This is a genomic window from Allobosea sp. LjRoot237, assembly GCF_964253285.1.
Classification (GTDB): domain Bacteria; phylum Pseudomonadota; class Alphaproteobacteria; order Rhizobiales; family Beijerinckiaceae; genus Allobosea.
The window spans coordinates 3,114,043-3,166,627 of sequence record NZ_CAXUQP020000001.1 but is presented as its reverse complement, the minus strand read 5'-3'; the positions used below and the strand labels follow the sequence as shown (position 1 = coordinate 3,166,627).

At 67.0% G+C, this 52,585-nt stretch carries 62 protein-coding genes, 1 tRNA gene and 1 pseudogene (2 of these 64 running past the window's edge); 39 read left to right on the top strand and 25 right to left on the bottom strand.

All coding sequences use genetic code 11. The features are described 5' to 3' along the window. Positions 1-148, top strand: partial view of a class I SAM-dependent methyltransferase gene (locus tag ACSQ24_RS15405; protein ID WP_436095518.1) — the 3' portion only. 683 nt of this gene lie to the left of the window's left edge; the window shows 148 of its 831 coding nt (coding positions 684-831); its start codon lies beyond the left edge, outside the window; it ends in the stop codon at positions 146-148. Here ACSQ24_RS15405 and ACSQ24_RS15400 read toward each other — a convergent pair. Genes ACSQ24_RS15400 through ACSQ24_RS15390 form a run of 3 tightly spaced genes read right to left on the bottom strand, consistent with a single transcriptional unit; the run spans position 145 to position 3,332 of the window. After that, positions 145-618 carry an RDD family protein gene (locus ACSQ24_RS15400; RefSeq protein ID WP_436095517.1) on the bottom strand — a complete coding sequence of 158 codons (474 nt, stop codon included), beginning with the start codon at positions 616-618 and terminating at the stop codon, positions 145-147. The genes ACSQ24_RS15405 and ACSQ24_RS15400 overlap by 4 nt on opposite strands. A 56-nt stretch (positions 619-674) precedes the next feature. Continuing rightward, on the bottom strand, positions 675-1,919 hold the full coding sequence (locus ACSQ24_RS15395; RefSeq protein WP_436095516.1) for a threonine ammonia-lyase: 1,245 nt from the start codon (positions 1,917-1,919) through the stop codon (positions 675-677). A gap of 21 nt (positions 1,920-1,940) precedes the next feature. Beyond that, a complete protein-coding gene (locus tag ACSQ24_RS15390; protein ID WP_436095515.1) occupies positions 1,941-3,332 on the bottom strand; it encodes a branched-chain amino acid ABC transporter permease in 1,392 nt (463 codons plus the stop codon). A 99-nt stretch (positions 3,333-3,431) separates the two neighbouring features. On the opposite strand from ACSQ24_RS15390, the gene ACSQ24_RS15385 reads away from it, so the two are divergent. Beyond that, positions 3,432-4,187 carry a class I SAM-dependent DNA methyltransferase gene (locus ACSQ24_RS15385; RefSeq protein ID WP_436095514.1) on the top strand — a complete coding sequence of 252 codons (756 nt, stop codon included), beginning with the start codon at positions 3,432-3,434 and terminating at the stop codon, positions 4,185-4,187. Here ACSQ24_RS15385 and hemB read toward each other — a convergent pair. Next, positions 4,171-5,235, bottom strand: coding sequence for a porphobilinogen synthase (hemB, locus tag ACSQ24_RS15380; protein ID WP_436095513.1), 1,065 nt, complete (start codon positions 5,233-5,235; stop codon positions 4,171-4,173). The genes ACSQ24_RS15385 and hemB overlap by 17 nt on opposite strands. A gap of 209 nt (positions 5,236-5,444) precedes the next feature. Between hemB and ACSQ24_RS15375 the strand changes: the two genes are divergently transcribed. The 3 genes from ACSQ24_RS15375 (at position 5,445) to ldtR (ending at position 7,662) form a co-directional block, all read left to right on the top strand. Then, complete coding sequence (locus tag ACSQ24_RS15375; RefSeq protein WP_436095512.1) at positions 5,445-6,497, top strand: enoyl-CoA hydratase/isomerase family protein; 1,053 nt, start codon at positions 5,445-5,447, stop codon at positions 6,495-6,497. Position 6,498: 1 nt separating this feature from the next. After that, entirely contained in the window at positions 6,499-6,942 is a 444-nt protein-coding gene (locus tag ACSQ24_RS15370; protein WP_436095511.1) for a DUF6163 family protein, read from the top strand. A 207-nt stretch (positions 6,943-7,149) separates the two neighbouring features. Continuing rightward, the gene (gene ldtR, locus ACSQ24_RS15365) at positions 7,150-7,662 is read left to right on the top strand and encodes a transcriptional regulator LdtR (protein ID WP_186420735.1); all 513 of its coding nucleotides are present in this window, start codon (positions 7,150-7,152) and stop codon (positions 7,660-7,662) included. Positions 7,663-7,741: 79 nt separating this feature from the next. Here ldtR and ACSQ24_RS15360 read toward each other — a convergent pair whose 3' ends face one another. Then, positions 7,742-8,026, bottom strand: a complete 285-nt coding sequence (locus ACSQ24_RS15360) for a hypothetical protein (RefSeq protein ID WP_436095510.1) — start codon at positions 8,024-8,026, stop codon at positions 7,742-7,744. A gap of 212 nt (positions 8,027-8,238) precedes the next feature. Here ACSQ24_RS15360 and ACSQ24_RS15355 point away from each other — a divergent pair, with 212 nt between their 5' ends. Beyond that, positions 8,239-9,480, top strand: a complete 1,242-nt coding sequence (locus ACSQ24_RS15355) for a L,D-transpeptidase family protein (protein WP_436095509.1) — start codon at positions 8,239-8,241, stop codon at positions 9,478-9,480. Between the two features lie 294 nt (positions 9,481-9,774). Here the strand turns inward: ACSQ24_RS15355 and nhaA are convergent, their stop codons facing one another. Both nhaA and ACSQ24_RS15345 read right to left on the bottom strand, forming a co-directional pair. After that, positions 9,775-11,037, bottom strand: a complete 1,263-nt coding sequence (nhaA, locus tag ACSQ24_RS15350) for a Na+/H+ antiporter NhaA (protein WP_436095508.1) — start codon at positions 11,035-11,037, stop codon at positions 9,775-9,777. Positions 11,038-11,202: 165 nt separating this feature from the next. Next, positions 11,203-12,411, bottom strand: a complete 1,209-nt coding sequence (locus ACSQ24_RS15345) for an MFS transporter (protein ID WP_436095507.1) — start codon at positions 12,409-12,411, stop codon at positions 11,203-11,205. A 69-nt stretch (positions 12,412-12,480) separates the two neighbouring features. Between ACSQ24_RS15345 and ACSQ24_RS15340 the strand changes: the two genes are divergently transcribed. From ACSQ24_RS15340 to ACSQ24_RS15290, 11 genes and pseudogenes are all read left to right on the top strand, one after another. Further along, positions 12,481-12,915, top strand: a complete 435-nt coding sequence (locus tag ACSQ24_RS15340) for a helix-turn-helix domain-containing protein (protein WP_436095506.1) — start codon at positions 12,481-12,483, stop codon at positions 12,913-12,915. A 110-nt stretch (positions 12,916-13,025) separates the two neighbouring features. After that, a complete protein-coding gene (gene glyA / locus ACSQ24_RS15335) occupies positions 13,026-14,324 on the top strand; it encodes a serine hydroxymethyltransferase (protein ID WP_436095505.1) in 1,299 nt (432 codons plus the stop codon). Positions 14,325-14,379: 55 nt separating this feature from the next. Further along, positions 14,380-14,634 carry a hypothetical protein gene (locus ACSQ24_RS15330; RefSeq protein WP_436095504.1) on the top strand — a complete coding sequence of 85 codons (255 nt, stop codon included), beginning with the start codon at positions 14,380-14,382 and terminating at the stop codon, positions 14,632-14,634. Then, positions 14,624-15,091 (top strand): PIN domain-containing protein, encoded by a 468-nt coding sequence (locus tag ACSQ24_RS15325; RefSeq protein ID WP_436095503.1) that lies wholly within the window; start codon positions 14,624-14,626, stop codon positions 15,089-15,091. The genes ACSQ24_RS15330 and ACSQ24_RS15325 overlap by 11 nt, the downstream gene beginning before the upstream one ends. 9 nt (positions 15,092-15,100) lie before the next feature. After that, positions 15,101-15,661, top strand: a pseudogene (gene nrdR / locus ACSQ24_RS15320) (transcriptional regulator NrdR); the annotation flags it as partial. Further along, positions 15,624-16,721, top strand: a complete 1,098-nt coding sequence (gene ribD, locus ACSQ24_RS15315) for a bifunctional diaminohydroxyphosphoribosylaminopyrimidine deaminase/5-amino-6-(5-phosphoribosylamino)uracil reductase RibD (RefSeq protein ID WP_436095502.1) — start codon at positions 15,624-15,626, stop codon at positions 16,719-16,721. The pseudogene nrdR and the gene ribD, both read left to right, overlap by 38 nt. Beyond that, positions 16,721-17,368 (top strand): riboflavin synthase, encoded by a 648-nt coding sequence (locus tag ACSQ24_RS15310; protein WP_436095501.1) that lies wholly within the window; start codon positions 16,721-16,723, stop codon positions 17,366-17,368. Before ribD ends, ACSQ24_RS15310 begins: the two co-directional genes overlap by 1 nt. Positions 17,369-17,401: 33 nt before the next feature. Further along, a complete protein-coding gene (gene ribH / locus ACSQ24_RS15305) occupies positions 17,402-17,899 on the top strand; it encodes a 6,7-dimethyl-8-ribityllumazine synthase (protein WP_436095500.1) in 498 nt (165 codons plus the stop codon). Beyond that, the gene (gene nusB / locus ACSQ24_RS15300; protein WP_436095499.1) at positions 17,896-18,363 is read left to right on the top strand and encodes a transcription antitermination factor NusB; all 468 of its coding nucleotides are present in this window, start codon (positions 17,896-17,898) and stop codon (positions 18,361-18,363) included. Before ribH ends, nusB begins: the two co-directional genes overlap by 4 nt. A 187-nt stretch (positions 18,364-18,550) precedes the next feature. Continuing rightward, on the top strand, positions 18,551-19,537 hold the full coding sequence (thiL, locus tag ACSQ24_RS15295; RefSeq protein ID WP_436095498.1) for a thiamine-phosphate kinase: 987 nt from the start codon (positions 18,551-18,553) through the stop codon (positions 19,535-19,537). A 35-nt stretch (positions 19,538-19,572) separates the two neighbouring features. Continuing rightward, positions 19,573-20,784 carry an MFS transporter gene (locus ACSQ24_RS15290; RefSeq protein WP_436095497.1) on the top strand — a complete coding sequence of 404 codons (1,212 nt, stop codon included), beginning with the start codon at positions 19,573-19,575 and terminating at the stop codon, positions 20,782-20,784. Between the two features lie 3 nt (positions 20,785-20,787). Here ACSQ24_RS15290 and ACSQ24_RS15285 read toward each other — a convergent pair whose 3' ends face one another. Then, entirely contained in the window at positions 20,788-21,081 is a 294-nt protein-coding gene (locus tag ACSQ24_RS15285) for a type II toxin-antitoxin system RelE/ParE family toxin (protein ID WP_436095496.1), read from the bottom strand. Beyond that, complete coding sequence (locus tag ACSQ24_RS15280) at positions 21,081-21,338, bottom strand: CopG family ribbon-helix-helix protein (protein ID WP_436095495.1); 258 nt, start codon at positions 21,336-21,338, stop codon at positions 21,081-21,083. Before ACSQ24_RS15280 ends, ACSQ24_RS15285 begins: the two co-directional genes overlap by 1 nt. Before the next feature lie 276 nt (positions 21,339-21,614). Between ACSQ24_RS15280 and ACSQ24_RS15275 the strand changes: the two genes are divergently transcribed. Together ACSQ24_RS15275 and ACSQ24_RS15270 are read left to right on the top strand one after the other, a co-directional pair. Then, entirely contained in the window at positions 21,615-23,771 is a 2,157-nt protein-coding gene (locus ACSQ24_RS15275) for a sodium-translocating pyrophosphatase (protein WP_436095494.1), read from the top strand. Positions 23,772-23,975: 204 nt separating this feature from the next. Further along, positions 23,976-24,896, top strand: a complete 921-nt coding sequence (locus tag ACSQ24_RS15270; RefSeq protein WP_436095493.1) for a DMT family transporter — start codon at positions 23,976-23,978, stop codon at positions 24,894-24,896. Positions 24,897-24,972: 76 nt separating this feature from the next. Here ACSQ24_RS15270 and ACSQ24_RS15265 read toward each other — a convergent pair whose 3' ends face one another. After that, positions 24,973-25,467, bottom strand: coding sequence for an outer membrane protein assembly factor BamE (locus tag ACSQ24_RS15265; protein WP_436095492.1), 495 nt, complete (start codon positions 25,465-25,467; stop codon positions 24,973-24,975). A 175-nt stretch (positions 25,468-25,642) separates the two neighbouring features. Between ACSQ24_RS15265 and ACSQ24_RS15260 the strand changes: the two genes are divergently transcribed. The 7 genes from ACSQ24_RS15260 to sugE all read left to right on the top strand — a co-directional run bounded on the left by ACSQ24_RS15260 (position 25,643) and on the right by sugE (position 30,777). Then, positions 25,643-26,143: a ubiquinol-cytochrome C chaperone family protein gene (locus ACSQ24_RS15260; protein WP_436095491.1), complete on the top strand. Its 501-nt coding sequence runs from the start codon at positions 25,643-25,645 to the stop codon at positions 26,141-26,143. Next, on the top strand, positions 26,140-26,691 hold the full coding sequence (locus ACSQ24_RS15255; protein ID WP_436095490.1) for a YceD family protein: 552 nt from the start codon (positions 26,140-26,142) through the stop codon (positions 26,689-26,691). The genes ACSQ24_RS15260 and ACSQ24_RS15255 overlap by 4 nt, the downstream gene beginning before the upstream one ends. Before the next feature lie 112 nt (positions 26,692-26,803). Beyond that, positions 26,804-27,877: a phosphate acyltransferase PlsX gene (gene plsX / locus ACSQ24_RS15250; RefSeq protein ID WP_436095489.1), complete on the top strand. Its 1,074-nt coding sequence runs from the start codon at positions 26,804-26,806 to the stop codon at positions 27,875-27,877. Positions 27,878-27,986: 109 nt separating this feature from the next. Then, positions 27,987-28,964, top strand: a complete 978-nt coding sequence (locus ACSQ24_RS15245) for a beta-ketoacyl-ACP synthase III (RefSeq protein ID WP_436095488.1) — start codon at positions 27,987-27,989, stop codon at positions 28,962-28,964. Between the two features lie 465 nt (positions 28,965-29,429). Continuing rightward, a complete protein-coding gene (locus ACSQ24_RS15240; protein WP_436095487.1) occupies positions 29,430-29,744 on the top strand; it encodes an integration host factor subunit alpha in 315 nt (104 codons plus the stop codon). 35 nt (positions 29,745-29,779) lie between these two features. Beyond that, a complete protein-coding gene (locus ACSQ24_RS15235) occupies positions 29,780-30,334 on the top strand; it encodes a MerR family transcriptional regulator (RefSeq protein WP_436095486.1) in 555 nt (184 codons plus the stop codon). Between the two features lie 128 nt (positions 30,335-30,462). Continuing rightward, complete coding sequence (sugE, locus tag ACSQ24_RS15230) at positions 30,463-30,777, top strand: quaternary ammonium compound efflux SMR transporter SugE (RefSeq protein ID WP_436095485.1); 315 nt, start codon at positions 30,463-30,465, stop codon at positions 30,775-30,777. Between the two features lie 30 nt (positions 30,778-30,807). Here the strand turns inward: sugE and ACSQ24_RS15225 are convergent, their stop codons facing one another. Further along, positions 30,808-30,978, bottom strand: coding sequence for a hypothetical protein (locus ACSQ24_RS15225; RefSeq protein WP_436095484.1), 171 nt, complete (start codon positions 30,976-30,978; stop codon positions 30,808-30,810). Positions 30,979-31,126: 148 nt separating this feature from the next. Between ACSQ24_RS15225 and ACSQ24_RS15220 the strand changes: the two genes are divergently transcribed. Next, positions 31,127-31,630, top strand: a complete 504-nt coding sequence (locus ACSQ24_RS15220) for a ferritin-like domain-containing protein (protein ID WP_436095483.1) — start codon at positions 31,127-31,129, stop codon at positions 31,628-31,630. A 16-nt stretch (positions 31,631-31,646) separates the two neighbouring features. On the opposite strand, the gene ACSQ24_RS15215 is transcribed toward ACSQ24_RS15220, so the two are convergent. Both ACSQ24_RS15215 and ACSQ24_RS15210 read right to left on the bottom strand, forming a co-directional pair. Then, positions 31,647-32,603 (bottom strand): LysR family transcriptional regulator, encoded by a 957-nt coding sequence (locus ACSQ24_RS15215; protein WP_436095482.1) that lies wholly within the window; start codon positions 32,601-32,603, stop codon positions 31,647-31,649. 94 nt (positions 32,604-32,697) lie between these two features. Beyond that, positions 32,698-33,123, bottom strand: a complete 426-nt coding sequence (locus ACSQ24_RS15210; RefSeq protein WP_436095481.1) for a DoxX family protein — start codon at positions 33,121-33,123, stop codon at positions 32,698-32,700. Between the two features lie 184 nt (positions 33,124-33,307). Here ACSQ24_RS15210 and ACSQ24_RS15205 point away from each other — a divergent pair, with 184 nt between their 5' ends. Next, positions 33,308-34,240: a ring-cleaving dioxygenase gene (locus ACSQ24_RS15205; RefSeq protein ID WP_436095480.1), complete on the top strand. Its 933-nt coding sequence runs from the start codon at positions 33,308-33,310 to the stop codon at positions 34,238-34,240. Between the two features lie 69 nt (positions 34,241-34,309). Further along, entirely contained in the window at positions 34,310-34,939 is a 630-nt protein-coding gene (locus tag ACSQ24_RS15200) for an alpha/beta hydrolase (RefSeq protein WP_436095479.1), read from the top strand. Between the two features lie 13 nt (positions 34,940-34,952). Here the strand turns inward: ACSQ24_RS15200 and ACSQ24_RS15195 are convergent, their stop codons facing one another. Both ACSQ24_RS15195 and ACSQ24_RS15190 read right to left on the bottom strand, forming a co-directional pair. Further along, positions 34,953-35,096 (bottom strand): hypothetical protein, encoded by a 144-nt coding sequence (locus tag ACSQ24_RS15195; RefSeq protein WP_436095478.1) that lies wholly within the window; start codon positions 35,094-35,096, stop codon positions 34,953-34,955. A 106-nt stretch (positions 35,097-35,202) separates the two neighbouring features. After that, on the bottom strand, positions 35,203-36,036 hold the full coding sequence (locus ACSQ24_RS15190) for a 3-keto-5-aminohexanoate cleavage protein (protein ID WP_436095477.1): 834 nt from the start codon (positions 36,034-36,036) through the stop codon (positions 35,203-35,205). 557 nt (positions 36,037-36,593) lie between these two features. Here ACSQ24_RS15190 and ACSQ24_RS15185 point away from each other — a divergent pair. From ACSQ24_RS15185 to ACSQ24_RS15160, 6 genes are all read left to right on the top strand, one after another. Beyond that, positions 36,594-36,797 (top strand): hypothetical protein, encoded by a 204-nt coding sequence (locus ACSQ24_RS15185; protein WP_436095476.1) that lies wholly within the window; start codon positions 36,594-36,596, stop codon positions 36,795-36,797. 68 nt (positions 36,798-36,865) lie between these two features. Further along, positions 36,866-36,943 (top strand) — tRNA-Pro (locus ACSQ24_RS15180). A gap of 63 nt (positions 36,944-37,006) precedes the next feature. Next, positions 37,007-37,147: a hypothetical protein gene (locus ACSQ24_RS15175; protein ID WP_436095475.1), complete on the top strand. Its 141-nt coding sequence runs from the start codon at positions 37,007-37,009 to the stop codon at positions 37,145-37,147. Positions 37,148-37,250: 103 nt separating this feature from the next. Next, on the top strand, positions 37,251-37,685 hold the full coding sequence (locus ACSQ24_RS15170; RefSeq protein WP_436095474.1) for a translation initiation factor 2: 435 nt from the start codon (positions 37,251-37,253) through the stop codon (positions 37,683-37,685). Between the two features lie 168 nt (positions 37,686-37,853). Next, entirely contained in the window at positions 37,854-38,138 is a 285-nt protein-coding gene (locus tag ACSQ24_RS15165; protein WP_436095473.1) for a hypothetical protein, read from the top strand. After that, positions 38,135-38,665, top strand: coding sequence for a class I SAM-dependent methyltransferase (locus ACSQ24_RS15160; protein WP_436095472.1), 531 nt, complete (start codon positions 38,135-38,137; stop codon positions 38,663-38,665). The genes ACSQ24_RS15165 and ACSQ24_RS15160 overlap by 4 nt, the downstream gene beginning before the upstream one ends. Here ACSQ24_RS15160 and ACSQ24_RS15155 read toward each other — a convergent pair. Continuing rightward, on the bottom strand, positions 38,638-39,891 hold the full coding sequence (locus ACSQ24_RS15155) for an O-antigen ligase family protein (RefSeq protein WP_436095471.1): 1,254 nt from the start codon (positions 39,889-39,891) through the stop codon (positions 38,638-38,640). The two genes, ACSQ24_RS15160 and ACSQ24_RS15155, sit on opposite strands and share 28 nt — an antisense overlap. Next, positions 39,888-41,429, bottom strand: coding sequence for an undecaprenyl-phosphate glucose phosphotransferase (locus tag ACSQ24_RS15150; RefSeq protein ID WP_436095470.1), 1,542 nt, complete (start codon positions 41,427-41,429; stop codon positions 39,888-39,890). The genes ACSQ24_RS15155 and ACSQ24_RS15150 overlap by 4 nt, the downstream gene beginning before the upstream one ends. A gap of 529 nt (positions 41,430-41,958) precedes the next feature. Here ACSQ24_RS15150 and ACSQ24_RS15145 point away from each other — a divergent pair. Together ACSQ24_RS15145 and mdtI are read left to right on the top strand one after the other, a co-directional pair. After that, positions 41,959-42,312, top strand: coding sequence for a DMT family transporter (locus ACSQ24_RS15145; protein WP_436095469.1), 354 nt, complete (start codon positions 41,959-41,961; stop codon positions 42,310-42,312). Next, positions 42,309-42,647 (top strand): multidrug/spermidine efflux SMR transporter subunit MdtI, encoded by a 339-nt coding sequence (mdtI, locus tag ACSQ24_RS15140; RefSeq protein ID WP_436095468.1) that lies wholly within the window; start codon positions 42,309-42,311, stop codon positions 42,645-42,647. Before ACSQ24_RS15145 ends, mdtI begins: the two co-directional genes overlap by 4 nt. Positions 42,648-42,822: 175 nt before the next feature. Here mdtI and ACSQ24_RS15135 read toward each other — a convergent pair whose 3' ends face one another. From ACSQ24_RS15135 to ACSQ24_RS15110, 6 genes are all read right to left on the bottom strand, one after another. After that, a complete protein-coding gene (locus tag ACSQ24_RS15135; RefSeq protein WP_436095467.1) occupies positions 42,823-43,182 on the bottom strand; it encodes a hypothetical protein in 360 nt (119 codons plus the stop codon). Between the two features lie 5 nt (positions 43,183-43,187). After that, the gene (locus ACSQ24_RS15130; protein WP_436095466.1) at positions 43,188-44,561 is read right to left on the bottom strand and encodes a sulfite oxidase; all 1,374 of its coding nucleotides are present in this window, start codon (positions 44,559-44,561) and stop codon (positions 43,188-43,190) included. Between the two features lie 101 nt (positions 44,562-44,662). Beyond that, positions 44,663-45,424 (bottom strand): anti-sigma factor family protein, encoded by a 762-nt coding sequence (locus ACSQ24_RS15125; RefSeq protein ID WP_436095465.1) that lies wholly within the window; start codon positions 45,422-45,424, stop codon positions 44,663-44,665. Next, the gene (locus tag ACSQ24_RS15120) at positions 45,411-45,935 is read right to left on the bottom strand and encodes an RNA polymerase sigma factor (protein WP_436095464.1); all 525 of its coding nucleotides are present in this window, start codon (positions 45,933-45,935) and stop codon (positions 45,411-45,413) included. The genes ACSQ24_RS15125 and ACSQ24_RS15120 overlap by 14 nt, the downstream gene beginning before the upstream one ends. 344 nt (positions 45,936-46,279) lie before the next feature. Continuing rightward, positions 46,280-47,443 (bottom strand): glycosyltransferase family 4 protein, encoded by a 1,164-nt coding sequence (locus tag ACSQ24_RS15115; RefSeq protein ID WP_436095463.1) that lies wholly within the window; start codon positions 47,441-47,443, stop codon positions 46,280-46,282. A gap of 24 nt (positions 47,444-47,467) precedes the next feature. Continuing rightward, positions 47,468-48,025, bottom strand: coding sequence for a polysaccharide biosynthesis/export family protein (locus ACSQ24_RS15110; protein ID WP_436095462.1), 558 nt, complete (start codon positions 48,023-48,025; stop codon positions 47,468-47,470). Between the two features lie 186 nt (positions 48,026-48,211). Here ACSQ24_RS15110 and ACSQ24_RS15105 point away from each other — a divergent pair, with 186 nt between their 5' ends. Next, positions 48,212-50,389 carry a GumC family protein gene (locus ACSQ24_RS15105; RefSeq protein ID WP_436095461.1) on the top strand — a complete coding sequence of 726 codons (2,178 nt, stop codon included), beginning with the start codon at positions 48,212-48,214 and terminating at the stop codon, positions 50,387-50,389. 6 nt (positions 50,390-50,395) lie between these two features. On the opposite strand, the gene ACSQ24_RS15100 is transcribed toward ACSQ24_RS15105, so the two are convergent. Both ACSQ24_RS15100 and ACSQ24_RS15095 read right to left on the bottom strand, forming a co-directional pair. Next, positions 50,396-50,767, bottom strand: coding sequence for a GFA family protein (locus tag ACSQ24_RS15100; RefSeq protein ID WP_436095460.1), 372 nt, complete (start codon positions 50,765-50,767; stop codon positions 50,396-50,398). A 69-nt stretch (positions 50,768-50,836) separates the two neighbouring features. Further along, entirely contained in the window at positions 50,837-52,072 is a 1,236-nt protein-coding gene (locus ACSQ24_RS15095) for a GNAT family N-acetyltransferase (RefSeq protein WP_436095459.1), read from the bottom strand. Between the two features lie 116 nt (positions 52,073-52,188). Between ACSQ24_RS15095 and ACSQ24_RS15090 the strand changes: the two genes are divergently transcribed. Then, positions 52,189-52,585, top strand: the 5' end (the start) of a protein-coding gene (locus ACSQ24_RS15090) for a polysaccharide deacetylase family protein (RefSeq protein WP_436095458.1). Its footprint extends 656 nt past the window's final position; 397 of the gene's 1,053 nt are visible here — the first part of the coding sequence; it begins with the start codon at positions 52,189-52,191; its stop codon lies beyond the right edge, outside the window.

The following is a 52,585-nucleotide window of genomic DNA, read 5'->3' as shown; positions in this document are numbered from 1 at the left end:
GGTGGCCGAGCTGACAGCCTACGATCCCGATGGCTACGACCCGGCGCAGATCGCGCGCATGTCCTGGCCGGCGCGGCTGGCGATCCAGTTCTTCTCGCTGGTCCCGCCGCTGGCGCGCATCGGCCTGCTGCTGCGCTACCGCTTTTAGGCGCGCACCACCACGAGCCCGGTCAGGATGTCGTGACCGAGCCGGCGATCCCCACGCACCAGCCCGCAGGCGATGTCGAGGAACCAGAGGGCGACCGTGCCGGCCGCGACATAGAAGAACAGCGCATGCACCGCCGCCGCCAGCGCATCCGGCCGCCCGCCCGAAGCGGTTTCGACCCGAAGGCCGGCCATGCGCATGCCGAGCGTCGCCTGCTTGCGCCCGCCGATCGTGATGGCGGCATAGCCAAGCGCGACAGCGACCGTCGCTCCGCCCATCAGGAGCCAGGTCAGGCCGAAGGTGACGATGCCGAGGATCGCCAGCAGGAACCAGACGATGCTGCCGAGGATGAACAGGACGATCACGTCGCCGATCCAGGCGAACAGGCGCGAACCGAGCACGCCGCGCGTATCCTGCAGCGGCCGGTCCTCCAGCGCGACGATCGGCGGCTGGCGATAGGACGGGTTCGACATCGATGGCTTTCCAATCTCCTGCGGGCGGAGAGTGCCCGCTGGTGGACAATGTTTGATCAGCCACCCGGTTCCGCAAGACCACGCGGGTAGATCCGGCGCGGCGCGAGGCCTTCCTTGCGCAGCGCCTCCTCGATCGCGGCGGTGTGCGCCTCGTCGCGGGTCTCGACGGTGACGTCGAGCGTCACGCCCTTGGCCGGCACGTCGAGGAAGAGCCGGCCATGGCTGACCTCGAGGATGTTGGCGCCAAGCGCGCCGAACAGGCTGGCGACCTTGCCGAGCAGGCCGGGCCGGTCGCTGGCGGTGAGGCGGAAGGCGGCGATGCGTTGCTCGCGCTCGAGCTCGCGCACCATGATCGCGGCGAGCAGGCGCGGATCGATATTGCCGCCGCAGAGCACGAGCCCGACCTTGCGGCCGCGATAGCGCTCCGGTTCCTTCAGCATCGCCGCGAGTCCGGCGGCGCCGGCGCCTTCCGCCAATGTGTGCTGCAAGGTCGCGTAGGCGTTGACGGCGCGCTCAATCAGGTCCTCGCCGACGAGCACGATGTCGGAGACCAGCGCCTTAATCACCGGCAGGGTCTGCGTGCCGACGGTCTTGACCGCAATGCCCTCCGCCAGCGTCGCGCCGCCGATCGGCATCGCCGTGTCATGCACGGCGTTGTGGAAGGACGGGTAGAGCGCCGCCTCGACGCCGATCAGCTCGATCGACGGCTTCAGCGCCTTTGCGGCGACGGCGTTGCCGGCCATCAGCCCGCCGCCGCCGAGCGGGATCAGCAGCATGTCGAGATCGGGCGCCTCGCGCAGCATCTCCAGCGCGACCGTGCCCTGGCCGGCCATCACCGCCGCATCGTCGTAAGGGTGGACGAAGACCAGGCTCTTTTCGGCCGCGATCTCCCGCGCCTTCTGGGCCGACTCGTAGAGTGTCTCGCCGAACAGCACGATCTCCGCACCATAGGCGCGGGTATTCTCGATCTTCACCAGCGGCGTCGTGTCCGGCATCACGATGGTCGCGGGGATGCCAAAGCGCTTGGCGTGATAGGCGACCGCCTGGGCATGGTTTCCGGCTGACATCGCGATGACGCCGCGGCGCTTCTCGTCGTCGTTCAGGCTGCGTAGCTTGTTGACCGCGCCGCGCTCCTTGAAGGAGGCGGTCGCCTGCATGTTCTCGTGCTTGACGAAGATCTCGGCGCCGATGAGTGCCGACAGCCTTGGCGACGCCATCAGCGGCGTCTTCAGCACATGGCCTTCGATGGTCTGCGCAGCCGCCTCGATATCGGCGAAGCTGATCGCGAAGCCGCTGCCCATCCAGTCCCCCATCGCGTCGTTCTAGACTTGGCGCGGCGTCAGCGCGCCATCGCCGAAGAAGCCGCCGGGGCGCAGGATCAGCGTCACGGCGAGCAAGCTATAGACCGCGATGTCGCGCTGTTCGAGCGGCATCGTCGCCGACCACAGCACTTCGAAGGCGGCGATGACGAGCCCGCCGAGGCAGGCGCCGGGCACCGAGCCGATGCCGCCGAGCACGGCCGCGACCAGCGCCTTGAGGCCGAGCGTGAAGCCACCTGAGAAACCCATGCCGCCATAGATCACCGTGACGATGACGCCGGCCGCGCCGCAGATCGCGCAGGCGATGATCAGTGCCCGGTCATGCACTGCGCGAGGATCGATCCCGAACAGCGAGGCTGTGCGGGCATCGTCGGAGACCGCGCGCCAGGCTCGGCCGTAAGACGAGCGGGCGAGATAAAGGATGAGGCAGGTCGCAGCCGAGAAGCCCAGCCCCGCCATGGCGAGCGAGACCGGCGTTGCCGTGACGATGAACTGCTCGGCCCGCGCCAGCGGCAGCGGCTCGTTGAACACCGGCGGCAGCCAGCGCAATTCGGGACCCTGGGCGAGGCGCAAATATTCCGAGAGCGCGATGGCGAGGCCGATCGTCGCGATCAGCACCTGCTGGCCGTTGCTCTTGTCGAGATGGCGCAGCACGAAGCGGCCCATGGCGAAGCCGTGCAGCCCGCTGACCGTGATGGCGACGGCGAAGGCGATGAACAGGCCCGAGACCGGCGTCGAGACGGCGAGCGACAAGGTCAGCGCCACGCCGACAACGGCGGCGAGCGCGCCCAGCGCCGAGAACTCGCCGAAGGTCAGCAGGATGCGGCCGTTGAGCCCGTAGATCAGCGCATAGGCGCTGGCGAGCAGCGCATAGATCGCGGCCGAGGGCAGGGCGGCGAGCCCCTGCTGCAGGCCGTAGGCGAGGCCGGGCGGCAGAACGACCAGGCCGGCGCCCGGAGAGGCGCCCGGATCGACCGGCGGCTCGGCCTTGTATTCGAGATAGAAGCGCCGCAGCAGCAGGAAGCTCGCATCGGTCATCGGCACGCCGTCGGAAGCGAGCCCCGCCAGCGCGCCGCGCTGCAGCGTGGTGCCTTCGCCGGCGAAGATGCAGTCGATGGTGCGCCGGCGCGGCTGGGTGTCCGGTGCCTGCGCCCGGTAGGCGATGCGCAGGATGTCGGCCCGCGGGCCGGTACCGGTGCCCTCGATGGTGATGACGGTATCTGACGGGTTCAGCGCCGGGATGGCCAGCCGGCAGGCACGGATCTGATCGGTGTCGAAGCGCCCGCAGGCAGCGAGCGCGAGGCAGAGCAGAATCGACGTGAACAGGGCGCGCATCGACGGTGACGCTAGCGCGAGAACCGAGGCGTTGGAACTCGCAGCATTGGCGCTCGTCATATGCTCGTTGCAGCCTTGATAAATTAGCAGAGCGGCGCACATCCGATCCGGGCCCCGTGGGGATGCTGGCCGGCCCGGTCGCGCAGCGGGATGTCTGGCATGCAGCAGGATGAGATCTGGGACAACGAGGCGGCCAAATCCTATGACACGCCCGGCACCGGGATGTTCTCGCCCGACGTGCTGGAGCCAGCGGTCGAAAGGCTGGCGCAACTCGCTGAGGGCGGCGCAGCACTCGAATTTGCGATCGGGACCGGCCGCGTCGCCGTGCCGCTCAGCGAGCGGAAGGTTCCCGTGGCAGGTATCGAGTTCTCACCCGCGATGGTCGTCCAATTGCGGACCAAGGTGGATGAAGCGACGATTCCCGTCGTGATCGGCGATATGGCGACAGCCACCGCTCCCGGGAGCTATTCGCTCGTCTACCTCGTCTACAACACGATCTCGAACCTGCTCACGCAGGAAGAGCAGGTGGCATGCTTCCGCAATGCGGCGCGCCACCTCTCGCCCGGCGGGTGTTTTGTGGTCGAGCTCTGGGTGCCGGAACTGCGCAAGCTGCCGCCCGGGCAGCAGGCGGTCGTCTGGCAGTCGGAAACGGGCTATATCGGCCTCGATACCTACGACACGCTGCACCAGCAGGTGGTCTCCCACCATGTCAGGTTCGGCGAGGGCAGGCAGGCCGAGGTCTTCCGCTCACCGCATCGCTACATCTGGCCGGCCGAGCTCGATCTGATGGCTCAGCTGGCCGGCTTCGAACGCGAGAGCCGGCATGCCGATTGGGGCGGCGCGCCGTTCACGGCGGAGTCGCGCTCGCACGTCTCCGTCTATCGCCTGCTCGGTGAGGTCAGCCGTAGGCCTTGAGGATCTTCGCCACCCGCGGCGCGAAATAGGTCAGCACGCCGTCGGCGCCGGCGCGCTTGAAGGCGAGCAAGCTCTCCAGCATCGCCTTGTCGCCATCGAGCCAGCCATTATTGGCCGCCGCCATGATCATCGCGTACTCGCCGGAGACCTGGTAGGCGAAGGTCGGCACCGCGAAGGTGTCCTTCACCCTTGCGATCACGTCGAGATAGGGCAGGCCGGGCTTGATCATCACCATGTCGGCGCCTTCCTCGAGGTCGAGCGCAACCTCGGCGATCGCCTCGTCGGTGTTGGCCGGGTCCATCTGGTAGGTGCGCTTGTCGCCGATGAGCGTGGCGTTGGTGCCGATCGCATCGCGGAACGGCCCGTAATAGGCCGAGGCGTACTTGGCCGAATAGGCCATGATCTGCACGTCCTCATGGCCGCCGCCGTCGAGCGCCGCGCGAATCGCGCCGACGCGCCCGTCCATCATGTCGGAGGGCGCAATCACGTCGGCTCCGGCGTCGGCCAGCGCCAGCGCCTGCCGGACGAGGATGCCGACGCTGGCGTCGTTCAGGATCTTCTCGCCATCCATCACGCCGTCATGGCCGTGCGAAGTATAGGGATCGAGCGCCGCGTCGCAGATGATGCCGATCTCCGGCACCGCTGCCTTGATCGCACGCACCGCGCGGCACATCAGATTGCGGCTGTTCAGCGCTTCCGAGCCGGTCTCGTCGCGTAGCGCCTGGTCGACATAAGGGAAGGGCGCGATCGCAGGGATGCCGAGCCTTGCCGCGGCCTCGGCCTGGCGCACCGCTTCGTCGATGTTGAGCCGGTCGACGCCGGGCATCCAGGCGACCGGCGAGATCGGCTCGGCCGAATCGATCAGGAAGATCGGCCAGATCAGGTCGTCGGTGGTGAGGCGATTCTCGCGCACCAGCCGGCGCGACCAGTCCGCCTTGCGGTTGCGGCGCATGCGGCGGGTGAGCCCGAGCGCGTCCGTCATGGCGGCCGCAGCCTCGGCCCCCCGCGCCTGCGGCGCGGGGAAGGGCCGCACAACCCGAGATGCCATCAACGCCTCCGCTTCGAACGCGATACTTGCTTGCTGGCGATGCTTTAGCACATCGGAACCATTCCAAAACAGTCGCGATGGTCGCATGGCGCTGCGCGCTTCGCGCGGGCACTTCGCCAAGGCGCGCGTGCGGCTGCGCGCCGGCCGGCGCGTTGACAGGCCTCCGGCCAACGCCCAAACACGGGGTCGAACCAGACGAAAAGAGTGCCATGTCGGACGAGCCGGACATCATCTGCGAAACCCGCGGCAGCGCCGGCTTCGTCGTGCTCAACCGGCCGAAGGCGCTGAACGCGCTCAATCTCGTCATGGTGCGCGAGCTGGCCAAGGCGCTGGGTGCCTGGGAGCACGATCCTGCCGTCACGCGCATCGTCGTGACCGGTGCCGGCGAGAAGGCGTTCTGCGCCGGTGGTGACATCCGCAGCCTGCACGATCTCGGCAAGGCCGGACAATATGACGAGATGCTCGCCTTCTGGCGCGAGGAATACATCCTCAACGCCCGTATCCAGAGCTATCCCAAGCCCTATATCGCGCTGGTCGACGGCATCGTCATGGGTGGCGGCGTCGGCCTCTCCCTGCACGGCAGCTACCGCGTCGCCGGCGAGCGCTGGCTCTTCGCCATGCCGGAGGTCGGCATCGGCTTCTTCCCGGATGTCGGCGCGACCTATGCCTTGCCGCGCCTGCCGGATCACGCTGGCACCTATCTCGCCTTGACCGGCGACCGTGTCGGCCAGGCCGATGCGCTGGCGCTTGGGCTCGCGACGCACGCGGTGCCCTCGGCGCGCATGGCCGGGCTCGCCGAGGCACTGACTGGTTCCGAACCGGTCGACGCCGTGATCGCCCGTTTCGCTGGAGATCCCGGGCCGGGCAAGCTCGCGCCGGAGCGGGAGACAATCGCGCATTGCTTCGGTGCGGCGACGCTGCCTGACGTCCTCGGCCGGCTCGATGCCAGGGCGGCTGGCGATGCCTTCGCCGCCAAGGCGCTCGCCACGATCCGGGCGAAGTCGCCGACCAGCGTCGCCATCGCCTTCGAGCAGATGCGCCGCGGCGCCTCGCTGAATCTCGCAGAGGCAATGCAGCTCGAATTCCGCATCGTCTCGCGGATTTCCCGCGGCCATGATTTCTATGAGGGCGTCCGCGCCGTGGTGATCGACAAGGACCAGGCTCCGTCCTGGCGGCCGCAGACGCTGGAAGAGCTCGATCCGGCGGCGGTCGCAGCCTATTTCGCCCCGCTCGGAACGACCGAGCTGGTTGTGGGCGCCTGAGATGGCGGCTTTGCGCGACGGCGAGGTTCTGCGTGGCCCGCGCCCGGCCGGCGAGGCCAGGCGCGGCATACGCTGGCGGCTGCTCCTGGTCTGGCTGCTGCGCCTGCTCTCGGTGGTGTGGATCGGCAAGGGCCTGTACCACTGGGCGATGATCCTCGGCCTCGGACTTTGGCTGGAGCCTGGGCCCGCTTTCGAAGCGCGTCCGCTGACTTTCCAGGCGATCACCGTGTATTTCGCGGTCTTCGATCTCGTCGCCGGCGTCGGCCTCTGGCTGACCGCGACCTGGGGCGGCGTGCTCTGGCTGCTCGCTGCCGTCAGCCAGCTCCTGCTCGGCTTCTTCTTCCCGCGCTGGCTGACGCTGTCGCCCGCTTTGATCGGCACCTATGTCGCATTGATGCTGGCCTATTTCCTGGCGACCTGGGCGGCGGAAAACCAGGACACCTGAGCCCGTCCGCGCGCGTCGAATGCGGCGGGCTGCGGTAAGAAACGCTTTAGCTTAAGAGACTTGCGGTTCATTTTGGATTCACCCAAATGGGTAAATCCCTGATTCATCCTGATATTTAAACTCGTTTTCATCCGCTCTGCCTATGGTGTCTCTCAGAAGCGGACCGGGAGACAAATCCTGGCCGACATGCAACAGGCGGGATATACCATGAAGAGCAATGTAAAGACTGTGGAGCCAGCTGCGGCTGATGAGGTTCAGCTCAAGGTGAAGCCGCTTTACCTTGAGTCCCTCACCTTGGTCGAGCGGCTGCATCGCCGGCTGCTCGACGTCATCAAGGATGAATTCGAGCGCCGTAACCGCGACGACGTCAACAGCGTGCAGGCGCTGCTGCTCTACAATATCGGCGACGCCGAGCTCTCCGCCAGCGAGCTGCGCACCCGCGGCTACTATCTCGGCTCGAACGTCTCCTACAACGTCAAGAAGCTGGTCGAGCTCGGCTTCCTGCACCATGCCCGGTCGCGGATCGACCGTCGTTCGGTGCGCATCAGCCTGACCGACAAGGGCCGCGAGGTGCACAACATCGTCAAGGGCGTCTACGACAAGCATGTCCGCACGGTCGAGCAGATCGGCGGCATCGCGGCCGACGACTTCGAGCGCATGAACAACGCCCTGCTGCGCCTCGAGCGCTTCTGGACCGACCAGATCCGCTACAAGCTGTGACGAGCGGGGCGCTGGCCCCTCGTCCCGAAAGGATTTTCCGCAGTGCGCTTCGGCCCCCCGGGCCGGGATGCGTCGGCGTTTACTTGCTGCCGTCGATCAACATGAGGCGGTCGGAGACGTAGCCGCGGCCATGCTCGGTCTCGACCTGCCATTTCCGGCCTACCTTTGACAAGACCTTGGCCGGTGTGGCGTCCGGCAGATCCTTGCAGGCCTTGCCGGCGCGGTCGCAGAGCGGCGTGCCGCCCTTGATCCAGCAGTCCTGCTGCGTCGTCGAGACGCAGAGCCGGCGGATTTTAGCATCCCCTGTCTCTGCCAGGGCCGGCAGGCCCAGTGAAAAAGCCGCGAGAAAAACAATCGTCCGCATCGTTTCCTCCCTGAGGACAAGGGTAGCTGCTACCTCGCCGCGATCAAACCCACGTGAGCGCGACGCATCGCCGCCCTAAAAATGCCGCGCTCATCATAGGGTGTTAACTCTGGTAAGGGATCGTCCCCAGCGACCGGCGTGGCAGATGCCAGGCCGAAGGGGCGGGTCGCGTCCCGCTCCGATGATATGCGAAGTCCAAAGGGGTACGATCGATGCCGAAACTAAGCCTGACACGTCGCGAGACGGTCCTGGCCCTGTTGTCGAGCGCCGCCGCTGGCGTCAGCCTGCCGGCTTTCGCCCAGCAGGCCGAATGGCGCCAGAGCTATGATGCCGGCGCGCGCAACGCGGTCGCGCGCTCCTCGACGCCGATGCTGTCGCCGGCAGCGCTCGCTGCCACCGAGCAGGCCGTCGAGGCCTATCGGGCGCTCGCCGCGCGCGGCGGTTGGCAGCCTCTCCAGGTCAGCGACAAGCTCGCCGTCGGCTCGCGCGGCGCCAGCGTCGTCGCGCTGCGCCAGCGGTTGATCATCACCGGCGATCTCGATGCCTCCGCCGGCGACAGCAACATCTATGATTCCTATGTCGAGGGCGGCGTGCGGCGGTTCCAGTCGCGCATGGGCCTGTCGACGACCGGCAGCATCAATCGCGCCACGCTCACCGCGCTCAACGTACCTGTCGACCGGCGCATCCGCCAGCTCGAGACCAATATCGTGCGCCTGCGTACCTGGTCGGGCAATCTCGGCAACCGCTATGTCGTCGCCAACATCCCGGCGGCTGCGGTCGAGACGGTCGAGAACGGCCATGTCGCGACCCGCCACGCCGCCGGCGTCGGCAAGATCGATCGCCAGTCGCCGCTGCTGCAGACCAAGATCCCCGAGGTCAATTTCAACCCGACCTGGACGGTTCCCGCTTCGATCATCCGCAAGGATCTGATCCCGAAGATGCAGAAGGAGCCGAGCTACCTGACCGAGAACAAGATCCGCATCATCGGACCGAGCGGCGAAATCCCGCCCGAACGCGTCAACTGGCGCTCGGATGAAGCGACCCGCTATACCTTCCGCCAGGATCCGGGCGGCGAGTTCAATTCGCTCGGCTTCGTGCGCATCAACATTCCGAGCTCGCACGGCGTCTACATGCACGACACGCCGTCGAAGGGCATCTTCGGCGACGATTTCCGCTTCGTCTCCTCCGGCTGCATCCGCGTCCAGAACGTGCGCGACTACATCGCCTTCCTGCTGAAAGAGACGCCCGGCTGGGATCGCGCCAAGATCGACGAGACGATCGCCTCGGGCGAGCGCGTCAATGCCCGCATCGCCAATCCGGTGCCGTGCTACTGGGTCTATGTCACCGCCTGGGCGACGCCCGATGGCGGCGTGCAGTTCCGCGACGACATCTACAACAAGGACGGCCTCGGCCCGGTGCCGGTCGCCAGGCTGGAAGGCGATCAGGACATCTGAGCGCCTCGGCCTGACAATCGACTGCACGACCCGCCGGCAACGGCGGGTCGTTTCGTTTCAGGGACCGGTTCAGTTCGGATGCCCCCCGCAAGCGGCCAGGAAACAAAGGCCGCACCGATCCGCTCGATCAGACCAGGTTGTCGGCGATCAGGAAGCCGAGCAACGAGATGCAGGCCATCACAATCGAGATTTCCAGAAGACTGAACCCCATTGCCACCTCCGCCGCTGTGGAGGGCGACGCAGCTCGCTCGCCTTGGTTCCGCCGCAGCTGCGGCGATTTTGTGATGGCGCCTCTCAGTGCGCCCGCTTCCGCGGCACGGCCGCCGGCGCGGGCTCATCCTCCACCGTCGCCAGATGCCGGCCCGCGAAGTGGAGCACGACATAGCCGATCACCGCCGACAGCGCCGAGCCGGCGAGCACGCCGATCTTGGTCGCGTCGTTGAGCGAGGCATTGGCGGCGAAGGCCAGCGCACCGATGAACAGGCTCATGGTGAAGCCGATGCCGCAGAGCAGCGAGACGCCATAGACCTGCGCCCAGGTCGCCTTGGCCGGCATGGTGCCGAGGCCGAGCCGGACCGCGAGCCAGGCGAAGCCGAAGACGCCGATCTGCTTGCCGAGGAAGAGCCCGAGCACGATGCCGAGCGGCACCGGCGTCAAGAGCAGCGAGGGCGACATGCCGGCGATCGAGACGCCAGCATTGGCGAAGCCGAAGATCGGCACGATGAAATAGGACGACCAGGGATGGAGCCTGTGCTCCAGCACGTGCAACGGCGAATGCTCGGGCTCGTCGCTCTCGGTGCCGTGGCCGCCGAGCGGAATGGTCAGCGCCAGCGCGACGCCGGCGAGCGTGGCGTGGATGCCGGATTTCAGCACGAAGAACCAGAGCAGGGCGCCGATGGCGAGATAGAGCGGCAGCAGGCGGACGCCGCGCAGGTTGAGCGCGATCAGCACGGCGAGGCAGGCGGCAGCACCAGCCAGCATCGGCAGCGAGAGGTTGCCGGAATAGAACAGGGCGATGATCAGGATCGCGCCGAGATCGTCGAGGATGGCGAGCGCGGTCAGGAAGATCTTGAGCGAGACCGGCACGCGCGAGCCGAGGATGGCGAGCACGCCGAGCGCAAAGGCGATGTCGGTGGCGGCAGGGATCGCCCAACCGCGCAATGCCTCGGCATCGCCTTTGGCGAGCGCGGCATAGATCAGGGCAGGCGCGACCATGCCGCCGAGCGCGGCGAGTGCCGGCAGGGCGCGCCGGCTCCATGTCGCGAGCTGGCCCTCGATGAACTCGCGCTTGATCTCCAGCCCGACGAGCAGGAAGAACAGCGCCATCAGCGCATCGTTGATCCAGTGCAGGATCGAGAGGCCCGCGACCTTCGCCTCCAGGATCGTGAAATAGACGACGCCCAGCGCCGAATTTGCGATGATCAGCGCCAGGGCCGCGGAACAGACCAGCAGGACGCCGGCCGCCGCCCCGCTTTCAAGGAAGGCGTGCAGGGGCGAGCGGCGTTTGGGCGGCCATTCCGGAGCCTCGGCTTCGATCTGCTGCGCATCCTGGGTCACGCCGGCATCCCCCTTCGTCTTGTCGCCTCGATATCGCAGGCGCGCTGCGACATCCCGATGTCGATTCTATTGCAGCCGACGGTTGTGCCAATAGGCGGCGAGTCGGCTCACTCGACCTGTGAAATAGAGCAGAGCGGACGCGATTCTGCATTCCATATCGCCGCACTATCGCCCGCGAAGTCGGTCCACGCCACCTCCCAGGGCGGCGATGGCCGTCATGATGGCGAGCAGCACGGCTGTGCCGCCAAAGAGACCAGCATAACCGTAGCCTATGATCAAAGGTGTGCTGAGCAGCGGCGAGCAGAACTGGCCGATGAAGATCGAGGCGGTCAGGATGCCGCCGGCCAGGCCACGCTTCTGCGGCGGTGCGAGGTTGAGGGCGAGGGCGATGAAGCTCGGCGAGACCAGTGCGTAGCCTGCGCCGATCGCCGCGACGGCGCTGAAGATCGCTGGGGGCACCGAGGCAGTGACCAGCAGCAGGAAGCCGAGCGCCATGGCGCCATAGCCCAGCGCGAAGATGCCGGCATAGCCGACCGTGCGCTGGATGCGGGGGTAAAGCAGTGCGAAACCGCCGCCAGCCAGCATCAGCACGCCGAGCGCCGCGCCGGTCATGGTCGCGCTGTCATAGCCTCGCGCATCCAGGAAGAACGACAGCTGCGTCGGCATGATGAAGAAGATCATGTTGGTGATGCCCTGGAGCAGCACCAGCATGGTGAAGAGGAGCCGCCAGGGTCGGCGGTCGTCGCTCTCGCCCGTCATTTTTGGGCCGAAGGCCGGCGACAGGCGCGGCGGATCGACGATGACCAGCCACATCAGCGGCAGGAAGGCGGCCGCCAGGCCGTAGATCGCGAAGGGCAGGCGCGGCGAGATCGTCGCGACCCAGCCGGCGGTGAGGATGAAGACCAGCCCGCCGAGATTGCGGGCCGAGATCTGCAGGCCGGTCAGCGCATTGCGGTCGTCGCCGCTGAAGTAGTCGCCGATCAGCGCCGTTTGCGCCGTCATGATCAGAGCGACAGCGACGCCGAGCACGAGGCGGCTCGCGAAGATCGTCGGCAGGTCCGGTAGGACGAGCCCGGCACAGCCCGAAATCACGAAGAGGACCACGCCAAAGAGCAGCAGCCTGCGGCGCCCGATCCGGTCGGCCGCGAGTCCCGCCAGCGGCGCGCAGATCGCGACGGCGAGCGATGGCGCCGGCACCAAGAGCCGCGTCAGCAGCGCGGCGTTGGGATCATCCGCGAACAGGCGCTCGAGCCCGGGCAGCGCCGGGGCGATCGTCGCATTCGCCATTGTGGTGAGCGATGCAGCCATCAGAAGGGCGATGGCCCGCCGGTCCTGCCAGACCGGGATTTGCTTTGATACGAGAATAGCTTCCATGATTTTTCCTCTTGCCGAAATGATAAGTTCGGCAGAGCGTACAAGTTAAAGCCGACTTGAGGTCAAGCCATGCGTGTTCTCGATATCGGCGAGGTCGCGGAGCGCTCGGGCGTCGTGCCGTCGACCCTGCGCTACTATGAGGAGATCGGCCTGATCGCCTCGCTCGGGCGGCATGGCTTGCGCCGGCAGTTCGATGCCGATGTGCTGCTGAAATTGTCGCTGATCGCCATGGGTAAGGCGGCCGGTTTTTCACTGGAGGAGATCGCCGGCATGTTCGGGCGGGACGGGAAGCCCGACATCCCCCGCGACCAGCTGCGTGTCAGGGCGGATGAGCTGCAGCGGCAGATGGTCGAGTTGCGGACGCTGCGGGATGTCCTGCGCCACGTCGCCGACTGCCCGGCGCCGAGCCATCTGGAGTGCCCGACTTTCCGCAAGCTCATGCAGGCGGCGTCACGCGAGAGGCTGGTTTATCGCCCGTCCCGCAAGTCGCCACGGACACGGTGAACGCACCGCCTCCCGCGGCCATCTATCACTTGGACAGCCTCACATCGCGTGATAGGGACCGCCCACGGGGCGAGGCCGCGATCGGCCGCCGCATTCTTCAGGAGCCGGATATGACCGAAGCCGCGCTGGACAAGCACCTCTCCAACTCCTTCTTCGGCGCCTCGCTTGCCGATGTCGATCCGGAGATCGCCCGCGCCATCGAGCTCGAGCTCGGTCGCCAGCGCGACGAGATCGAGCTGATCGCTTCCGAGAACATCGTCTCGCGCGCCGTGCTGGAAGCGCAGGGCTCGGTGATGACCAACAAATACGCCGAGGGCTATCCGGGTCGGCGTTATTATGGCGGCTGCCAGTTCGTCGACATCGCCGAGAAGCTCGCGATCGAACGCGCCTGCCGCCTGTTCGATTGCCAGTTCGCCAACGTCCAGCCGAACTCCGGCAGCCAGGCCAACCAGGCCGTGTTCATGGCGCTGATGCAGCCGGGCGACACCTTCATGGGCCTCGATCTCGCAGCCGGCGGTCATCTCACCCATGGCGCCCCGGTCAACCAGTCGGGCAAGTGGTTCAAGGTCGTGCCTTACGGCGTCTGCGTCGTCGACCAGATCATCGACTATGACGCGATGGAGCGCCTCGCGGTCGAGAACAAGCCGAAGGTCATCGTCGCCGGCGGCTCGGCCTATGCCCGCCATTGGGACTTCGCCCGCTTCCGCGAGATCGCCGACAAGGTCGGCGCCTATTTCATGGTCGACATCGCCCATTTCGCCGGGCTCGTCGCCGGCGGCGCCCATCCCTCGCCGTTCCCGCACGCCCATGTCGTCACCACCACCACGCACAAGACCCTGCGTGGTCCGCGCGGCGGCATGGTGCTGACCAATGACGAGGCCATCGCCAAGAAGATCAACTCGGCCGTGTTCCCGGGCCTGCAGGGCGGGCCGCTGATGCACGTCATCGCCGCCAAGGCCGTCTCCTTCGAGGAGGCGCTGCGCCCGGAGTTCAAGACCTACGCCCACGCCGTCGTCGCCAACGCCAAGGCGCTCGCCGAGACCCTGAAGAGCAAGGGCTTCGACCTCGTCACCGGCGGCACCGACAACCATCTGATGCTGGTCGACCTGCGCTCGAAGAAGGTCACCGGCAAGGCGGCCGAGGCCGCGCTCGGTCGGGCTCATATCACCTGCAACAAGAACGGCATCCCCTTCGATCCCGAGAAGCCGATGGTGACCTCAGGCATCCGTCTCGGCACGCCGGCGGCGACCTCGCGCGGCTTCGGCGTCGCCGAGTTCAAGAAGGTCGGCGAATTGATCGCCGAGGTGCTCGACGGCCTCGCCGCCAATGGCGAGGAGGGCAATGCTGCGGTCGAGCAGGCGGTCAAGGCCAAGGCCCACGAGCTGACCGCGCGCTTCCCGATCTATTGAGCGAGCTGCGCATCGTTGCCAATTTGTGCTACGGTCGGGCGTAGCGAGGCTGACGATGGCGAAGACGACCAAGATCGAGGAATTGCAGCGAATGGCGGCGGCTGGTTTGAAAACCCTGCCGACCGCGCGTGCCGATTTCGATTTTCTGCGAGATGCCGTCGGCTCGCGCGCTGCGCGCGCGCGTAACGCGGATGATGACCCGGCTGCTTACGTCGCTGAGCTGTTGAGAACGTCGCGCGAGCTCGCCAAGCGTCGCTCGCCGGAAGAAACAGCGGCACTTGAGCGGCAGGTCGAGGAGCGTGAAGGCTGACGTGCGGCCGCCATCGCCAATTCTGATTGTCGATGCCAACATTGTTTTGAGCTCGGCACTCGGTTTGCGAGCAGGTGATGCTCTGGAGTTCGTCGGGCAGCGCCGTCTGCTCGCGATCTCAGAGCGAGCTGTCGCCGAAATCGAACTCGTCGCCAGTCGCTTGGTCGAAGAAGGTCATCCATCCGCCTTGCTCGCCCCCACATTGGTCGAGGTTCTCGTCGTCATTGCCGAAAGCGACTACGGCAGCTTGCTTCCAGAGGCGGCAAAAACCCTGATGCTCGCTCCCGCGTCGCGGAATGGCAGCGCATCAGACGCACACATCCTGGCATTGGCTTGGCAGGCGGAAGCGGATATCTGGTCTCATGATCGCGACTTCGCTGGGACAGGTTGGCCGTCCTGGTCGAGCGCTAATTTGCGGGCCGCTCTGGTGCGCGAAACCATCAAACCGATCGATTGAAAGCCCGCCATGCGCTGTCCCTATTGCGGCTCGCTCGATACCCAGGTGAAGGATTCGCGGCCGACCGACGATCACGCCTCGATCCGGCGCCGGCGCGTCTGTCCCGATTGCGGCGGCCGCTTCACCACCTTCGAGCGCGTGCAGTTGCGCGAGCTCACCGTGGTCAAGCGCTCCGGCCGGCGCACCGTTTTCGATCGCGACAAGCTGCAGACCTCGATCGAGGTGGCGCTGCGCAAGCGCTCCGTCGCGCCCGAGCGGATCGAGCGCATGGTCAACGGCATCGTCCGCCAGCTCGAAAGCTCCGGCGAGGCCGAGATCCAGAGCTCGACCATCGGCGAACTGGTGATGGAAGGGCTGAAGGCGCTCGACGACGTCGCCTATGTCCGCTTTGCCTCGGTCTACAGGAATTTCCGCGAGGCGCGCGATTTCGAGGAGCTGCTCGGCCAGCTCGGCGGCGACGAGATCGACACCGATACCAAGCCGGCGCCTGCTCGCGACGATGCCTGACCAGGACGAGATCGACCGCGCCTTCATGGCGCGGGCGCTGGAGCTCGGCGCGCGCGGGCTCGGCCAGACCTGGCCGAATCCCAGCGTGGGCGCCGTGGTCGTGCGCGATGGGCCGGATGGGCCCGTGGTCGTCGGCGAGGGCCGCACGCAGCCGGGTGGCCGCCCGCATGGCGAGGCGATGGCCTTCGAGCAGGCCGGCACAGCCGCGAGCGGCGGCACGCTCTACGTCACGCTGGAGCCCTGCTCGCACCGCACGATCCGCGGCGGCACGCCTTGCGTCGAGCGCACTTTGCTCGCCGGCGTCAGGCGGGTCGTCTCCGCCATGGCCGATCCCAATCCGCAGATCGCCGGGCTCAGCCATGCCCTGCTGCGCATGGCGGGCGTGGAGGTCACGGTCGGCGTACTCGAAGGCCAGGCGCAGCGCAGCCATCGCGGCCATGTGCTGCGGGTGACTGAGGGGCGGCCTATGGTGACCTTCAAGGTCGCGCGCACGGCGGACGGCTTCGCCGGCGGGGCAGGGGGCGCCCGTCTCGCCATCTCCTGCCCGGAATCGGGCGAGTGGGTGCATCGCCTGCGTGTCAGCCATGACGCGATCATGCTCGGCATCGGCAGCGTCCTCGCCGACGATCCGCTGCTGACCGTGCGCCTGCCCGGGCTCGAGATCCGCTCGCCGATCCGCGTCGTGCTCGATTCATCGCTGCGCCTGCCGCTCAGCGCCAAATTGGTGCAGGGAGCCACGACCGTGCCGCTTTGGGTGATCGCGGCCGAGGATGCGCCGGTCGCGGCCGAGGAGAAGCTGGTTGCCGCCGGCGCCGAGGTCATGCGCGTCTCCCGCGCCGCCGATGGCCATCTCGACCTCGGCGAGGCGCTGCGCCTCCTGGCGACGCGCGGCATCACCCGTGTCTTCTCCGAAGGTGGTCCGACCATCGGCGAACAGCTGGCGTTGCAAGGCTTCGCCGACGAGGTCATCGTCTCGACGTCGCCGAAGCCGCTCGGCGGCGAGGGCATCGTCGCCGTCAGGCCAGAGCTTGCGGCTTTGCTTGCCGATCCCGAGATTTACGCCGTTACCGAAGCCGGGCAGATCGGCTGCGACCGTTTCGAACGTTTCACGAGGATTGCCTGATGTTCACCGGCATCGTCACCGCCATCGGCACCGTCACCCGCGCCGAGAGCAAGGGCCCCAGCCTCAAGCAGTTCGACATTTCCTGTCCCTGGGAAGCATCCGGCATCGAGATCGGCGCCTCGATCTGCTGCGCCGGCGTCTGCCTGACCGTGACGGCGCTGAACCCGCGCCAGGATGGCGAGCCGGGCAGCACATTCCAGGTCGAGGCGGCGGCCGAGACTCTGGCGAAGACGTCGGTCGGCGAGTGGGCGCCTGGCACCAAGATCAATCTCGAACGCTCGCTCAAGATGGGCGACGAGCTCGGCGGCCATCTCGTCACCGGCCATGTCGACGGCGTCGGCAGGATCCTGAAGATCGACGAGATCGCAGCTGACCCGAACGAACCCTGGGGCGCGACGGCGCGCTTCCATATCCGCGCCCCGCAAGGGCTCGCCCGCTTCATCGCCGCCAAGGGCTCGATCTGCCTCGACGGGACATCGCTGACGGTCAACACCGTCGAGGACGATGTCTTCACCGTGCTCCTGATCCCGCACTCCTTCAGCGTCACCACCTGGGGCGAGCGCAGCAAGGGGGACGGCGTCCATGTCGAGGTCGATCTGATGGCGCGGTATGCCGCGCGGCTTGCGGAGGCGCGCCCGGGCGGCTAACCAGCGTCCTCAATCCCAGACGAGGACTTCATCATGGCCGGACCCCGGCAATCATCGGCTGTTTCGGTCGCTTCGCTCGAGGGCGCGCGCGTGCTCGTCGTCGAGGCGCGCTTTTATGACGGCCTCGCCGACGAACTCCTGGCCGGGGCGCTCGCCGTGCTGGAGAAGGCGGGCTGCCGCGTCGACCGCGTCACCGTTCCCGGTGCGCTCGAAATCCCCTCCGCCATCGTCATCGGCCTGCGCGCCGCCGACGAGTCTGTCGATCCCTATGAAGCTGTGGTCGCGCTCGGCACCGTCATTCGCGGCGAGACCGGCCATTACGACATCGTCGCCGGCGAAAGCTCGCGCGCCTTGATGGACCTCTCGGTCGCGTTTGCCCTGCCGCTCGGCAACGGCATCCTCACCGTCGAGAACGACGCCCAGGCCTGGGCTCGCGCCAACCGCATCGAGATGGACAAGGGCGGCGGGGCGGCGGAAGCTGCGCTCGCGGTGCTGCGTTACAAGCGCTCGCTGGCGGAGGAGTCGAAATGAGCCGCTCCGAGATGCGCCGCGGCGCCCGGCTCTCGGCCGTGCAGGCGCTCTATGAGATGGAGATCGGCGGACGCGGCGTAGTCGAGGCCATGGCCGAGTTCGAGGCCTTCTGGATCGGCAAGGAGGTCGAGGATATCGAGCTCCCCAAGGCCGAGATCGCCTTTTTCCGCGACCTGCTCGGCGGCGTGGTGCGCGAGCAGCGTCTGGTCGACCGCTCGGTCGACGAGACGCTGGCCTCCGGCTGGCCACTGAAGCGCGTCGAGGCGGTGGTCCGCGCCATCCTGCGTGCCGGTGCCTATGAGCTCGCCTTCCGCAAGGACGTGCCGGCCCGCGCCGTGATCTCGGAATATGTCGCGGTCGCCCGCTCCTTCTACGAGGGCGAGGAGGTCGGCATGGTCAACGCGGTGCTCGACAAGCTGGCCCGCGACGTCCGTGCCGAGGAATTCGACGCGCCGGCAGCTTGATGGAAAGCTTCGTGAACGGAGCGCCGATCCGCCACCGCATTCCCTCCCTCCGCTTGCGGTGGGGAGGGTTAGGGTGGGGGGCCGGAAAGCCGGAGTTCCGTCCGGATTCGTCGTGCCGAGCGGTACTGCCCCCCACCCCAGCCCTCCCCACCGCAAGCGGGGGGAGGGAGTTCAGGTGCGCCTCGTCATGAGCGAAGTGGGCGAATTCGAGCTGATCGCCCGTTATTTCGCGCCGATCGCCGGTCGCGACGGGCTCGGCCTCGTCGATGATGCGGCCCTGCTGCGCCCGGCCCGCGGCTATGAGCTCGTCGTCACGGCGGATGCACTCGTCGCTGGCGTCCACTTCTTCCCGGACGATCCGCCGGCCTCGATCGGCCGCAAGGCCCTCGCCGTCAATCTCTCCGATCTCGCTGCCAAGGGCGCAAGGCCCGACGGCTTCGTGCTGACGCTGGCCTTGCCGAAAGGCTGGACCGAAGCCTGGCTCGCCGGCCTGGCCGAAGGGCTCGGCGCCATGGCGGGCGAGGGCGTTTGCCCGCTGATCGGCGGCGACACCGTCTCGACGCCGGGACCGCTGATGCTCTCGATCACCGCCTTCGGCAGCGTCCCGGCCGGCCGCATGGTGCTGCGCTCCGGGGCGAAGCCGGGCGACATCATCGCCGTCACCGGTACGATCGGCGATGGCGCACTCGGGCTGAAGGCGCATGGCCCGGATCGGCCGGCCTGGGTCGGCAGGCTCGCCGAAGCCGACCGGGCCTTCCTCGCCGACCGCTATCTGCATCCGCAGCCCCGTATCGCATTCGCCGCTGCTCTGCAGGGCCACGCGTCGGCCGCGATGGACATCTCCGACGGTCTGGTCGGTGACCTCGCCAAGCTGCTGGCAGCTTCGAAGGCCGGCGCCGAGATCGATCTCGATGCCGTGCCGCTCTCGCCCGCGGCCCGCACTGCCGTCATGGCCGATCCCGCGCTGGCGGAGCTGGCCTGGACCGGCGGGGACGACTACGAAATTCTCTGTACGGTTCCGGAAGGAGAATATCCTTCTCTGGCTGCTGCCGCCGAAGCGGCGGGCCTCGATCTCGCGTGCATCGGGCGGGTCACGGCCGAGGCCGGGAGCGTGCGCTATACCGAAGCGGGCCGGCCGCGAACTTTCGCACGCGGCTCCTTCGCTCATTTCTGACGGCGGCCGCGTGGCCGCGAAGGGCGGCCGCTGCGATGAACCAGCATGTTCCGGTGATGGATGGCGACGTCCTCGCCAAGCGCAACGCGCTGGTGCTTTCCGGCGCCCAGGCGCTCGGCGGTGCCAGCCCGGCGATCGTGATCTCGCTCGGCGGCATCGTCGGCTCGCAACTGGTCTCCAACCAGGCCTTCGCCACCGTCCCGGTCAGCCTGATGCAACTCGGCCTCGCCGCCGGCGTGATCCCGGCCGCGTTCATGATGCGCCGGCTCGGCCGCCGCAGCGGCTATGTCATCGGCGCGCTGCTCGGCGCGGTTGGGGCCGCCATTGCCGCAGCCGGCGTGGCCGAGCGCCTGTTCTGGCTGTTCTGCCTTGGCACGTTCCTCTGCGGGCTCTACGGCTCCTATGTCCAGAGCTACCGCTTCGCCGCCGCCGACACGGCGAGCGAGAGCTTCAAGCCCCGGGCCATCTCCTGGGTGATGATCGGCGGGCTGGCGGCAGCGGTGATCGGCCCGCAATCGGTCTATTGGACGCGCGACCTGACGCCGACTGCGCCTTTCGCGGCTAGCTTTTTGGCGCAGGGCGCGCTCGCCTTGTTAGCGATCAGCGTCGTGCTGGCGCTGCGCGCTCCGCCGGTGACGCAGGCGAAGTCGAGCGGCGGGCGGCCGCTTTCCGTGATCATGCGCCAGCCGAAGTTCATTGCCTCGGTGATCGCTGCACTCGTCAGCTACGGGCTGATGAGCTTCGTCATGACGGCGGCGCCTCTCGCCATGGTCGGCTGCGGCCACAGCGTCGGCGATGCGGCGCTCGGCATCCAGTGGCATGTGCTCGCCATGTTCGCGCCGAGCTTCTTCACCGGCCGCCTGATCGCCCGCTTCGGCAAGGAGAGGCTCACCGCCGCCGGCCTGGTACTGACCGCGCTCGCGGCCGTGGTCGGCCTCAATGGCCTCAGCGTCGCGCATTTCTGGATCGTGCTCGTCCTGCTCGGGGTCGGCTGGAATTTCGGGTTCATCGGCGCGACCGCGCTGGTCACCGACTGCTACCGGCCGGAAGAACGGGTCAAGGTCCAGGCCGCCAACGACTTCCTCGTCTTCGGCTCGGTCGCGATCGCCTCCTTCTCCTCCGGCGGCCTGCTCAGCGCCGGCGGCTGGGACAGCGTCAACTGGCTGGTCTTCCCGCCGGTCGCGATCGCCCTGGCGCTGGTCGCCTGGCAGGCCATGGGCAGGCGGGCTGTGGCCAGCGCCAGCTGACGCTCAGACGGGCCAGCCTTCCTTTGGCCAATCACGAGCGCTGTGGATCACGCGGAGCACGACGAGCCTGTCGTCGTCGAGGGCATAGGCGATGATCCAGGGCAGGCCGGACACCGTCTTCTCATAGGTGCCGGTGACCCGGCCTGGCCGCCCGATCGGGCGCTCTGCCAGCAGCCGTGCTGCCCGATCGATCGCCACGGCGGCGCGCCGGGCGGCCGCTTGATCCTCGGTCGCGATCCGCGCAATGGCGCGTTCGAAATCATCGAGAGCCGCAACAGACCAGAGGAGCGACCGCATCAGCGCTCGCCGGTGCCAGCCTTGTCGATGCTCTCGGCGATGCGAGCCATCGCCTCGTCATGCCCGACGAGGCGCCCGGCCTGGAGGTCATCGAGGCCCTGCTCGATCCCTTCAACGATCGCGGCTTCGCGGGCGACATAGGCCGCGATCGCTTCTCCCGCGAGGAAGGAGGGCGTACGTCGCGTCGCCTGCGCCAGCCGGCCGAGCTTGTCCTTGACCTCTTCTGGGAGGCGGACCGTCATCGTTGTCGTCGCCATATGTCGTCCTCCGCTTTGTGTACAATGTGCACTTTGTGAGTGTTTGTGTCATGAGCAAGGTAGGATGGCCTGACATCTTTTCCGTTTTGTCAGCCGAGCCGTTTGCGATTCTGGCGGAAACTGGGCAACAATCTCGCCAACACTGGTGATCGGCGCTGCGGGCCTGATTCTTTGTGAGGCCTGGCGGAGCCGTTCCCTGCGTTCAACAACCCGGAAAACCGGGATCCGTCGGGGCGTCCTGCCTCGGATGACGAATTCTCAGGGATAGGAAATTCGATGTCGGCCTTGCTCATCATCATACTCTTGAGTGCGTTATCGATCGTCTACGGCCTATGGGCCTATGGCGACGTGATGAAACGCGATGCCGGCAACCAGCGCATGCAGGAGATTTCCGGCGCGGTGGCAGAGGGCGCGCAGGCCTATCTCAAGCGCCAATACGTCACCATCGCCATGGTCGGTGTCGTGCTCTTTGCGATCCTGACCTATCTGCTCGGCGCCTATGTCGGCATCGGCTTCCTGATCGGCGCCGTGCTTTCCGGGCTCGCCGGCTTCATCGGCATGAACGTCTCGGTGCGCGCCAATGTCCGCACTGCGCAAGCGGCGATGAAGTCGCTCGGCGACGGCCTCGACGTCGCCTTCAAGGCGGGCGCGGTCACCGGCATGCTGGTCGCCGGCCTCGCTCTGCTCGGCGTCGCCGTCTACTACGGCTTCCTGACCTCGATGCAGGGCTTCGCTCCGTCGAGCCGCGTCGTCATCGACTCGCTCGTCGCGCTCGGCTTCGGCGCTTCGCTGATCTCGATCTTCGCCCGTCTCGGCGGCGGCATCTTCACCAAGGGTGCCGATGTCGGCGCCGACCTCGTCGGCAAGGTCGAGGCCGGTATCCCCGAGGACGATCCGCGCAACCCGGCCACCATCGCCGACAATGTCGGCGACAATGTCGGCGACTGCGCCGGCATGGCGGCCGACCTGTTCGAGACCTATGCGGTGACGCTGGTCGCGACCATGGTACTCGCCGCGATCTTCTTCGCCGGCCAGCCCACGCTCGGCACGATGATGCTCTACCCGATGGCGATCGGCGCGGCCTGCGTCGTCACCTCGATCATCGGCTCCTTCTTCGTCAAGCTTAGCGCCAACCAGTCGATCATGGGCGCGCTCTACAAGGGCTTCATCGCCGCCGGCGTGCTTTCGGTCGCCGCGATCGCGGCGGTCAACTACCTGATGTTCGGCGGCTTTGCGGCGTCGTTCACCACCGGGCAGGGCGTCACCTTCACCTCGGGCGCCCTGTTCGGCTGCGCGCTGGTCGGCCTGGTGGTGACGCTGCTGATCGTCGTCATCACGGAATACTACACCGGCACCGGCAAGCGCCCGGTCGTCTCGATCGCCCAGGCCTCGGTCACCGGCCACGGCACCAACGTCATCCAGGGCCTCGCGGTCTCCTTGGAATCGACCGCGATGCCGACCATCGTGATCATCGCCGGCATCATCGTCTCCTACAGCCTCGCCGGCCTGTTCGGCATCGCCATCGCGACCACGGCGATGCTGGCCCTCGCGGGCGTCGTCGTGGCGCTCGACGCCTTCGGCCCGGTCACCGACAATGCCGGCGGAATCGCCGAGATGGCCGGCCTGCCCAAGGAGGTCCGCCACTCCACCGACGCCCTCGATGCGGTCGGCAACACCACCAAGGCCATCACCAAGGGCTATGCCATCGGCTCGGCCGGCCTCGGCGCCCTGGTGCTGTTCGCCGCCTACACCTCGGACCTCAACTTCTTCGTGGCCGAGGCCAACAAGGCGGGTTCGACGACCTTCCAGTACTTCAAGGGTGTCGTCGTCGATTTCTCGCTGTCGAACCCCTATGTCGTCGTCGGCCTGCTGCTCGGCGGCCTGATCCCCTTCCTCTTTGCCGGCATGGGCATGACCGCGGTCGGTCGCGCCGCCGGCTCGGTGGTCGAGGAGGTGCGCCGCCAGTTCAAGGAGAAGCCCGGCATCATGGAAGGCACGGAGCGGCCCGATTACGGCCGCGCCGTCGACATGCTGACCAAGGCGGCGATCAAGGAGATGATCGTTCCCTCGCTGCTGCCGGTGCTGGCGCCGATCGTGACCTTCTTCGTCATCAACGCCATCGCCGGCAAGAACCAGGCCTTCGCCGCCGTCGGCGCCATGCTGATGGGCGTGATCGTCACCGGCATCTTCGTCGCGATCTCGATGACCTCGGGCGGCGGCGCCTGGGACAACGCCAAGAAGAGCTTCGAGGACGGCTTTGTCGACAAGGACGGCGTGCGCCATCTCAAGGGCTCGGAGGCCCACAAGGCCTCGGTCACCGGCGACACCGTCGGCGACCCCTACAAGGACACGGCGGGCCCCGCCGTGAACCCGGCGATCAAGATCACCAACATCATCGCGCTCTTGCTGCTCGCCATCCTGGCGCATTCCTGAGCGCGCGAGCAGCCTGATCAAGCACGAGCCCCGCGGAGCGATCCGCGGGGTTTTTCTTTTTTAGCGCAATGAATTGCGTGCCGTGGCGGAATCAGATCGCGAGATAGTTGAATCTGCCTGCGAGCCTACGGTCGCGACCGTAGCGTTCCGGCACGACGAGGCCGCCGCCGCCTGTCATGGTCCGCCCCTCTCCAGGAGGACCCGATGACCGCTCCAGCCGCTTCCGCTCCCGCAAGATCCGGGCACCTGACCGAGCTTGCCCTGCTGCTTCTGCTGGCGACGCTCTGGGGCGCGTCCTACAGCTTCATCAAGCTCGGCGTCGAGACGATCCCGCCGCTGACCCTGATCGCCGCACGCACCCTCATTGCCGGCGCGATCCTCCTCGTCATCATCCGCTGGCGCGGGCTGAAGCTCCCGCGCGATCTCGTCATCTGGCGGCGCTTCCTGATCCAGGCCTGCCTCAACAGCGCAGTGCCCTTCACCCTGATCGCCTGGGCGGAGACCAGTGTCGATGCCGGCCTCGCCTCGATCCTCAACGCCGGCTCGCCGATCTTCGCCTTCCTGTTGAGCCTGCTGCTCTTTCGGGCCGAGGCGGCGGCGGGCCGCAAGCTCCTCGGCGTCGCCGCCGGCATGCTCGGCGTCTGCCTGATCATCGGCGTCGAGGCGCTGTCGGGGGTCGGCCGCGAGCTTTGGGCGCAGCTCGCTCTCGTCGCCGCAGCGGCCTGCTATGGCGGGGCGGCGCTGTTCGGGCGCAATTTCAAGGGGCTCGACCCGATCATGCCGGCGGCCGGCTCGCTGATCTGCGGCGCCGTGATCCTGATACCCTTCAGCCTGCTCATCGACCGGCCCTGGACGCTTTCGCCGTCACCTCAGTCGATCCAGGCGTTGCTGGCTCTGTCGGTGTTCTCGACCGCGATGGCCTTCATCATCTATTTCCGGCTGATCGACCGGCTCGGCACGGTCGGCACGACATCGGTTGCCTATCTGCGCGTGCCGACCGGCGTCGCCATTGGCGTCCTCTTCCTCGGCGAGCGCTTGAGCGCGACCGCCTGGGCGGGACTCGCGCTGGTTATCGTCGGTGTGTTCGCGATGACGCTGCCTGAACGGAAGCCGAAGGCTGCTTGAGAGTGCGGGGCCGGGCAAGAAAAAAGCCCCGCGGCAGCGCCGCGGGGCTTTCGTCTGCCGCGAGGACGGATTCGCCTCAGGTACCGAACGGCGTGAACTTGGTGACGCCGCGGAACAGGTTGCGCAGGAAGCTCTGCTCCTCGCCGCCGGTCGCGGTGGTGCGGCTGATGAAGTCGAAGATCACGCCGTCCTGCAGGCCGTAATTGGCGATGCGCTCGACCTTGAAGCCCTTGTTGAAGTAGATCACCAGGACCTGCTGGTCGATGACGGCAAACTCCTGGAACTGGAAGCGCCGGCGCACCCTCTGGCTGATGTAGTAGAATGTCCGATTGCCGACGGTCGAGGTGGTCGACGGCGTGCCGAGCGTGGTCAGTACCGTCTGCACGTCCATGCCGGGCTTCACCTTGGCGATCAGCTCGTCGTCCATGACGAAGCCGCGGGTGAACTCCTCGTTGAGGCCGGCCGAGGTCGGGGTGCGGAAGCCGAGATTGGTAGCGGTGCCGCAGCCGGCCAGCGGCAACGCGGCGGCCAGCGAGCCGATCAGGACGGTACGGCGGGTCGGAGCGGTCATGCTTGGCGGATCCGGAGGCAGGCGCGCGGTGCTGCCGCGCTTGTCATGGAGGGTGCGCTTGGCGTAACGCCCGAGCATGGCTTTGGCAAGGCAAGTCGCTTTTTAGCGAAGCAAGTCGGGAAAGGTGAGGGTAGCGGCTGTGATCTTCGGCCTGTTCGGCAGGAAACGCGCGCGCATGGCGCCGGTCAATGCGCTGCTGGAGCGTATCGTCGGCGCCTCGCGCGAGCCCGCCCTTTATCGCGAAGGGGGAGTGCCCGATGACTTCGAAGGCCGGTTCGAGGCCCTGACACTCCACCTCTTCCTGGTGCTGCGCCGCCTGCGCGAATTGCCGGCGCCGGCAGCCGATGTGGCGCAGGACCTGATCGATGCGGCCTTCGCCTATCTCGAGCTCGGCTTCCGCCAGGGTGGTATCAGCGATGTCGCGGTGCCCAAGCGCATGAAGAAGATCGGCCGCAGCTTCTATGGCCGTCTTGGCGGCTATGAAGAGGCGCTCACCGCCGCGGCGCCTGACGCGCTCGAGGTGGCTCTGCTGCGCAATGTCGGTGCCGGGGTTGATGCGCCGGCGCTCGCTCGCCATGTCAGGGCTGCTGCCGTTGTCTTGGCCACGCGCACACTCGACGATATCCTTGCCGCCGACCCTTTGTTTCCGCTTTTCGCAGACAGCATTGCCACATGACCGCTTCCAGCCAGGATACATCGCCGTTTTCGCACCCGATCCGTGTCGAGACCATCACCCTGCGCCCGGTCTCCGTCGAGCTGGCGGCGGAGCAGGGCGACCTCGCGGCGGTTGCGACTTTCCTCGGTGTCGCGTCGATCGAGGCACTGAAGGCGAGTTATTCGCTGTCGCGCAATGGCGAGCGGCTCAAGCTCGAGGGCATGATCAAAGCGAGCCTGCACCAGAACTGCGTCGTCACCCTCGATGCCTTCCCGGTCGAACTCAACGTGCCGGTCAAGCTCGACTTCGCGCCGGAGGCCGAGATCGCCGCCATGGCGCGCCCGTCCGAGGATGACGAGATCGACATCGAAGTGCTGCTGAACGAGGAGGAGCCGCCGGAGCCGATCCTCGACGGCACGATCGATCTGGGCGTGGTCACGCTCGAATTCCTGGCGCTCGCGCTCGATCCCTATCCGCGCAAGCCTGGCGTCGCGTTCAGCGAACCGGCACCCGAGACAGCAGCCGAATCGCCTTTCGCTGCGCTCCTGCAGTTGAAACGCGGCGAATGATCGCTAAAAACCTCAATGCTTTCGCTTGCGGCGGGCGGCCAACCCGCTATGGTCCGCCGCCCGCCCGGCCGCTCCGGCAGGGGGCGCAGCCGCTGGAATTGACCACCGTTTCATGACACGTCCGGTTACAATCGCGCTCGACGCCATGGGCGGGGATCACGGCCCATCCGTGGTCATTCCAGGCGCCGCACTCACGCTCGAACGCCGCCCCGATGCGAAGTTCGTAATCTTCGGTAACGAGGCGCTGGTCCTGCCGCTGCTCGACGCGCACCCCGCGCTCAAGGCGGTGACGACCTTCCACCACACCGAGGTCTCGGTGAAGATGGACGACAAGCCGAGCCAGGCTCTGCGCTATGGCCGCTACAAGTCGTCGATGTGGCGCGCCATCGACGCGACCAAGATCGGTGAGGCCGATGTCACCATCTCGGCTGGCAACACCGGCGCGCTGATGGCGATGTCGAAGTTCTGCCTGAAGTCGATGCCGCAGGTCGACCGGCCGGCGATCGCCTGCCTGTGGCCGACCGTGCGCGGCGAGAGCGTCGTGCTCGATGTCGGCGCCACCATCGGCGCCGATGCCCAGCATCTGGTCGATCTCGCGGTGATGGGCGCCGCGATGGCGCGCGTCGTCTTCGATCTCGACCGGCCGAGCGTCGGCCTGCTCAATGTCGGCGTCGAGGAGATCAAGGGTGTCGAGGCGGTCAAGGAGGCCGGCCGCATCCTGCGCGAGAGCAACCTGCCGCATCTGAGCTATCACGGCTTCGTCGAGGGCGACGATCTCGGCAAGGGTACGGTCGACGTCGTCGTCACCGAGGGCTTCACCGGCAACATCGCCCTGAAGACCGCTGAGGGGACCGCCCGCCAGATCGGCGAATATCTGCGAGCTGCGATGAGCCGTTCGCTGATGTCGAAAATCGGCTATCTTCTTGCTCGTGGCGCCTTCGCCGCCCTGAAGGACAAGATGGACCCGCGCAAGGTCAATGGCGGTGTCTTTCTGGGTCTTGAGGGCATTGTGATCAAGAGCCATGGCGGTACGGATGCCGTCGGGTTCGCCAGCGCGACCGAACTCGGCTACGAGATGGCCCGTGAGAATCTGATGGCCAAGGTGCGTGAGATGGTCGCCGCGACGGCGCGGCCCAGCGCAGCGCCGGTGCCGGTCGTGGGAGCCGGATCCGATCAGATTGGATAATCTGTCGGTGAATCCGTCTCCAAACAAAGTGAGAGACCGTTTTTCCGATCGGCTTGCAGGGCAAGCCGATCGGAACGGGCTCTAGGGCGAGTAGGGAAGAGAAACGTCCTTGTCCAGAATGCGATCCGTCCTGCGCGGCTGCGGCTCCTATCTGCCAGCGCGAATCCTCACCAACGCCGAATTGGCGGCGAAGGTCGACACCAGCGACGAGTGGATCGTCCAGCGCACCGGCATCCGCGCCCGCCACATCGCTGCTGATGACGAGACCACCGGCACGCTCGGCCTGAGGGCGGCTGAGGCCGCGCTCGCCGACGCCGGTATCCCGGCGAGCGAGGTCGATCTCATCATCGTCGCGACCGCAACGCCCGACCATACCTTCCCTGCGACCGCGACCGAAATCCAGGCTGCGCTCGGCATCAGCCACGGCGCCGCCTTCGATCTGCAAGCCGTCTGCTCCGGCTTCGTCTTCGCGCTTGCCACTGCCGACAAGTTCCTGACCAGCGGCGCGGCGAAGACAGCGCTGATCATCGGCGCCGAGACCTTCTCGCGCATTCTCGATTGGGAGGATCGCGCCACCTGCGTGCTGTTCGGCGATGGTGCCGGCGCCGTCGTGCTGCAGGCCGAAGAGGGTACGGGCACGCTCGCCGACCGCGGCGTGCTGACGACCCATATCCGCTCCGACGGCCGCTACATGAACAAGCTCTACGTCGATGGCGGCCCGGGCTCGACCAAGACTGTGGGCTTCCTGCGCATGGAGGGCCGGGAGGTCTTCAAGCACGCGGTGGTCAACCTGGCCGATACGGTGCGCCACACCTTCGAGGAAACCGGGCTCACCGGCGCCGACATCGACTGGTTCGTGCCGCACCAGGCCAATCGCCGCATCATCGACGCCACCGCCCACAAGCTCGGTATCAACGAGGACCGGGTGGTCGTCACCGTCGACCAGCACGGCAACACCTCGGCCGCCTCGATTCCGCTCGCTTTGGCGCAGGCGCATTCGGACGGCCGGATCAAGCCCGGACAGCTCGTCCTGATCGAAGCCATGGGTGGCGGCTTCACCTGGGGCTCAGCGCTGATCCGCTGGTAGCGGCGGCAGATTGGCCGGCAAAGAGCCTCCAACAAGACCTGGACCTATCTGGATGGGTCTTGGAGGAGCCGAATGCCAGGAGGAGCGTGCAGCCGATATCCTTCGATATCGGCAAGTCGGTCCGACGCCGCAGGCGGCCCTCCAAGGCCCACCTTCGGCGCCGGGAATTCGCCCGCCCGCGGCGCGCCGCTTGCCGATACCAACGGTATCGGCTGCACGCCGCTCCTGGCGGGTCGGACGAATTGCCGGCGTCCAGATAGGTCCAGGTCTTGTTGGAGGCTCTGCGCTAAGCGCTTTGGATTTATGACATTTTCTTAGCGGTCGTCAGCGCGGATTTTCCGCGTTTTTCAACCTGTGCGAGCGCGCCGAGGATTGACCGCAATCGCCTCGCCGCCTAGCGTCCGCCTCCGGTGGGGCGAGGTTGATAGGGACGCCGCTGTTTGAAGAAACGCCTTGGAGGAACTGATGTCGGGGCAAACGATTACGCGGGCTGATCTGTGCGAGGCCGTCTATCAGAAGATCGGCCTGTCGCGGACAGAGTCGTCCAAGCTCGTCGAAACGGTGCTGGACGAGATCTGCGACGCGGTCGCGCGTGGGGAAAACGTTAAATTATCCTCGTTCGGCTCCTTCGTGGTGCGCGACAAAGGCGAGCGAATCGGGCGTAATCCAAAAACCGGCGTCGAAGTTCCGATCGAGCCGCGTCGCGTGATGGTGTTCAAGCCGTCGAACGTGATGAAGGCGCGGATCAACGGACTGAACGGTGCGGGCGAGGAAGAGTGACTCTGGAGTTCCACGACGGCGGATATGAGGCCGAATTGGATAACAAGAGCCCAGACGCATTCAGAACCATCAGCGAGGTCGCAGACGACCTCGACATTCCCCAGCATGTCCTGCGCTTCTGGGAAACGCGCTTCTCCCAGATCAAGCCGCTGAAACGCGGTGGCGGCCGGCGCTATTACCGGCCCGACGATGTCGCCCTGCTGAAGGGCATCCGCCGTCTGCTGTACGGCGAGGGCTACACCATCAAGGGCCTGCAGCGCATCCTGAAGGAACAGGGGCCGCGCCATGTCCAGGCGATCGGCCGCGGCGGCGAGATCGTCGTCGCTCCTGCTGCCCACTCTGCTGCGCAAGCCGCACCGTCGCGCCCGGAGCCGATGCCGGGGCCGCCATCGGCGCAGTATCATCATCCTGCCGCTGTCGCCGAGCCGGGCTTCGCTGCGAAGGCACTTCTCTCGTCCCTGCCGCGTTCGGCCCAGCCGCTGATCGGCGCCGATGACCTCGCCTTCCTGAAGGCGACGCTCTCCGAACTGATCGAATGCCGCCGCCTGCTGCGCGGCGCCTTGGCGAGCGGGGCAACCGAGGACGCCTGATCTGCCGGCGCTTGAACCACTGAGCAAGGATCGCTAGATCAGCCGCGAGGACGGCCTCCGCGATGCTTTTGAGCACGCGTTCCCCTACAGGCGTGGACGACCCCGCCCTTCTCGTGAGGAGGGCCGCCATGGCCTGGACTTATCTTTTCTTCGCCGGCCTCTTCGAAATCGGCTGGGCCATCGGGCTGAAATACACGCACGGCTTCACCCGCCTCGTCCCGACTGCCCTGACGGTCGGCAGCATGGTGGTGAGCCTTGGCTTGCTCGGCCTCGCGCTGAAGAGCCTGCCGCTCGGCACGGCCTATGCGATCTGGACCGGGATCGGCACGATCGGCACCGCCGTCCTCGGCATCATCCTGTTCGGGGAGCCGGCGACCGCGCTGCGCCTTGCCTGCATCGGGCTGATCGTCGCCGGCATCGTCGGGCTCAAGCTCGTGTCTTGAGGCGAGCCAGCCAATGGAGCCGGCGGCGTTTCAGCGCCGCCGGAACGCCTCGGGCCAGAGGTCGTTGCGCTCGAGCAGCACGATCGCGACGATGACCGCCAGCGTCACGACGACTGTCATCAGCTTGGCGTCCCAGGGGACGCCGCGGCCGATCAGCCAGATCAACGCCATGCCGGCGAGCAGGGGAATGAGCAGTTCCATGGCGCCAGCCTAGCGCACGCTAACGCAGGCCGCATCCATCATCGAATCTCCGGAACAGTTCGCGGCGGCACACGTTGCAGCGACAGGGAAGCACGCCATCGGCAGACGGCGTCGGCTCGGTTCGGACATTACGAAAAAGGAGGAAGGCATGGGCCTGTTTTCCAAGGATATCTCGACGATGGACGATCTTTTCGTGCATCAGCTCCAGGACATCTATTACGCCGAGAAGCAGATCACCAAGGCGCTGCCCAAGATGATCGAATTGGCCACGGATACGCAGCTGCGCAACGGACTTCAGGCCCATCTCGGCGAGACTGAAGGCCATATCCGCAGGCTCGAGCAGGTCTTCCAGCAGCATGGCGTCGAGGCCAAGGGGACCGACTGCCCGGCGATCGACGGCATCCTCGAAGAGGCTGACGAGGTCACCGGCGAAGTCGAGGACAAGAAGGTGCTGGATGCCGCAATCATCGCCGCGGCGCAGGCCGTCGAGCACTACGAGATCACCCGCTATGGCACGCTGACCGCCTGGGCCAAGCAGCTCGGCCGCGAGGATTGCGCCGCGCTTCTCCAGCAGAACCTCGACGAGGAGCACGCTGCCGACAGCAAGCTGACCAAGCTGGCGGAATCGGGGATCAACCGCCAGGCGGCTTGACCTTCGTCTCGACTTTTCACTCGGCCTCTGCCGGCGAGGGCGCTTCGGCGTCCTCCCGGCTTGCCGCGCCGCCTTCCATCAGCGGCCGCAGCTTCGTCAGCTCCGCTGCCATGAAGTCGAGGAAGAGCCGCACCCGCGGCGAGTGGCGCAGGTCCGGATGGGTCAGCAGCCACAGATCGGCGGCGTAGCCGGTCTGTGGCGGCGCGAGCCGCGCCAGCCCCGGGCGCTTGTCGGCGATGAAGCAGGGCAGGAAGCCGATGCCGATGCCTGCTTCGACCGCTTCCGCGAGGCCGAGCACTGTGTTGAGCTTGTAGACGGTCTGGTCGGCCGGGATGTGCTTTTGCCGATACTGCACGACCTTGAAGTTGCTGAACTGGTCGCCGAGCGAGATCCAGCGCTGCCCGGCGAGTTCGGACTGGTCGGATGGAGCCCCCTCCGGAAAGTCGGTGGCGCGTCCATAGAGTGCCCAACCGATCCGGGCGACACGCCGTCCGATCAGGTTCTCCGGCGGACTGTCAGTGGCGCGGATCGCGACATCGGCGTCGCGCTTGCTCAGGTTGAGCGCCTGGTTGCCGAGCAGCACTTCGAGCCGGATGTCCGGGCATTGTTTCATGAAGGTGGCGAAGAGCGGCGTCAGCAACTCGACCAGCAGCGAGTCGTTGGTGGTGACGCGTAGCTCTCCGGCCGGCAGGATTTCGCGGCCGACGAGGCGGCGGGTGAAGCCGGCGATGTCGATCTCCAGCCGCTCGGCCAAGGCTGCCATCTCCTCGCCGGCGGGAGTGGGCACATAGCCGGAGCGGTGCCGCTCGAACAGGCGCGTGCCGAGGGTTTCCTCGATCTGGCCGAGCCGGCGGAAGACGGTCGAATGGTTGAGGCCGATCAGTTCGGCGGCCGCCGGCAGGCTGCGCGCCTCGGCGATGGCCTTGATCAGTCGGAAATCGTCCCAGGCGACGGAAGAGGCGGCGTTCGGCAAGGGACGGCTCCAGGCGAAAGAGGCTGCCCTGAACATGGTACGGGCGACAGGTTGCAGCAACCTGTCGCCCGTTCTGTCCGACAGTGAGAAGCGCTCAGGCGAGAGCGGGCTTCGAAGCGCCGCCGAAGGCGGCAGGGCGCAGCGCCAGGGCGCCATCGCCGATCAGCACATGCGCAACGGCGGCGACGGCGAGGAAGGCGGGATATTCCCAGCCGCCGTTCGGGGCGGTGAACAGCCAGCCATTGGGGGCGTGGACGCTGAGCGCGCCGAGCAGGATCGGCAGCAAGGCGAGCGAGACATAGCGGCCATAGAAGCCGGTGAGGATGGCGAGCCCACCGAGCGTCTCCGCCAGGATGATCGGCCAGGCGAGGAAGCCGGGTAGGCCGATCTGGCCGAGGAAGCCGGCGAAACCAGGAACGGTGAAGATGGCGAGCTTCAGATAGGCGTGGGCGATGAACATAACGCCGAGCGCGACGCGCAGGGACAATGCGCCATAGGGGGCGAAACGAGTATCGATCATGGTCTTTCTCCGAAGGACCGGGTTGGGCTGCGACAGAAGTTGCTCTCAGCTGATGTGCAATTCCAGTTGGTATATCGACAGATAGACATTGCATCAGCGCAATGATTGGCCGCTGACTTTCCGAGTCCGCCGCCCCATCTTGGCGTCAACGAGGGCAGCCTCTTGCAGCCCGGAGGACGACATCATGCAGATCAACGGCATCCATCACGTCACCGCCATCGCCGGCCCTGCGCGCCGCAATCTCGATTTCTACAGCCGCGTCCTCGGCCTGCGCCTGGTCAAGAAGACGGTGAACTTCGATGATCCGACCAGCTGGCACCTCTATTTCGGCGATGCCGGCGGCAATCCGGGCACGATCCTGACCTTCTTCCCCTGGGAGCATGTCGCGGCCGGCCGGCTCGGCGTCGGCGAGGCCGAGGTGACCAGTTTCCGCATCCCGGAAGCGGCGATCGGCTACTGGGCGCATCGGCTCATCGCGAGCGGCGTCGCGCACGACGCACCGCAGAAGCGCTTCGGTGAGACGGTGCTTGCCTTCCGTGACCCAGACGGCATGCGGCTCGCGCTGGTCGCGGTGCCCGGCAGCGAAAGCGAGCCGGCCTGGGACAAGGGCGAAGTGCCCGTCGAATTCGCGATCCGCGGCTTCCACGGCGTCACCCTGCTGCTCGACAAGACGGAGGCCACTGCAGCGATCCTGCGCGACGTCTTCGGCTTCGTCGAAGCCGGCCGCGACGGCAATACCGTCCGCATGCGGGCTGAAGGCACGGTCCATGGCGGTGTCGTCGACCTGCGCGCCGCCGGCGGCTTCCTGCCGGCACGGATGGGCGCGGGCTCGGTGCACCACATCGCCTTCCGCGCCGGCGACGACGCCGAGCAGGAGCGGATGGTGAAGACGCTGGCCGAGACCTTCGGCCTGCGTCCCACCGAGCAGAGGGACCGGTTCTATTTCCGCTCCGTCTACTTCCGCGAGCCCGGCGGCGTGCTGTTCGAGATCGCCACCGATGCGCCCGGCTTCGCCATCGACGAGCCGGCCGAGGACCTCGGCGGCGCGCTCAAGCTGCCGGCGCAGTATGAGCCGCGCCGCGCCGAGATCGAGGCCGTCCTGCCGGCGCTGGCCTGAACCCGATAAGCGCTCCGCCTCCGGGCGGAGCGTCCCCTACCGACTATCATCGTGAAAGGAAGCCGCGTCATGAGCGCGTCCGAGACCTTCATCCACCGCTTCGAGCCGGCGACCGTGCCCGGCCAGGCGCCGCTCCTGCTGCTGCATGGCACCGGTGGCGATGAGAACGATCTGCTGCCGCTCGGGCGCACCGTCGCGCCGGGGGCGGCGCTGCTCTCGCCACGCGGCCGCACCCTGGAAGCCGGAATGCCGCGCTTCTTCCGCCGCCTGGCCGAGGGCGTCTTCGACGAGGACGATCTCACCCGGCGCACGCATGAGCTCGCCGATTTCGTCGAGCAGGCGAGGGCGGAGTACGGGCTGCCGGCGCCGATCGCACTGGGCTTCTCGAACGGCGCCAACATCGCCGCTGCGATGCTGCTGCTCAGGCCTGAGGCGCTCTCGGGGGCTGTGCTGCTGCGAGCCATGTCGCCCTTCACCAAGCCGCCGGCTGCGGCGCTGGACGGCAAGCCGGTATTGATCGTCTCCGGCAGTTTCGATCCGGTCATCCCGCAGGAGAACGCGGCGCGGCTGGCGGCGACGCTCTCGGGGGCAGGGGCTGCACTGGAGCATCTCAGCCTGCCGACCGGCCACGGCCTGTCGCAGGCGGATCTGGGGCTGGTGCGGGGCTGGTTCGAGCAGCGTCAGGCGCTCGCAGCCTGAGGCCAGCTCAAGCTCAAGACCTGATGTGCTTCGAGAGATAGCACATCAGGCCGAGCCCGCCGAGCATCACCGAGATCATATACGGGCCGAACAGGCAGGCGACGAACACGGCCGCGATGAAGCCGAGCATCAGGCTGTTACGCCAGTCCAGGGTCATGACGGGCCTCCACGAATCGGTGCCTATATCATGAAGATAACGTTGGGCCTGTGAACCGCATTTGAACAGAATACGTTAATAGAATCTTGCCGCTACGGGTCTGTGCTCATGCAGCCGGCGGCAACTTCAGCAGGGCACGCGCCTCGGCTGCGGTCGCCGGCCGGCGGCCGTATTCGGGGCAGAGCGCGACGATGCGCTCGACCAGCGCAGCGTTCGATGGCGCCAGCCTGTCGCGGTCGAGCCGGACATTGTCTTCCAGCCCGGTGCGGCAATGGCCGCCGAGCTCGAGCGACCAGTGGTTGAGTGTGATCTGATCGCGGCCGATGCCGGCGCCGGTCCAGGTCGCATCGGGGGCAAGGCGCTTCAGTGTCGCGATGTAGAACTCGAAGACGGCACGGTCGACCGGCATGGCGTTCTTCACACCCATCACGAACTGGACATGCAGCGGCCCCTCGATCGCGCCCGCCGCGCCCATCTCGACCGCCTTGAAGATCATCGACAGGTCGAAGGCCTCGATCTCCGGCTTGACGCCATGGGCTTTCATCTCGGCGGCGAGCCAGTCGATCAGCTCCGGGCTGTTCTCGTAGACCCGGGTCGGGAAATTGCAGGATCCGGTCGAGAGCGAGGCCATGTCGGGTTTGAGCGGGATCATGCCGCCGCGCTCGCGGCCGGCACCGGAGCGGCCGCCGGTCGAGAACTGCACGATCATGCCCGGGCAATGCTTGCGCAGGCCCTCGAGCAGCCGCCCGAAACGCTCGGGATCCGAGCTCGGTGTGCCCTCGTCGCTGCGGACATGGCAATGCGCCAGGCTCGCGCCCGCCTCGAAGGCTTCCTGCGTCGATTCGATCTGCTCGGGAATCGTGATCGGCACCGCCGGGTTGTCGCGCTTGCCCGGCAGCGAGCCGGTGATCGCGACCGTGATGATGCAGGGCGTGGTCATGCTGAGGCCTCCGGCTCCGGTTCAATCAAGACGATTTTGCTCGCTTCGGCAAAGGTGCCGTCAGCGTTTCATGGTTGGAAACGGCGTGGCAGCGGCACCTATGCCGCTCTCGCACGTTATCTTCCCGACGCCGCGCTGCGGCACGGAGAAGAAGCCATGATGTTCCAGCTATTCGAGGCTCTCGCCGACAGAGTGCGCGAGCAGGCGGCCGAATATGCCAATGCGCAGGCGCGGATCGGCCGGCGGGCCTTGACCCACGCTTTGGATCCTCTCGGTCTGACATCAGCCATGACCGATTTACCTCCCGTACTTGCACCTGCGGCCGGTACCGACCTGCAGCCGCCCAGGCTGAGGAGCGAGCGGCGCCCCCGGCGCAGCTCTCGTCCCGCTGCCAAGCGGGGTCAGCGGCAGGGGCGGCGCCCCACTTCGAACTTCGCTTGACGATTTTCCGCTTCGCCGGGAAAGTCAGCTCATGGTTGGCCGGCTGACCTCTGGATTGGCCGCGGCGCGGGCCTCGGTCCCGCCGCCGGGCGCTCCGTAGCCGGACGGAGGCAGGCATGACCAATATCCTCCTGATCCTGGGGATCATCGCGACGCTCGCGGCCTCGCTCTGGCTCGCTTTCGAGGACAGGGCAGTGCTCGCCCTGCCGCTGGTGATCGTCTTCGCCGGCCTCGTCCGCACGCTGGTTCGCCGCTCGGGCCGACGAGGCATCACGCCGGCCGAACTCGCGCCGCCGCCACACGACGACCGGCAGCTGTGAATCCAGCAGCGCGATCCGGCAATTGTCGCGTTGCATCGCGGCGGCCGGCCCTCTATAAGCCGTCGCGTCGGAGCGTAGCGCAGCCCGGTTAGCGCACTTGTCTGGGGGACAAGGGGTCGGAGGTTCGAATCCTCTCGCTCCGACCATTTTCTTCTTTGGTTTCAGGCCGGCGCTGAAACTCTCTCCGCAAAATCCCGACGGATACTCGCATGCCCGGCCGGCCTTGCAGTCTCATCGTCGCTTCGTTGCTCCTCGCCCTGGTGGCTTCTGCCTGCGCACGCGAGGAGGCACGTTCCGTGACCTGCCATACGCACAAGGTCGGCAATGGCGAATTGATCGAGTGCCGCTGACGCTTCGGCGGAACAGCCACCGCTGTGGAAAACTTGCAGCGCCGGTCGACGAATGCAGCCGCCTATGCAACTCCCGATATGGGGAATATGGGGCTGCAATCACATGAAGAAGCTGATGGCATGCGCCGTCGCGCTCGGGCTGGGCGCGTGCGGCACGGTTACGCGTGGCACGACGAATGACGTGACGTTCAGTTCCGAGCCGCCGGGAGCCGAGATGCGGACTTCGACCGGGCTGACCTGTCCGGTCACGCCCTGCACGCTGCCGATCTCGCGACGACAGGAGTTCGTCGCGACCTTCTCGCTGGAGGGCCACAAGGACCAGCAGGTCAATGTCACGACGGATGTCAGCGGCGGCGGCGTGGCGGGTTTCGCCGGCAATGTCCTGATCGGCGGCGTGATCGGCATGGGCGTTGACGTGGCTACGGGGGCCGCGCTCGACCATAAGCCGAACCCGGTCTTCGCCAGGATGGAGCCGATCGCAAGGCCGCGCGCCACGCCGGTTCATCGCGGCCGTAGAGGACGGGCCACGACGTCCTGAATTAGGCAGTGCCTCGCTGGCGGAAGGCTGCTGCGGTTGCTCGATGCCCGTCCCGTTTCGGGGCGGCTCGGCCGGCCGTGCGTTAACTGTTTCTTAAGGCTTCGATTGCGCTGCCTCCGCCGCAGGCGCAGGGTCGGCGTCTCACAGCAGGAAACGGGACATATCGTCATGTCGATGGCGTTGACCGATCGTCGGCCGCTGCGGCCGCAGGCCGCCGTCGCGACGGGCAGGGGCTCGCTCGAGAGCTTCTTCGCCGGGCTCCAGCCCGATTGGCATTCCAGCTGGGCCTGGGACCATTACGAGGCGACGATCCTGGCGCTGATGCACCAGTTCGGCCTGAAGCGGCTCTGCGAGATCGGCGGCGGCCGCGATCCGCTCTTCACCGCGGAGGAGGCGGGCCGCTACGGGCTCGACCTCGTCGTCAACGACATCGACGCCGGCGGCTCGCCTTGACACCCGAGGGGCTGCGCACCGCCCGCTTCGACATCGCCGGCGACCTTTCCGAGCCCGACATCGCCCGCGGCGGCTACGACATGATGGTCTCGCGCATGGTCTTCGAGCATGTCCATGACGTCGAGCGCGCCTGGAGCAACATCCATGCTCTGCTGGCGCCCGGCGGAATCGGCCTCGCCTTCGTGCCAACCCTGTGGGCGCCGGTCTTCGCGCTCAACCATATCCTGCCCGAGAAGGCCTCGCGGGCTATCGTGCACGCGCTCTTTCCGGCGCGGCGCGAGGGTGGTGGCGATCCGAAGTTCCCGGCCTTCTACGATTGGTGCCGCGGCAGCAACGCCACGCTCGGACCGATGCTGCGGCGGGCCGGCTTCAGCGACATCCATATCCAGCCCTTCTGGGGGCATGGCTATTTTGATCGTATGCCGGGCCTACGCGGTCTCGACGCCGCCTTCAACCGGCTCGCGGCCAGAACCGATTGGCGCTTCGTGACGACCTACGCCTACGTCGTGGTGCGCAAGGAGCGCTGAGCGTTTGAGGCTGGCGCGGGCAGCGCGGCCAGTCCCCAGATCAGGCCGACCAGCAGATAGAAGTGCCGCCAGTGGTCTGTGTCGATCTGCAGGCCCTGCAGGATGGTAACGAAGAGCACCGACCACAGCACGATCGCGTGGCCCTGCCAGGGCGTGCGGCGGAAGACGACGCGCCAGCCGGCGATGCAGATCGCGGCCGTCAGCGCCAGGAAGGCGAAGCCGCCGATCCAGCCATAGGACGCGAAGGCGTTGACGTAGACGTTGTGCGGGTCTTCCGGGAAGGTGAAGCGGAAGCGCAGTGGACCGAAGCCGTTCGGCAGATCCAGCAGCATCGGGATCGAGCGCAGCTGGTTGCCGAAGCGACCGGTGACGCCCTGGTCGTAGTCCTGGTCGAGGCTGGCGCGGATTTCGAAGACGCTGCGGATGTTCTCGAAGGAGAGTGCAATCAGCATCGCCACGACCACCAGCACCAGCATCATCAGGGTCAGGAAGACGATGCGGGCGCGCTGCGAGGCACTGCTCGAGGTCAGGAAGGTCAGCCCGACCATCAGCAGGGTCGCAGCGACGATGTTGCCCCAGGCGCCGCGCGAGAACGACAGGAAGACCGCCAGCAGCGGTATGCTCATCAGCAGGAATCCCTTCACCAGCCCGATCCGGCCGATGAGCACAGCGTGCAGCAGATAGATCAGCGGCAGCACCAGGAAGGGGCCGAGCACGTTCGGGTCCTTGAAGGTGCCCGAAGCGCGGCCGCTGAGCGTGAAGATGCTCCCTAGTCCGGCGATATCGAAATAACCGACGATGCCGGCAAAGCCGGCGCACCAGGCGGCGAACAAGTAGCCGCTGTTCAGGGTGTCGAGCCTTGCGAGCGTGTCCTCCGCCATGATCGCGGCAAAGAAGATCGCCGTCAGCATCAGGTAGACCGAGACGGCGGTGAAGCGGACCGAGGCCGGCTCGTCCATCCAGGGGATCAGCGAGATCACGCCGCCGATATTGTAGAGCAGCAGCAGGAGGGCCATCGGCAGCAGCTTCTGCGAGAAGCGGATGCCGGTGAGCGCGAAGACGAGCAGCGCGATCAGGAAGACGAATTCATAGGGCGAGGGCTCGATCAAGGCGATCCAGCTCACCGCCATCAGCAGCCACAGCGCGCCGCGCTTGATCGCGGCGTGCGAGATGGTCAGCCGCCTGCGCGGGGCGTTGCCATCCTGCCGTTGCGCCAGTGTGCTCAATAGGCGTTCTCGTTCTTGGTCATCAGCGAGAACGGCGTCTTGATCAGGATGTAGAGGTCGAGCAGCACCGACCAATTCTCGATGTAGTAGAGATCGTGCTCGACGCGGCGCTGGATCTTGTCCTCCGTGTCGGTCTCGCCGCGCCAGCCATGGACCTGGGCCCAGCCGGTGATGCCGGGCTTGACCTTGTGGCGGGCGAAATAACCGTCGACGACCTGCTCATAGGCGCGGTTCGAGGCGGTGGCGTGGATCGCGTGCGGGCGCGGCCCGACCAGCGAGAGATTGCCCTTGAACACGACGTTGAGGAGCTGCGGCAGCTCGTCGATCGAGGTCTTGCGGATGAAGCGGCCGACGCGGGTGACGCGCGGATCGTCCCTGGTCACCTGCTTGGCGGCGGCATGGTCGCTCATCTCGTGATAGAGCGAGCGGAACTTCAGCACCTCGATCATCTCGTTGTTGAAGCCGTAGCGCTTCTGGCGGAACAGGATCGGCCCCTTGGAGTCGAGCTTGACCGCGATGGCAGTCGCCAGCATCAGCGGCGAGAGCGCGATCAACGCCAGCGTGCCGACGATCTTGTCGAACAGCCATTTGACGACGATGTCCCAGTCGGCGATTGGCCGATCGAACACGTCGAGCACCGGGACCGCGCCGATATAGGAATAGGAGCGCGGCCGGAATCTGAGCTTCGACATGTGGGCCGAGAGCCGGATATCGATCGGCAGCACCCAGAGCTTGCGCAGCATGGTGAGCAGGCGCGCCTCGGCCGAGATCGGCAGCGTGAAGATCACGAGGTCGAGCTTGGTGCGGCGCGCGAACTCGACGAGATCGTCGATCGTGCCGAGCTTGGGATAGCCGGCGACGAGATCGGGCGAGCGGTCGTCGTTGCGGTCGTCGAACACGCCGCAGATGCGCAGGCCGGTGTCGCGTTGCGCTTCCAGCGCCTTGATCAGTTCCTCGCCGGCCGGTCCGCCGCCGACCACCGCCGTGCGCCGCTCGAGGCGCCCCATCCGGGTGAGGCGCAGCACGATGAGCGACGCCGCCAGCCGTTCGGTCAGCAGCAGCGCGAGGCCGACCGCATAGAAGCTGGCAAGCCAGACGCGCGAGACCTGGTCGCCGACCTTGAGGAAGAAAAAGCCGGCGAGTGCCAGCAGGAACAGCACGGTCCAGCCGGCGATGATCCGCACCGCCATGCTGATGAAATTGCGCAGCGCGCCGACATGGTAGAGGTGCAGCGCCTGGAAGACGGCGAGCGCGCCGATCGCCAGCAGCGGCACGGTGACCTGGTAGGGCAGGGTGTAATCGACCGCGCCCGCGACATAGAAGGCGAAGATCAGCCCGCCGACGCCAAGGATCGCCAGCACATCGGCGAGGCGCACCAGCCCCTCGATCAGAACCGGCGACAGCGTCTGCTTGACCGGCATGGCGGCGATGCGCTCGGCCAGCGGATGGAAGGCCCGCGTGCTGGCGGGCTCGCCGCTGGTCGGCGCGGTGCCGGCCGAATCCGCCTTGATCAGGTCGCGAACGTCGAAAGCGCCCATCTCATCCAGTCCTCGCGCGCGGCGACTGACACTGCCGCGCTGAAAGCCATCGTGACCTAGCGCAAATTGCTCTCGGAAGACTTAATCGGACTCTGCAGAAGCGATCGGGATTTGAGGCGAATTCAGCCCATCGCGGGCGGCTCGAAACCATGCCGTGGAGGCATCTTTTTTCTCGGGCTGAAAAAGGTCGATTTTCGCTCGGGCCTTCAAGGTATTAGCTCGTGGTTTCACCAGTCTGAAATGGGCCGAAAAGTACCTCTAAAGTTATGGTCGAGTTGACAAAAGGCATAGATTCAGGCACTTAAGGCGCCGATGAGTGTCTGAGAAGCACATATTTCATTGACCTTGCCCACGGATATTTCCGGTGATTTGGGCATGGTGGTGTGCTGGCCTTCGGCGAAAGCCTGAGCGCTCCCTTCATCTCAAACATCGTCTCTTAAACGCTAACGATGCGCACCCCGCAGACGCCGCACCCGCGCCGCCTGCGCCTTGGGCCAGCGCCCTTGTGTGACTTATGTCTTTTCATTGGTTGATCCTACTCGCGGCCATCGCCGTCGAGTTGCTCGCGACGTCGGCGCTGAAGGCCTTCGTCGCAGCGCCGGTCCTCGTCGCGGTCCTGCCGCTCGTGCTGATCGGACTATCCTTCGCCCTGCTCAGCGTCGCCTTGCGCGTCATCCCGATGGCCGTCGCCTACGCGGTCTGGGAAGGCCTCGGCATTGTCGGCATCGCCCTGATCGGCCATACCTTCTTCGCCGAGCACCTCACGGTCTCGCGCATCCTGGCGCTCGCCCTGATCATCGGCGGCATCGTGCTGCTGGAACGCGGCGTCGGCCATGATGTCGACCATGCCGCCCCCGAGAAGGATGAGCGGAGGCTGGTGTGACCTTCGCTGCTTCCGCTCAGGCTTTCGCGCTGGCCTGGCTGGCGCTCGCCGTCGCCCTCGAGGTGATTGGCACCAGCCTGCTCAAGATTTCCGACGGGCTGAAGCGCCGGCTCGTCGGCGCCCTCGGCGTGCTCTGTGTCGTCGGCGCCTTCGCCGCCCTGGCGCAGGCGATCCGGGGCATGGACCTCTCGGTCGCCTACGCCGTCTGGGGCGGCGTCGGCCTGGTGCTGACGGCCGTAGTCGGCTCGCTCGCTTTCGGCCAGCGCATCCGCCCGGCCGGCTGGCTCGGCATCGCGCTGGTCGTCGCCGGTGTGGTCGCGCTCAAGCTGTTCTGAATAGTGCGCCGTCTTTCCGGCGCGGCGCGGGGCGCCGAGCCCGGAATCCAGAACCGATGTCGTATCCGAAGAAGCTGGCCGGCTGTCGAGCTTCTATGATGACCGATATCGGTTCTGGATTCCGGGCTCAGGCCTTCGACCTGCCCCGGAATGACGGGGAGTGAGCCGAAACCACTCAGTTCAGGAACGGGTTCTTCCACCCGCCCTGCTGGGCCGGCGCCTTGGCCGGGAAGGTCTCGGCGAGATAGTCGAGCACCTTGCCGCGCTCGTCCGCGGCGAGGGCCGGCATGTTGTGCTTTGTGACCATCCAGTCGAGCGTCTCGGTCCATTTCTCGCGGCTCAGCCCCTGGGCCGCGACCAGCTTGAAGTTGTGGCAGGCGATGCAGGCATAGAAGGCCTCGTCGCGGTTCGGCCCGGCCGGGAACATCTCCGGAGTCTCCTCGGAGGGGGCAGGGGCCTGCGCCAGCACCGCCGACGCGGCGAAGAGAAGCCCCGCGCCGAGCACGAGCCCGGCGCGGCGAATGCGTCCGATCATGGCGTTCACCCGACTAGAACCGCGACCCGGTGCATCGGGTTGGCGCCGTAGCCCTGCGGGTTCCAGCCGCCGGCGACATGCGGTTGCCCGCGGCCCTTGCTGTCGGTCGCGCGGACCCAGAGCTCATAATAGCCGTCGGAGGGCAATTCGATCTCGGCTGTCCAGCGCCGCCAGTCATAGCGATTGCGTGGCTCTGCCGCCTTGGCCTGCTTCCAGGTCGCGCCGAAGTCGATCGAGACGTCGACGCGCGAGACGCCCTCATGCCCGTCCCAGGCCGCGCCGCGCAGCGCGAGCTTGCGGGTCCCGGCCGCGATGCGCGTGCCGTTCGCCGGATTGGTGATGATGCCGCGCACCGGCATGTCGGTCATGGTGCGCATGTTGGAATCGTCGGTCTTGCCGCCGGGGATCATCGGCTTGATCGCCACCGAATAGGAGGTGCCGCCCATGCCCTGGCCGTCATGCACCTTGTCGCGGATGGCGATCCGCTTCAGCCATTTGTGCGAGACCGAAGCCGGGAAGCCGGGGATGACCACCCGCAGCGGCCCGCCATGGATGGCCGGGAGCGGCTGGCCGTTCATCGCCCAGACCAAGAGCGCATGCGGCTCCAGCGCCGCCGCGATCGGAACGCCGCGCGAGATCGCGTCCTTGCCCGCATCACCGGAGAGGTGCTGGTCGGCGCCGTAATTGCCGGTGTGGACCGCACTCGACTTGATGCCGGCGCTCTGCAGCACGTCGGCGAGCGGCACGCCGGTCCATTCGGCGCAGCCGGCGCCGCCATTGGTCCATTGGTTGCCGCGCGCCTGCGGCTGGAAGAAGGAGCGGCCATTGCCGCCGCACTCAAGCACCATGCGGAAGGTCTTGTGTGTGAACTTCTGCTTGAGCTCACCAAGCTTGAGCTTCAGCGGCGTGTTGACCTCGCCGTCGATCGAAAACTCCCAGGCGTCGCCTTCCTTGAAATCGTCGGGTGTCTGGCCGTTGTTGCGGATGAAGAACTTCTCGATCGGCGTGGTGTCGTCGTCGAGCATGTGCTCGGGCGTTTCGGCGACGAGCGGCCGGTCGCCGAGCAGGACGAGGCCCTTGGCCTTGCCGGGGAAGTCGAGCAATTGCGGCCCCTTCGGCGCGGTGGCTGCCGCGGGTGCCGAGGACGGAGCGGGGGAGGCGGGCGGTGCGCCCTGCGCCAATGCGGCCGGGATCAACCCGCCCGGCATCTGCTCCGAGAACGGAATCGTGCCGCCGACTGCTGCGCCCATCGTCAGGAGCCCGGCGCCACCGAGGAAGCCGCGGCGCGAGGAATCGGTACGGCGGCCGAAGGCCAGCGCGTCGCCGCGCTCCGGATCATCGCCATAGAGTTCGCTCAGCGATCGTTCCTGCTTCGCCATGGTGTCCTCCTTCGCGGCGTCGTCCTAGCGCCGGGTTCAGGAACAAGACGCGCGAGCGGGCCGGATCATTCCATCTGGTCGAAAAAGAATGTTGCCGCGATTCAGGCGAGGCAGGGTTGCGCGCTGCGCCAGTCGCTCTGCAGCGCGGTGCGCAAGGGCTCGACCCTGTCCGCCGGCTCGCTCGTCAGGGCCTTGATGAAACCGGCGATCATCTCGAAACGTGCCGGCGGCATCCCGGTTGCGATCAGGAGGTAGCCGCGCCCGCCGGCGTTCCAGCCCGCCAGCGTCGAGACGGCTTGATCGGGCGCCGGCGCCGGTTCCGCCTGCGGGCTGACATGCAGGCTGAGCCGGCAGCCACGCGCTCCGACGAAACCGATCCGGACCTGTCCGGTTGCCGAGGTTGCCTGCCAGATCGGCTCGAGGCCGAGACGGGCGAGTTCGCGCGTGACCGGCAGGGCTGCGGCCGGAGTGATCGATGGCGCAGCCGGAGGCGGGGCCGAGCTCGCAAATTGCTCATGCGCCGCCAGAGAGGCCGCAACGAAGGTCCCGGAGGTGTCGCGCAACAAAAGCATCGGTGCCAGCGCAACAGCGGTGGCGATGACGAGTGCGGCCGCGATCGCTGCAACCTGCCGCCACCGCGGTCGAGGCGCTGCGATGAGCGCGGGCAGGGGCGGCGCCTCGTCCGCCGGCAGCGCCCGCAATTCCTGCTTCAGCCTGACGATGCCGCGCAGTCTCTCGGCCGCGTCCGGCGAGCCGGCCAGTCGCTCTGCCATGGCGCGTTGATCCGCCGGCGCCAGTTCGCCATCGGCGAAGGCGTTGAGCTTTTCCCAGTTCTCGGGATGAGGTGTATCAGCCTGCGGCATGGCGAACCGGGAGCACGCGGATATTGGCTCCCCCTATGATCGAAAGCAGCATGGCCCGGGCACGCGACAGTCGGCTCATCACCGTGCCGGCCGGCACGCCGATCAGCGCCGCCGCTTCCGCATAGCTGAAGCCGTCGAGGTCGACCAAGACCACCACCTCCTTCATCGCGACCGGCAACTGCTCCAGCGCCTGCCGCACCGTGATCGCGCTGAGCGCGCGTTCGTCGAAATGCCAGTCGGCCGGCTCCGGGGACGGCGTTCCCTGCTCGCGCTGCTGCCGCCGGCTCTGGTCGATCAGCAGGTTGCGCAGGATGCTGTAGAGCCAGCGGCGATAGGCGGGATCGTCCACCGGCTCGCTCCTGGCTGTCAGCACCCGCAAGGCGGCCTCCTGCGCGGCGTCGCCCGCGCGCTCCCGGTCGCGCGTCAGCGCGCAGGCGTAGCGGTAAAGCCGCGTCCATTCGCGTTCGAGCCGCGCGCGGCGCGCGCTTGCCTTGCGTTCGTCGCGCCACATGCTCGCGCCATCCGAACCGGTTCATGCCGCGAGCGGAGAGGGCCAACGCCGGGTGCCCGCGACGCGCGAGAGCATAAGCGAGGATTCGCCAAAGCGGAACCGGAAGAGGCTGGGGCGCAGGCGATGGCTTGAAGCCGATGCGCATTCCCTTCCCCCCGCTTGCGGTGGGGAAGGGCTAGGGATGGGGGGCGGCAAAGCAGGGCTCGGGATTTTTTCCAGTCCTGTGCCGAGCGGCACTGCCCCCCACCCAACCCTCCCCACCGCAAGCGGGGGGAGGGCTTACGCGTTGCGGCAATGGCGAGACAGTTCTCGAGCAATTGCCTTGGCAGGTCGCCTGCCGGCCCTCAGCTGGCGCGCTTGGCGAGCGCCGCCCGATAGGCGTCGAGAACGCCGTCGACCATGGCGTCGAGGCGGAAATTGGCCTTCACATGCTCGGCGAGATCGGCCGCTTGCGCCAGTCTCTCGGCGGCGGGCGTCGCCAGGGTCTTGCGGATCGTGTCGGCCAGGATAATCGGCTCGTTCGGCGGGATCAGCCGGCCGGCGTGGGCGGGGCCGTAGATCTCCTTGATGCCGCCGACATCGGTCGCGATCAGCGGTTGTGCCGCGGCCGCCGCTTCAAGGATGACGTAGGGCAGCGATTCCGCCCGCGACGGGATCACCATGACATGCGCCTTGGCGAGTGCGGCGCGGATCGGCCCCGGAGGCTCGAACACGCATTGCGCGGCGACGCCGTGGTCGACGGTCATCTGTCGCAGCAGCGCTTCGTCCGGGCCGGAGCCGACGATCAGGATTCGCGGCGTCAGCCCATCGCGGCGCTTCAGCAGCGCGAGCGCCTCGATCAGCGTGTCGACACCCTTGGCCGAGCGCAATTCGCCGAGATAGACGAGATCGAACGTGGCCTCGGCGTGGTCGATCGGCTCGAACTCTGCCTCCGAGATGCCGTTCAGCACGATCCGGTGGTCGGTGCGTGGCTTGTGTCCGACGTGCGCCTCGAAGCGCCCGGCGATGAAGGCGCTCTCGAACAGGAACATGTCCGTCGCCGACTCGAACAGGCGCTCGATTGCCATGTAGATCCGGTGTTCGGCGCTGCCCGGCTTGTAGTTGAAGCTGCCGCCATGCGGCGTATAGGCGGTGACATAGCGCCGCCCGGGCGAGACCAGGGCGGGCAGGCGGGCATAGACCCCGCCCTTTGAGCCATGTGCATGCACGATCTGTGGCCCGATCCGCTTGCGTGTCGACGCAGCTGAAGCTTGTGCGCGCATGTCGGTGAGGCTCGGATAGCGCGACATCGGCACACGTGTCACGCCAAGCGAGAGCTGTGGCCCGAGTTCGGCGAAGACCTGGTCGGCGCGCGCGCCGCCCGTGGTCGAATCGCAGAAGATGCCGACGGCGTGGCCGCGCGCGATCTGGCCGCGCGCGAGGTCGAGCACATGGCGGAAGAGCCCGCCGAGCGGCGCACGGAAGACGTGCAGGATCGTCAGAGGGGCGGAGCCGGCCGCGGCGGACATCGTATTAAAAGTCCCCGCTCGTGGTCAGAACCAGCGTTCCTTGATCACGATCGTGTCGCCCGGCCTGACCGGGTAGGTGACGGGCACCGTGCCGGTGACGAGCTGGCCGTCCATCAGCCGGGTGACCTCGGCATAGTTGCGCTGGCCGCGCGGCGTGAAGCCGCCGGCGATCGCCACGGCGGTCTGCACCGTCATGCCGTTGACGAAGGGGAACTGGCCGGAATTGGTGACTTCGCCGAGCACGAAGAACGGGCGGTAGGCGTCGACCTCGACCGAGACCTTGGGCTCGCGCAGATAGCCGCCGCGCAGCTTTGCCTCGATAGCGCGCTCGAGCTGCTGCGTCGTGCGCCCCTGCGCATCGACCGCGCCGATCAGCGGCATCGAGATGCGGCCGGAGCCGTCGACGGCATAGACATTGGAGAGATTGTCCTGGCCGAAGATGATGACGCGCAGCCGGTCGCCGCTGGCGAGCTGATAGGGAGCTGCCGTCTCCACGGCGAATTCCGGCGCGACCATGCGAGGCGCGCAGCCGGCCATGGTCAGCGCGGCGGCAAGCACCAGACAGACGGGATGTCTACTCATCATCGCCGGCAAGACCCATCGAGACATGCCCCTAGGGATAGGTCGTCATGGTTAACAAAACCTGATCGGACTGGCCCGTCGCGGCATATTAAAGGTTGCGGCTCTTAACCCAGCACTAACCTTAATGGGCTCACATGACGCTGCGTCTCTCGCGAGATGCGAGAGTTCTGCGTGAATGGAAGCCTCATGACCGCTCGCTACGATACCGTCGCGGCCGCCGGCGAGAGCCGCTCCGATCTGCTCGACTTGCCGGCCCTCTGGGCCGCGATCAAGGCGAAGAAGCTCTGGATCATCGGGCCGACGCTGGCCGCGCTCGGCCTGTCCTTCATCGCGGTCAACGCCGTCACGCCGCGCTACACCGGCGAGGCACGGCTGCTGCTCGAAAATCGCGACAGCTTCTATACGCGGCCGGGGCAGGCTCCGTCGGAAACCTCCGGTCAGCAGTTCGACTCCGAGGGTGTGCAGAGCCAGGTCCAGGTCATCATGTCGCGCGATCTGGCGCGCGAGGCGATCAAGCGGATCGGCCTGGTCGGCAATTCGGAATTCGACTCGGGTGCCGGCGCGCTCGGTGCGCTGAAGAAAGTCGGTGTCCTGCTCGGCATCGGCGCCCATCCGGCCGATCGTTCGCCGGAGGAGCGGGTGCTGGAGAAGTACTACGACCGGCTCCTGGTTTTCCCCGTCGGGCGCTCGCGCATCGTCTCGATCGAGTTCACCTCGCAGGACCCGGCGCTCGCCGCCAAGGCGGCCAACGAGATCGCCGCCGTCTATCTGGAGATGCAGGAGGCGGCCAAGCAGGACACGGCCCGCAGCGCCTCGTCCTGGCTCTCGACCACGATCGAGCCGCTGCGCAAGCGGTTGGCGGAATCGGAAGCCAAGGTCGAAGTGTTCCGCTCCCGCCACGGCCTGCTCGTCGGCACCAACAACACCACGATCACGGCCCAGCAGCTCGCCGACCTGTCGACGCAGCTCTCCAATGCGCGCAACCAGCAGGCCGAATCGCAGGCCAAGGCCGGAATCATCCGCGACGCGATCAAGGCAGGGCGCACCTTCGACATTCCGGATGTCGCCAACAACGATCTCGTCCGCCGGCTGATCGAGCAGCGCGTCAATCTGCGGGCCCAGCTCGCGCTCGAATCGCGCAACCTCCTGTCGGAGCATCCGCGCATCAAGGAGCTGAACGCCCAGCTCGCCGACCTCGAAGGTCAGATCCGCGCTGCCGCCGAGCGCGCCGTACGCACGCTGGAGAACGAGGCCAAGATCGCCGGCCAGCGCGTCGAGAGCGTCACCGCTGCGCTCGAAGGCCAGAAGAAGACCGCCTCGGGCGCCAATGACGACGAGGTCCAGCTGCGCGCGCTCGAACGCGAGGCGCGGACCCAGCGCGACCAGCTCGAACAGTACATGCTGCGCTATCGCGAGGCGCTCGCCCGCGACAGCCAGAACGCGACGCCAGCCGATGCTCGCGTCATCTCGCGCGCCATCGAGCCGACCGAGCCCTCCTTCCCGAAGAAGCTGCCGACGATGCTCGTCGCGACACTGGCGACCTTCCTGGTGGCGCTGGCGGCGGTGGTCTCGCGTGAACTCTTGAACGGCGGCTCGCCGACGCCGGCCGAAGACGCGCCGCGGCGCAAGGCGCCGGGCCGTGTCGAACCGGCCGTCGGCAAATCCGAGGATGAGGACGGGGAAGGCGAGGTGGCAGCCCCGGCGCCGCGTCGCCGCGAGCGCATTGCCGGCCTCCTGACCCATGGCGGGCGCATCGGCCAGCTCCATCTCGACCTCACCGATCCCGATGCCGGTGCGGCCGAACTCGCCGCCTGCATCAACAAGGCGAGCGACGATCATGCGCCGCTCGTCCTGGTGCTCGATGGCGCGGAGCCGGGCGAAGCCTCGCCGCGCGCCCTGGCGCAGCTCCTCTCAGAGCGCAGCCGCTGCATCCTGGTCGATCTCGCCAGCGACGGCCGCGACCGCGCCGGCTTCTCCGAACTGCTTGCCGGCGAGGCGATGTTCTCCGACATCATCACCCGCGAGGAGGATTCGCGCCTGCACGAGATCGCGCCGGGCCGAGCCGGGCGTGCGGCAGTGCTGGCGGCGCCCGACATCGTCGATGTCGCACTCGACGCGCTTTGCGAGACCTATGACTGGGTGCTGGTCGCGACGGCCTCGACCGATGAGGCCGAGGTGCTGACGCCCCTGCTGGCGCGGGCCCAGGGTGCGCTGGTCATGGCCGGCCATGCCGGCAATGGCCACGCGGTCGAAGCCGCCTATCGCCTCACCGACCTGACCGGCGCCCCGATCGCGCTGGTCATGATCGATGCGCCGGAGCGGGTCGAGTTGGCCGTGCAGGAGAAGGAACCGGTGCCGGCCTGAGGTCGGTTACCAGAGGTTCTTGCCGTCGATCACCGTGACCGGAACGGCGTCGAGGTCGAAATCGTCGAGCACGCGCGCGTTAACGCCGATTTTCGGATTATCGAAATCGGGCTCGCCGCTCGACCAGTCCGGCGATTCCTGGAAGGTAGTGCAGCCGCACGTGCCGCAGAAATGGTGCGCCACCGTCTTGGTCTGCCAGCGATAGGTCGAAAGGTTCTCTCGCAGCGTCAGCAGCCGGAACTGGGCGGGCTTGTGATAGCTCCATAGCGCGCCGCGCTTGGAGCAGATCGAGCAGGTGCAGGCGACCACCTCGGTGACCGGCTCCAGAACCTCGAACTTCGTCGCGCCGCAATGGCAGCTGCCGCTGATGATCGTCATGTCGCCGGCTCCAAGAGGAAGGTGCGGGCAGATCAATCCAGGTTCTTGTTAGCATATGGCAGGAACGGGCTATTCGTCCGCGTCGCCTGGCTTGCGTCGCCTCAGCCAGCCGAGGATCCGTTGTGCCGCCTTGAGGGCAACGGGCGAGGCCTTGATCCGCCGCTTTAGCGCGCGCTTGGCCCGGCTGTAGCTCGCATAGACCCGCCCCTTGGCCGTCAGCGGAAAGAAGGTGTCGACCAGATCGTCGGCGTCGTCGCAGATCGTCGTCTTGTAGCGGGCTTCACCGATGCCGAGGTCGAACATGGTGAGGCCGGCCTGGCATTTGCGCTTGATCAGCTCGACCAGCAGGAGCTCGCCGGGGCTGGTGCGCGCCGTTTCCGAGGCGAGATCGAAGGAGGTTGCCATGCCGGAAAAGCGTTCGCCCTGGGCGGCACCGACATAGGTCGCGACTGAACGGCCGGCGAGGTCGAGCGAATAGAGTTCGATCACCGGCGGCCGGTCGGGCTGCCGGGTCGCCCCCTGACGCAGGAAGGCGCGGATCGCCGGCGCTGCGAACGGGTCAGGCACGCCCATCTGGGCGAGGCGGCTGGCCTTCTGCGCCAAGAAAGCGTCGAGCACGCGCTCGATGTCTGCGTCGCTATGAGCCCTGACCAGTTCGGATGGGCCGAATTCGGCGAAGCGGTTGCGCTTCGTCGTCAGCTTCTTGCGGGCGTGCTTGCTCATCGAGCGCCTGAGCGTGCCCTCGCAATCGCCCGGTTCGAGCGCAAGCTTGTAGGCGCGACTCGGACTCTGCCCCGCGGCGAGCCTTGCCGGTGGGTTGGCGATGCCCTGCCAGGCGGTCGGCTGGTTGATCAGGAACAGCGCGTCGATTCCGCCGATTGCCGCGCCGATCTCCTGAAGCAGCAATTGCGTCGCGGCCGGATCGAGCGCCGCGGCGAAATCCGGCCGGTACAGCGCCATGTGATAATTGGCGTGCTTGCCGCCGATGAACTCGGCGAAGCGCGTGCCGAGGCGCCGGGTGATCACCAGCGGAAACAGTGCGAGCAACCCGCTATGCTGGTCTTCGACCCGGACGAAGCGGAACTCCATGGCTTCGGCTCGCCCGATCGTCTCGACGAAGGGCCGGACCCAGTCATAGGCCTGGTAGGGCGTCACCAGGGCGCTTGCTTCGAGTGCGCGCCAATCCGCTTCCAGCGCGGCGATATCGCTGCTGGCACTGAGCCGGTGCCAGGGGCACGCTTTCGCGTCCCGCCGCAAGGCTGGAAGGACAGGCAGGCTCTGCGCGCTATCGGCGACGGCGGACATGCCGGGATCCTTAACCCGGCATTGTGAACGGACCTGCCATGATCGCTGGCGTTGCATGACGCCATCGCCGAACAGCGTTAGCGAAGGGTTGAATCGATGTCTCGGAGACGCCGGGCATGAGCCTGCGCCACAAGGCTTTTTCCGCCGCGTTCCGGGTGATCGCGGCGACCGGCGCCGACCGCTGGGGCAGGGGGCTCGCCCAGGGCAAGGGCGCGATCCTGATGCTGCACCATGTCCGCCCGGCGACATCAGGCGGCTTCCGGCCGAACGGCCTGCTCGAGATCACGCCTGACTTCCTCGACCGGGCTCTGAGCCTGATCCGGGCTGAAGGCTACGACATCGTCTCGCTCGACGAGGCGCTGGCGCGACTGGCGGACCCGAAGCCCGGCCGCTTCTTCGTCGCGCTCACCTTCGACGACGGCTATCGCGACAATCTCGATCATGCCTGGCCGGTGCTGGCGAAGCATGAGGCGCCGTGGACGCTCTATGTCGTGCGCGGCTTCGCCGAGCGCA

Excerpts from the sequence above, each read along its gene's own strand:
- ACSQ24_RS15165 (WP_436095473.1), top strand. The coding sequence starts at position 37,854 with ATGTCGATGGCGTTGACCGATCGTCGGCCGCTGCGGCCGCAGGCCGCC.
- ACSQ24_RS15240 (WP_436095487.1), top strand. The coding sequence starts at position 29,430 with ATGTCGGGGCAAACGATTACGCGGGCTGATCTGTGCGAGGCCGTCTAT.
- ACSQ24_RS15370 (WP_436095511.1), top strand. The coding sequence starts at position 6,499 with ATGGCGGCTTTGCGCGACGGCGAGGTTCTGCGTGGCCCGCGCCCGGCC.
- ACSQ24_RS15135 (WP_436095467.1), bottom strand. The coding sequence starts at position 43,182 with ATGATCGGACGCATTCGCCGCGCCGGGCTCGTGCTCGGCGCGGGGCTT.
- ACSQ24_RS15170 (WP_436095474.1), top strand. The coding sequence starts at position 37,251 with ATGAAGAAGCTGATGGCATGCGCCGTCGCGCTCGGGCTGGGCGCGTGC.
- ACSQ24_RS15310 (WP_436095501.1), top strand. The coding sequence starts at position 16,721 with ATGTTCACCGGCATCGTCACCGCCATCGGCACCGTCACCCGCGCCGAG.
- ACSQ24_RS15280 (WP_436095495.1), bottom strand. The coding sequence starts at position 21,338 with ATGGCGACGACAACGATGACGGTCCGCCTCCCAGAAGAGGTCAAGGAC.
- ACSQ24_RS15390 (WP_436095515.1), bottom strand. The coding sequence starts at position 3,332 with ATGACGAGCGCCAATGCTGCGAGTTCCAACGCCTCGGTTCTCGCGCTA.
- hemB (WP_436095513.1), bottom strand. The coding sequence starts at position 5,235 with ATGGCATCTCGGGTTGTGCGGCCCTTCCCCGCGCCGCAGGCGCGGGGG.
- ACSQ24_RS15395 (WP_436095516.1), bottom strand. The coding sequence starts at position 1,919 with ATGGGCAGCGGCTTCGCGATCAGCTTCGCCGATATCGAGGCGGCTGCG.
- ACSQ24_RS15095 (WP_436095459.1), bottom strand. The coding sequence starts at position 52,072 with ATGTCCGCCGTCGCCGATAGCGCGCAGAGCCTGCCTGTCCTTCCAGCC.
- thiL (WP_436095498.1), top strand. The coding sequence starts at position 18,551 with ATGAGCGAAGTGGGCGAATTCGAGCTGATCGCCCGTTATTTCGCGCCG.
- ACSQ24_RS15355 (WP_436095509.1), top strand. The coding sequence starts at position 8,239 with ATGCCGAAACTAAGCCTGACACGTCGCGAGACGGTCCTGGCCCTGTTG.
- ACSQ24_RS15225 (WP_436095484.1), bottom strand. The coding sequence starts at position 30,978 with ATGGAACTGCTCATTCCCCTGCTCGCCGGCATGGCGTTGATCTGGCTG.
- nusB (WP_436095499.1), top strand. The coding sequence starts at position 17,896 with ATGAGCCGCTCCGAGATGCGCCGCGGCGCCCGGCTCTCGGCCGTGCAG.
- ACSQ24_RS15275 (WP_436095494.1), top strand. The coding sequence starts at position 21,615 with ATGTCGGCCTTGCTCATCATCATACTCTTGAGTGCGTTATCGATCGTC.
- ACSQ24_RS15220 (WP_436095483.1), top strand. The coding sequence starts at position 31,127 with ATGGGCCTGTTTTCCAAGGATATCTCGACGATGGACGATCTTTTCGTG.
- ACSQ24_RS15385 (WP_436095514.1), top strand. The coding sequence starts at position 3,432 with ATGCAGCAGGATGAGATCTGGGACAACGAGGCGGCCAAATCCTATGAC.
- ACSQ24_RS15210 (WP_436095481.1), bottom strand. The coding sequence starts at position 33,123 with ATGATCGATACTCGTTTCGCCCCCTATGGCGCATTGTCCCTGCGCGTC.
- ACSQ24_RS15345 (WP_436095507.1), bottom strand. The coding sequence starts at position 12,411 with ATGGAAGCTATTCTCGTATCAAAGCAAATCCCGGTCTGGCAGGACCGG.
- ACSQ24_RS15125 (WP_436095465.1), bottom strand. The coding sequence starts at position 45,424 with ATGCCGCAGGCTGATACACCTCATCCCGAGAACTGGGAAAAGCTCAAC.
- ACSQ24_RS15190 (WP_436095477.1), bottom strand. The coding sequence starts at position 36,036 with ATGACCACGCCCTGCATCATCACGGTCGCGATCACCGGCTCGCTGCCG.
- ACSQ24_RS15185 (WP_436095476.1), top strand. The coding sequence starts at position 36,594 with ATGACCAATATCCTCCTGATCCTGGGGATCATCGCGACGCTCGCGGCC.
- ACSQ24_RS15200 (WP_436095479.1), top strand. The coding sequence starts at position 34,310 with ATGAGCGCGTCCGAGACCTTCATCCACCGCTTCGAGCCGGCGACCGTG.
- ldtR (WP_186420735.1), top strand. The coding sequence starts at position 7,150 with ATGAAGAGCAATGTAAAGACTGTGGAGCCAGCTGCGGCTGATGAGGTT.
- ACSQ24_RS15255 (WP_436095490.1), top strand. The coding sequence starts at position 26,140 with ATGACCGCTTCCAGCCAGGATACATCGCCGTTTTCGCACCCGATCCGT.
- ACSQ24_RS15115 (WP_436095463.1), bottom strand. The coding sequence starts at position 47,443 with ATGTCCGCCGCGGCCGGCTCCGCCCCTCTGACGATCCTGCACGTCTTC.
- ACSQ24_RS15175 (WP_436095475.1), top strand. The coding sequence starts at position 37,007 with ATGCCCGGCCGGCCTTGCAGTCTCATCGTCGCTTCGTTGCTCCTCGCC.
- ACSQ24_RS15105 (WP_436095461.1), top strand. The coding sequence starts at position 48,212 with ATGACCGCTCGCTACGATACCGTCGCGGCCGCCGGCGAGAGCCGCTCC.
- sugE (WP_436095485.1), top strand. The coding sequence starts at position 30,463 with ATGGCCTGGACTTATCTTTTCTTCGCCGGCCTCTTCGAAATCGGCTGG.
- glyA (WP_436095505.1), top strand. The coding sequence starts at position 13,026 with ATGACCGAAGCCGCGCTGGACAAGCACCTCTCCAACTCCTTCTTCGGC.
- ACSQ24_RS15205 (WP_436095480.1), top strand. The coding sequence starts at position 33,308 with ATGCAGATCAACGGCATCCATCACGTCACCGCCATCGCCGGCCCTGCG.
- ACSQ24_RS15265 (WP_436095492.1), bottom strand. The coding sequence starts at position 25,467 with ATGACCGCTCCGACCCGCCGTACCGTCCTGATCGGCTCGCTGGCCGCC.
- ACSQ24_RS15330 (WP_436095504.1), top strand. The coding sequence starts at position 14,380 with ATGGCGAAGACGACCAAGATCGAGGAATTGCAGCGAATGGCGGCGGCT.
- ACSQ24_RS15270 (WP_436095493.1), top strand. The coding sequence starts at position 23,976 with ATGACCGCTCCAGCCGCTTCCGCTCCCGCAAGATCCGGGCACCTGACC.
- ACSQ24_RS15150 (WP_436095470.1), bottom strand. The coding sequence starts at position 41,429 with ATGGGCGCTTTCGACGTTCGCGACCTGATCAAGGCGGATTCGGCCGGC.
- ACSQ24_RS15340 (WP_436095506.1), top strand. The coding sequence starts at position 12,481 with ATGCGTGTTCTCGATATCGGCGAGGTCGCGGAGCGCTCGGGCGTCGTG.
- ACSQ24_RS15100 (WP_436095460.1), bottom strand. The coding sequence starts at position 50,767 with ATGACGATCATCAGCGGCAGCTGCCATTGCGGCGCGACGAAGTTCGAG.
- ACSQ24_RS15285 (WP_436095496.1), bottom strand. The coding sequence starts at position 21,081 with ATGCGGTCGCTCCTCTGGTCTGTTGCGGCTCTCGATGATTTCGAACGC.
- ACSQ24_RS15260 (WP_436095491.1), top strand. The coding sequence starts at position 25,643 with ATGGCGCCGGTCAATGCGCTGCTGGAGCGTATCGTCGGCGCCTCGCGC.
- ribH (WP_436095500.1), top strand. The coding sequence starts at position 17,402 with ATGGCCGGACCCCGGCAATCATCGGCTGTTTCGGTCGCTTCGCTCGAG.
- ribD (WP_436095502.1), top strand. The coding sequence starts at position 15,624 with ATGGCGCGGGCGCTGGAGCTCGGCGCGCGCGGGCTCGGCCAGACCTGG.
- ACSQ24_RS15110 (WP_436095462.1), bottom strand. The coding sequence starts at position 48,025 with ATGAGTAGACATCCCGTCTGTCTGGTGCTTGCCGCCGCGCTGACCATG.
- ACSQ24_RS15360 (WP_436095510.1), bottom strand. The coding sequence starts at position 8,026 with ATGCGGACGATTGTTTTTCTCGCGGCTTTTTCACTGGGCCTGCCGGCC.
- ACSQ24_RS15290 (WP_436095497.1), top strand. The coding sequence starts at position 19,573 with ATGAACCAGCATGTTCCGGTGATGGATGGCGACGTCCTCGCCAAGCGC.
- ACSQ24_RS15130 (WP_436095466.1), bottom strand. The coding sequence starts at position 44,561 with ATGGCGAAGCAGGAACGATCGCTGAGCGAACTCTATGGCGATGATCCG.
- ACSQ24_RS15120 (WP_436095464.1), bottom strand. The coding sequence starts at position 45,935 with ATGTGGCGCGACGAACGCAAGGCAAGCGCGCGCCGCGCGCGGCTCGAA.
- ACSQ24_RS15400 (WP_436095517.1), bottom strand. The coding sequence starts at position 618 with ATGTCGAACCCGTCCTATCGCCAGCCGCCGATCGTCGCGCTGGAGGAC.
- plsX (WP_436095489.1), top strand. The coding sequence starts at position 26,804 with ATGACACGTCCGGTTACAATCGCGCTCGACGCCATGGGCGGGGATCAC.
- ACSQ24_RS15195 (WP_436095478.1), bottom strand. The coding sequence starts at position 35,096 with ATGACCCTGGACTGGCGTAACAGCCTGATGCTCGGCTTCATCGCGGCC.
- ACSQ24_RS15375 (WP_436095512.1), top strand. The coding sequence starts at position 5,445 with ATGTCGGACGAGCCGGACATCATCTGCGAAACCCGCGGCAGCGCCGGC.